Source organism: Lentzea roselyniae, assembly GCF_039537795.1.
GTDB lineage: Bacteria > Actinomycetota > Actinomycetes > Mycobacteriales > Pseudonocardiaceae > Lentzea > Lentzea atacamensis.
Window position 1 is genome coordinate 1 of the sequence record NZ_BAABBE010000004.1, and the last position, 55969, is coordinate 55969.

At 68.4% G+C, this 55969-nt stretch carries 57 protein-coding genes and 1 pseudogene; 22 read left to right on the forward strand and 36 right to left on the reverse strand.

The genetic code is table 11. The features are described from left to right. Positions 1-116 precede the first annotated feature (116 nt). From ABFX45_RS07465 to ABFX45_RS07490, 6 genes are all read right to left on the reverse strand, one after another. The gene (locus ABFX45_RS07465; RefSeq protein WP_346128594.1) at positions 117-1112 is read right to left on the reverse strand and encodes a recombinase family protein; all 996 of its coding nucleotides are present in this window, start codon (positions 1110-1112) and stop codon (positions 117-119) included. Between the two features lie 150 nt (positions 1113-1262). Then, complete coding sequence (locus ABFX45_RS07470; RefSeq protein WP_346128596.1) at positions 1263-3383, reverse strand: FtsK/SpoIIIE domain-containing protein; 2121 nt, start codon at positions 3381-3383, stop codon at positions 1263-1265. Further along, positions 3380-4018, reverse strand: coding sequence for a hypothetical protein (locus tag ABFX45_RS07475; protein ID WP_346128598.1), 639 nt, complete (start codon positions 4016-4018; stop codon positions 3380-3382). Before ABFX45_RS07475 ends, ABFX45_RS07470 begins: the two co-directional genes overlap by 4 nt. Next, on the reverse strand, positions 4015-4347 hold the full coding sequence (locus ABFX45_RS07480) for a hypothetical protein (protein WP_346128600.1): 333 nt from the start codon (positions 4345-4347) through the stop codon (positions 4015-4017). The genes ABFX45_RS07475 and ABFX45_RS07480 overlap by 4 nt, the downstream gene beginning before the upstream one ends. Beyond that, complete coding sequence (locus ABFX45_RS07485) at positions 4344-4682, reverse strand: WhiB family transcriptional regulator (RefSeq protein ID WP_346128602.1); 339 nt, start codon at positions 4680-4682, stop codon at positions 4344-4346. Before ABFX45_RS07485 ends, ABFX45_RS07480 begins: the two co-directional genes overlap by 4 nt. Then, positions 4675-4872: a helix-turn-helix domain-containing protein gene (locus ABFX45_RS07490; RefSeq protein WP_346128604.1), complete on the reverse strand. Its 198-nt coding sequence runs from the start codon at positions 4870-4872 to the stop codon at positions 4675-4677. The genes ABFX45_RS07485 and ABFX45_RS07490 overlap by 8 nt, the downstream gene beginning before the upstream one ends. Before the next feature lie 166 nt (positions 4873-5038). Between ABFX45_RS07490 and ABFX45_RS07495 the strand changes: the two genes are divergently transcribed. From ABFX45_RS07495 to ABFX45_RS07505, 3 genes are all read left to right on the forward strand, one after another. Continuing rightward, positions 5039-5443, forward strand: coding sequence for a helix-turn-helix domain-containing protein (locus tag ABFX45_RS07495; RefSeq protein WP_093602851.1), 405 nt, complete (start codon positions 5039-5041; stop codon positions 5441-5443). Between the two features lie 146 nt (positions 5444-5589). Next, entirely contained in the window at positions 5590-7167 is a 1578-nt protein-coding gene (locus ABFX45_RS07500; protein ID WP_346128607.1) for a transcriptional regulator, read from the forward strand. Next, complete coding sequence (locus ABFX45_RS07505) at positions 7164-7514, forward strand: signal peptidase I (RefSeq protein ID WP_109632701.1); 351 nt, start codon at positions 7164-7166, stop codon at positions 7512-7514. The genes ABFX45_RS07500 and ABFX45_RS07505 overlap by 4 nt, the downstream gene beginning before the upstream one ends. Here ABFX45_RS07505 and ABFX45_RS07510 read toward each other — a convergent pair whose 3' ends face one another. Beyond that, positions 7515-9074, reverse strand: coding sequence for a transcriptional regulator (locus tag ABFX45_RS07510; protein ID WP_346128609.1), 1560 nt, complete (start codon positions 9072-9074; stop codon positions 7515-7517). A gap of 190 nt (positions 9075-9264) precedes the next feature. Here ABFX45_RS07510 and ABFX45_RS07515 point away from each other — a divergent pair, with 190 nt between their 5' ends. Beyond that, the gene (locus ABFX45_RS07515) at positions 9265-9513 is read left to right on the forward strand and encodes a hypothetical protein (RefSeq protein WP_146231427.1); all 249 of its coding nucleotides are present in this window, start codon (positions 9265-9267) and stop codon (positions 9511-9513) included. Positions 9514-9913: 400 nt separating this feature from the next. Further along, complete coding sequence (locus ABFX45_RS07520; protein WP_146231426.1) at positions 9914-10723, forward strand: DUF5677 domain-containing protein; 810 nt, start codon at positions 9914-9916, stop codon at positions 10721-10723. A gap of 19 nt (positions 10724-10742) precedes the next feature. Here the strand turns inward: ABFX45_RS07520 and ABFX45_RS07525 are convergent, their stop codons facing one another. The 3 genes from ABFX45_RS07525 to ABFX45_RS07535 all read right to left on the reverse strand — a co-directional run bounded on the left by ABFX45_RS07525 (position 10743) and on the right by ABFX45_RS07535 (position 13233). Further along, positions 10743-11297 carry a hypothetical protein gene (locus tag ABFX45_RS07525; protein ID WP_346128612.1) on the reverse strand — a complete coding sequence of 185 codons (555 nt, stop codon included), beginning with the start codon at positions 11295-11297 and terminating at the stop codon, positions 10743-10745. Between the two features lie 494 nt (positions 11298-11791). Beyond that, on the reverse strand, positions 11792-12337 hold the full coding sequence (locus ABFX45_RS07530) for a toll/interleukin-1 receptor domain-containing protein (RefSeq protein ID WP_346128614.1): 546 nt from the start codon (positions 12335-12337) through the stop codon (positions 11792-11794). A 542-nt stretch (positions 12338-12879) separates the two neighbouring features. Further along, a complete protein-coding gene (locus ABFX45_RS07535; protein ID WP_146231424.1) occupies positions 12880-13233 on the reverse strand; it encodes a hypothetical protein in 354 nt (117 codons plus the stop codon). Positions 13234-14211: 978 nt separating this feature from the next. Here ABFX45_RS07535 and ABFX45_RS46370 point away from each other — a divergent pair. After that, a complete protein-coding gene (locus tag ABFX45_RS46370) occupies positions 14212-14406 on the forward strand; it encodes a TIR domain-containing protein (RefSeq protein WP_211337166.1) in 195 nt (64 codons plus the stop codon). Positions 14407-14909: 503 nt separating this feature from the next. Here ABFX45_RS46370 and ABFX45_RS07540 read toward each other — a convergent pair. After that, on the reverse strand, positions 14910-15509 hold the full coding sequence (locus ABFX45_RS07540; RefSeq protein WP_346128617.1) for a TetR/AcrR family transcriptional regulator: 600 nt from the start codon (positions 15507-15509) through the stop codon (positions 14910-14912). Between the two features lie 91 nt (positions 15510-15600). Here ABFX45_RS07540 and ABFX45_RS07545 point away from each other — a divergent pair, with 91 nt between their 5' ends. From ABFX45_RS07545 to ABFX45_RS07555, 3 genes are all read left to right on the forward strand, one after another. Beyond that, the gene (locus ABFX45_RS07545; protein ID WP_346128619.1) at positions 15601-16470 is read left to right on the forward strand and encodes an alpha/beta fold hydrolase; all 870 of its coding nucleotides are present in this window, start codon (positions 15601-15603) and stop codon (positions 16468-16470) included. Between the two features lie 102 nt (positions 16471-16572). After that, positions 16573-17058, forward strand: coding sequence for an RICIN domain-containing protein (locus tag ABFX45_RS07550; RefSeq protein WP_170154762.1), 486 nt, complete (start codon positions 16573-16575; stop codon positions 17056-17058). Positions 17059-17225: 167 nt separating this feature from the next. Continuing rightward, entirely contained in the window at positions 17226-18932 is a 1707-nt protein-coding gene (locus ABFX45_RS07555; protein WP_346128622.1) for an N-6 DNA methylase family protein, read from the forward strand. On the opposite strand, the gene ABFX45_RS07560 is transcribed toward ABFX45_RS07555, so the two are convergent. From ABFX45_RS07560 to ABFX45_RS07595, 9 genes are all read right to left on the reverse strand, one after another. Beyond that, a complete protein-coding gene (locus ABFX45_RS07560) occupies positions 18906-19952 on the reverse strand; it encodes a hypothetical protein (protein WP_346128624.1) in 1047 nt (348 codons plus the stop codon). The two genes, ABFX45_RS07555 and ABFX45_RS07560, sit on opposite strands and share 27 nt — an antisense overlap. 119 nt (positions 19953-20071) lie before the next feature. Next, the gene (locus tag ABFX45_RS07565) at positions 20072-20263 is read right to left on the reverse strand and encodes a hypothetical protein (RefSeq protein WP_109632684.1); all 192 of its coding nucleotides are present in this window, start codon (positions 20261-20263) and stop codon (positions 20072-20074) included. Positions 20264-20361: 98 nt separating this feature from the next. Further along, entirely contained in the window at positions 20362-20931 is a 570-nt protein-coding gene (locus ABFX45_RS07570; RefSeq protein ID WP_109633280.1) for a GNAT family N-acetyltransferase, read from the reverse strand. 5 nt (positions 20932-20936) lie between these two features. Beyond that, positions 20937-21083, reverse strand: a complete 147-nt coding sequence (locus ABFX45_RS46375; RefSeq protein ID WP_170166589.1) for an RGCVC family protein — start codon at positions 21081-21083, stop codon at positions 20937-20939. A 44-nt stretch (positions 21084-21127) separates the two neighbouring features. After that, positions 21128-21286 (reverse strand): hypothetical protein, encoded by a 159-nt coding sequence (locus ABFX45_RS07575; RefSeq protein ID WP_170154760.1) that lies wholly within the window; start codon positions 21284-21286, stop codon positions 21128-21130. Between the two features lie 127 nt (positions 21287-21413). Beyond that, positions 21414-22283, reverse strand: coding sequence for a transglutaminase-like domain-containing protein (locus ABFX45_RS07580; protein WP_211337164.1), 870 nt, complete (start codon positions 22281-22283; stop codon positions 21414-21416). Then, complete coding sequence (locus ABFX45_RS07585) at positions 22280-22435, reverse strand: DUF6307 family protein (RefSeq protein ID WP_170154759.1); 156 nt, start codon at positions 22433-22435, stop codon at positions 22280-22282. The genes ABFX45_RS07580 and ABFX45_RS07585 overlap by 4 nt, the downstream gene beginning before the upstream one ends. Further along, on the reverse strand, positions 22432-22950 hold the full coding sequence (locus ABFX45_RS07590) for a DUF5994 family protein (RefSeq protein ID WP_346128628.1): 519 nt from the start codon (positions 22948-22950) through the stop codon (positions 22432-22434). Before ABFX45_RS07590 ends, ABFX45_RS07585 begins: the two co-directional genes overlap by 4 nt. A 177-nt stretch (positions 22951-23127) precedes the next feature. Continuing rightward, a complete protein-coding gene (locus tag ABFX45_RS07595) occupies positions 23128-23595 on the reverse strand; it encodes a DUF6292 family protein (protein WP_109632680.1) in 468 nt (155 codons plus the stop codon). Between the two features lie 316 nt (positions 23596-23911). On the opposite strand from ABFX45_RS07595, the gene ABFX45_RS07600 reads away from it, so the two are divergent. Further along, positions 23912-26938, forward strand: a complete 3027-nt coding sequence (locus ABFX45_RS07600) for an AfsR/SARP family transcriptional regulator (RefSeq protein ID WP_346128631.1) — start codon at positions 23912-23914, stop codon at positions 26936-26938. On the opposite strand, the pseudogene sigJ reads toward ABFX45_RS07600, so the two are convergent. Beyond that, positions 26880-27771: pseudogene (sigJ, locus tag ABFX45_RS07605) on the reverse strand (RNA polymerase sigma factor SigJ). The gene ABFX45_RS07600 and the pseudogene sigJ overlap by 59 nt on opposite strands. A gap of 146 nt (positions 27772-27917) precedes the next feature. On the opposite strand from sigJ, the gene ABFX45_RS07610 reads away from it, so the two are divergent. Both ABFX45_RS07610 and ABFX45_RS07615 read left to right on the forward strand, forming a co-directional pair. Then, entirely contained in the window at positions 27918-28829 is a 912-nt protein-coding gene (locus ABFX45_RS07610) for an NAD(P)/FAD-dependent oxidoreductase (protein ID WP_346128633.1), read from the forward strand. Between the two features lie 6 nt (positions 28830-28835). Next, positions 28836-29066, forward strand: coding sequence for a hypothetical protein (locus tag ABFX45_RS07615; RefSeq protein ID WP_346128635.1), 231 nt, complete (start codon positions 28836-28838; stop codon positions 29064-29066). Between the two features lie 49 nt (positions 29067-29115). On the opposite strand, the gene ABFX45_RS07620 is transcribed toward ABFX45_RS07615, so the two are convergent. The 5 genes from ABFX45_RS07620 to ABFX45_RS07640 all read right to left on the reverse strand — a co-directional run bounded on the left by ABFX45_RS07620 (position 29116) and on the right by ABFX45_RS07640 (position 33235). Continuing rightward, complete coding sequence (locus ABFX45_RS07620; protein WP_346128637.1) at positions 29116-30111, reverse strand: hypothetical protein; 996 nt, start codon at positions 30109-30111, stop codon at positions 29116-29118. Positions 30112-30225: 114 nt separating this feature from the next. After that, positions 30226-30963 carry a zinc ribbon domain-containing protein gene (locus ABFX45_RS07625; RefSeq protein WP_346128639.1) on the reverse strand — a complete coding sequence of 246 codons (738 nt, stop codon included), beginning with the start codon at positions 30961-30963 and terminating at the stop codon, positions 30226-30228. Beyond that, the gene (locus ABFX45_RS07630) at positions 30960-32000 is read right to left on the reverse strand and encodes a Nif3-like dinuclear metal center hexameric protein (RefSeq protein ID WP_346128641.1); all 1041 of its coding nucleotides are present in this window, start codon (positions 31998-32000) and stop codon (positions 30960-30962) included. Before ABFX45_RS07630 ends, ABFX45_RS07625 begins: the two co-directional genes overlap by 4 nt. Continuing rightward, positions 31997-32992: an Rv2231c family histidinol phosphate aminotransferase CobC gene (cobC, locus tag ABFX45_RS07635; RefSeq protein WP_346128643.1), complete on the reverse strand. Its 996-nt coding sequence runs from the start codon at positions 32990-32992 to the stop codon at positions 31997-31999. Before cobC ends, ABFX45_RS07630 begins: the two co-directional genes overlap by 4 nt. 36 nt (positions 32993-33028) lie before the next feature. Further along, positions 33029-33235 carry a hypothetical protein gene (locus ABFX45_RS07640; protein ID WP_030472678.1) on the reverse strand — a complete coding sequence of 69 codons (207 nt, stop codon included), beginning with the start codon at positions 33233-33235 and terminating at the stop codon, positions 33029-33031. 108 nt (positions 33236-33343) lie between these two features. Here ABFX45_RS07640 and ABFX45_RS07645 point away from each other — a divergent pair, with 108 nt between their 5' ends. From ABFX45_RS07645 to ABFX45_RS07660, 4 genes are read left to right on the forward strand one after another with little or no spacing between them, the layout of a single operon-like run. After that, the gene (locus ABFX45_RS07645; protein ID WP_233439274.1) at positions 33344-33751 is read left to right on the forward strand and encodes a low molecular weight protein-tyrosine-phosphatase; all 408 of its coding nucleotides are present in this window, start codon (positions 33344-33346) and stop codon (positions 33749-33751) included. Continuing rightward, entirely contained in the window at positions 33730-34461 is a 732-nt protein-coding gene (locus tag ABFX45_RS07650) for a fructosamine kinase family protein (RefSeq protein ID WP_346128647.1), read from the forward strand. Before ABFX45_RS07645 ends, ABFX45_RS07650 begins: the two co-directional genes overlap by 22 nt. 4 nt (positions 34462-34465) lie before the next feature. Next, on the forward strand, positions 34466-35014 hold the full coding sequence (locus ABFX45_RS07655) for a DUF1349 domain-containing protein (protein WP_346128649.1): 549 nt from the start codon (positions 34466-34468) through the stop codon (positions 35012-35014). A 4-nt stretch (positions 35015-35018) separates the two neighbouring features. Then, positions 35019-35840, forward strand: a complete 822-nt coding sequence (locus ABFX45_RS07660) for an SURF1 family cytochrome oxidase biogenesis protein (protein ID WP_346128651.1) — start codon at positions 35019-35021, stop codon at positions 35838-35840. On the opposite strand, the gene ABFX45_RS07665 is transcribed toward ABFX45_RS07660, so the two are convergent. Continuing rightward, positions 35748-36680 carry a cobalamin biosynthesis protein gene (locus ABFX45_RS07665; RefSeq protein ID WP_346128653.1) on the reverse strand — a complete coding sequence of 311 codons (933 nt, stop codon included), beginning with the start codon at positions 36678-36680 and terminating at the stop codon, positions 35748-35750. The genes ABFX45_RS07660 and ABFX45_RS07665 overlap by 93 nt on opposite strands. 72 nt (positions 36681-36752) lie before the next feature. Between ABFX45_RS07665 and ABFX45_RS07670 the strand changes: the two genes are divergently transcribed. Genes ABFX45_RS07670 through ABFX45_RS07680 form a run of 3 tightly spaced genes read left to right on the forward strand, consistent with a single transcriptional unit; the run spans position 36753 to position 43437 of the window. Further along, complete coding sequence (locus ABFX45_RS07670) at positions 36753-38225, forward strand: DUF2397 domain-containing protein (protein WP_112228744.1); 1473 nt, start codon at positions 36753-36755, stop codon at positions 38223-38225. Further along, the gene (locus tag ABFX45_RS07675) at positions 38222-39412 is read left to right on the forward strand and encodes a TIGR02678 family protein (RefSeq protein ID WP_346128656.1); all 1191 of its coding nucleotides are present in this window, start codon (positions 38222-38224) and stop codon (positions 39410-39412) included. The genes ABFX45_RS07670 and ABFX45_RS07675 overlap by 4 nt, the downstream gene beginning before the upstream one ends. After that, positions 39409-43437, forward strand: a complete 4029-nt coding sequence (locus tag ABFX45_RS07680) for a TIGR02680 family protein (protein ID WP_346128658.1) — start codon at positions 39409-39411, stop codon at positions 43435-43437. Before ABFX45_RS07675 ends, ABFX45_RS07680 begins: the two co-directional genes overlap by 4 nt. Here ABFX45_RS07680 and ABFX45_RS07685 read toward each other — a convergent pair whose 3' ends face one another. After that, entirely contained in the window at positions 43438-43695 is a 258-nt protein-coding gene (locus ABFX45_RS07685; protein WP_109632633.1) for a hypothetical protein, read from the reverse strand. Positions 43696-44125: 430 nt separating this feature from the next. Here ABFX45_RS07685 and ABFX45_RS07690 point away from each other — a divergent pair, with 430 nt between their 5' ends. Next, positions 44126-45136, forward strand: coding sequence for a DUF2399 domain-containing protein (locus ABFX45_RS07690; RefSeq protein ID WP_346129104.1), 1011 nt, complete (start codon positions 44126-44128; stop codon positions 45134-45136). Here the strand turns inward: ABFX45_RS07690 and ABFX45_RS07695 are convergent. Then, positions 45125-45592 (reverse strand): MarR family winged helix-turn-helix transcriptional regulator, encoded by a 468-nt coding sequence (locus ABFX45_RS07695; RefSeq protein WP_109632628.1) that lies wholly within the window; start codon positions 45590-45592, stop codon positions 45125-45127. The genes ABFX45_RS07690 and ABFX45_RS07695 overlap by 12 nt on opposite strands. A gap of 56 nt (positions 45593-45648) precedes the next feature. Between ABFX45_RS07695 and ABFX45_RS07700 the strand changes: the two genes are divergently transcribed. Continuing rightward, positions 45649-46854 carry an FAD-dependent monooxygenase gene (locus ABFX45_RS07700; RefSeq protein WP_346128661.1) on the forward strand — a complete coding sequence of 402 codons (1206 nt, stop codon included), beginning with the start codon at positions 45649-45651 and terminating at the stop codon, positions 46852-46854. Between the two features lie 83 nt (positions 46855-46937). Beyond that, positions 46938-48584: a hypothetical protein gene (locus ABFX45_RS07705; protein WP_346128663.1), complete on the forward strand. Its 1647-nt coding sequence runs from the start codon at positions 46938-46940 to the stop codon at positions 48582-48584. Here ABFX45_RS07705 and ABFX45_RS07710 read toward each other — a convergent pair whose 3' ends face one another. The 7 genes from ABFX45_RS07710 to ABFX45_RS07740 all read right to left on the reverse strand — a co-directional run bounded on the left by ABFX45_RS07710 (position 48585) and on the right by ABFX45_RS07740 (position 55898). Next, positions 48585-49742, reverse strand: a complete 1158-nt coding sequence (locus ABFX45_RS07710) for a WXG100-like domain-containing protein (protein ID WP_109632621.1) — start codon at positions 49740-49742, stop codon at positions 48585-48587. A 3-nt stretch (positions 49743-49745) separates the two neighbouring features. Then, entirely contained in the window at positions 49746-50054 is a 309-nt protein-coding gene (locus tag ABFX45_RS07715) for a WXG100 family type VII secretion target (protein ID WP_170154757.1), read from the reverse strand. After that, positions 50051-50527: a YbaB/EbfC family nucleoid-associated protein gene (locus ABFX45_RS07720; RefSeq protein ID WP_109632616.1), complete on the reverse strand. Its 477-nt coding sequence runs from the start codon at positions 50525-50527 to the stop codon at positions 50051-50053. Before ABFX45_RS07720 ends, ABFX45_RS07715 begins: the two co-directional genes overlap by 4 nt. Before the next feature lie 104 nt (positions 50528-50631). Next, entirely contained in the window at positions 50632-51588 is a 957-nt protein-coding gene (gene nudC, locus ABFX45_RS07725) for an NAD(+) diphosphatase (protein WP_109632613.1), read from the reverse strand. Continuing rightward, complete coding sequence (locus tag ABFX45_RS07730; RefSeq protein ID WP_109632611.1) at positions 51585-52973, reverse strand: M16 family metallopeptidase; 1389 nt, start codon at positions 52971-52973, stop codon at positions 51585-51587. The genes nudC and ABFX45_RS07730 overlap by 4 nt, the downstream gene beginning before the upstream one ends. After that, positions 52970-54253, reverse strand: a complete 1284-nt coding sequence (locus ABFX45_RS07735; RefSeq protein WP_112228753.1) for a M16 family metallopeptidase — start codon at positions 54251-54253, stop codon at positions 52970-52972. Before ABFX45_RS07735 ends, ABFX45_RS07730 begins: the two co-directional genes overlap by 4 nt. 10 nt (positions 54254-54263) lie before the next feature. Continuing rightward, positions 54264-55898 carry a DUF2207 domain-containing protein gene (locus tag ABFX45_RS07740; RefSeq protein WP_109632607.1) on the reverse strand — a complete coding sequence of 545 codons (1635 nt, stop codon included), beginning with the start codon at positions 55896-55898 and terminating at the stop codon, positions 54264-54266. Positions 55899-55969 lie beyond the last annotated feature (71 nt).

The window sequence follows — 55969 nt, forward strand, 5'->3', positions numbered from 1 at the left end:
ACGGCTCGATTCGTTCCCACAGGTCGTCGGACACGATCCATGGTGGCTGCTCACCCTTCCTCACCCCACCATGATCAACGATCATGGAAGTTCAGTCACCACAGTTGATCAATCTGTTAGGAACTCTTACGAGAACGCACCACTCGGTCAGGAGCGGCCTTGCGGAACCGCACGACGTGACCGGCTCCGACGTCCTCCGGGTCGAGCAGCATCTCTTGGCGCGTCCAGCGCCCGAAGAACGCAAAGCCGGTGTAGCGCGGGTTCTCCAGAATGGCTCGGACCGTGCTGCCCTGCCATCCATCGGCGAGCCGATGCCGGTTCTGGTCCGGCCTTCGAGCCGACGGGCAGGGAATCCCGTCGCGGTTGAGGCCGTTCGCGATCGCCCGGTCTCCCATCTCACCGGTCAGGTACTCGGCGAAGATCCGCCGCACGACCGCCGCGCTCGGCTCGTCGATCGCCAGCACGCGTAGCCGGTAGCCCTCTGCCGCCTTCCTCGGGTTCGGGTGCGGTCCGGCATCGACAACGGTGTACCCGTACGGTGCGCGTCCGCCCTGGTGCCGTCCGTCGTTCACGACCTGGGCATCCATCGCCGCCCGGACGCGAGCCTGTACGTGCTGACGCTCCGACTCGCTCATGCCGCCGAGGACACTCATCAGCATCTTGTGGGAGGGGTTCCGTGAGTCGAACTTGCCGCCGAGTTCCGGCACCCACAGATCCACGCCGTAGGCCGCGAACTTCGGAGCGATCAACGAGAACTGGTTTCCGAACCAGCATCGCGTCCCTTCACCGACCACAACCGCGTTCCATCCTCGGTCCTTGTCCTTGAGCGCTGCCAGCAGGCGTGAGGCTTCCGGCCGTCGCTCCCACGGCACCGAGCGCGACTGACCGATGTCAAAGAACTCCTCGACGATCACGCCGCCCAACGGCTCGACGAACTTGTGGGCGTTGCCGTACTGCCAGCCTCGCGACGTCTCCGGATCTTGGTTGTCCTCGGTCGAACACCGACCGAGGAACGCGAGCGATCCGATCCCATCGCCGATCGTCTCGACGACCTCGACGCCGAGCAGGCCGTCGAACGCCGCCCAAGGCTCCTGACTGATTTCAACAGTCATCTGACCTCCCTTCCCGAGGCCCGTCCGGTGCCTCGACCTCAGTGACTCTGATCAGTACTTCTAGCAGTATGCGACTTATCTCCCTGGTGAGGACAGGTAGTTCAGCAGGTGGGTTGAATTTGAGTTCGCCCCGAGGGGGCTCGTCGGCGATCACTGCCGGGTCCCGTCAGCTTCGCTCGAAGTGCCGATTTCATCATCGGCCGCGATGCGCTCGACCGCCGCGCGCAGGTCGGCTGTCAGGTAGCCGCGTACACGTCGGGTGCCCTCATCGGTCGGGACGTACTGCCGTGTCGGCCGACATCCCAGCTCTCCCATGTCGACGCCGAACGCCGTCGCCTCGACTTCGAGCGCCTCGACGAGTTCGGCAGTGGGAACGAAGTCCCGCTCGTTCAGGTCGTCGCCGAGGTAATCGACGACCGAGGCCAGCGGGTCGGGTAGCTCTACCTCGGCCAGGCTCGCCACAGTGCCGGTCCCAATCGCCTGTACCGCCGCCGTGCGGTCCAGCATCGGCGGAACGTCCTGCCCTGCCGCGTGACCGCTCAGCGTGCCCTCTGCCTCCCGCAACGCACGGCCACGCTCACAGATCGCCCGCCAATCCTCGTTCGGCATGTAGTAGGTCCGCACGGTGAGCGCGAGTACGTCGGCACCGACTTGGGTCTCGCCGTCCGGCCGCAGGATTCCAACGCCACGATGTGACGGGAGTAGGCGGCTGCTGTCGTATCCGCGCGTGTTCATCTGCTCGCCGAGGATGATGTTGCTGTCGCGGAAGTCCATGACGCGCAAGGCGAAGCGGGACCCGAGCACGGCACGCAGCTTGGTCGGGATGGTCTTGCTGTCCGGTCGCTGTGTCGCCAGAACGAGGATGATGCCGGCCGCCGGGGCCTTCTTCGCGAGCCACGTCAGCAGCTCACCGATGTACTCCCCTGCCGTAAGCTTCTTCCCTTGCACCTCAACGGGAGTACGGTCCTCCAGTGCAATATGGACCTCGTCCACGATCAGTGCCGTGATCGGCATCCCCAACGATCGGTCGCGAGACATGTCCGGTGTCACCTTTGACTCGGGACACGTCACGTCGTCGAGGTCCTGCATCCTCCGGTAGCGGTTCTGGACGTCGGCGATCAATTCGACGAGCCAGTCCAGGAACGCAAGGACGTGTTCGGCGTCGTCTCCTGCCATGAACCGGTGGGCGACCTTCTCGGCGGCTTTCCAGTCCTTGCCGTTCTTGAAGTCGGCGACGTACAGCCGAACGTACGGGTCCAAGATCAAGCCCGCGGCTGCCAGTCGTTCGGCCATTGTCTTGCCCTGCCTGGGAAGTGCGCCGATCAGAAGCGATGTCCACACGAGTGGCAGCGTGATCCGCCTGCCTCGCGCGTCCGCGCCGAACGGCACCGGCCGCCACGCGTCCCACCGCTCGACCGCCAGCAACGGCGTCCGGATCGGCGGCTTGGCGTATGGGTCCTCATCGGCAACCCACATCGCGACGCGTCCGGCGTGTCCGCCGTTGCCTCGCACGCGCTCGACACTGAGTTGGATCTCATCGACCGCCAGGGCTGACGCGAGGTCTTCCCGATGCTTCACGACGTCGGCTGCCTTGCGGGTGGCGGGGAGATCGACGGTAACCGCCCATCCCCCGCCCTGGTGCTTCGCCCGCTCGACGAGCCGCAGGCTTTCGTCCTTGCCGATCAGCTTCGCGTCGCGGAACGCGTCCACCAGGATCTGTGGGTCCATCGTCCACGCGAGCGAGCGTGGCCCGGCGAGAGCGGCCTTCCGTCCAGGGTTCCCGTCCTTCTGTCTGCCGAGGATCGCCAACGCCACCGAGACAACGCCGGCAATCCACAACACTCGGTGCCCGTAGACGAGATCGAGAATCGCAAGCGAGACAAGGAAAACGGCGGCTACAGCACCGGTCACCTTCCACGGGAACAACGTCAGTCCACGGATCTCGGCGAACTTGTCCGCCAGCTTCTCGGACTGCTCGGCCGCCTCGCGGTAGTCCTGCACTCGCACCCATCGCCGCCAACCGCGCACGGCGACCACCAGGCCACGAAAGGTGGCTCGGACGAGGCGGAATGGCGACCGCGCCAGCCACACGAGCCCGTCCTTGGCCGCGTACCCGAGCGCCTGCCGTGACTTCAACGCCGCCGGAACGAACCTCGACCGCTGCCACCAGCCCGCCACGCGGTGAACGTGTGGCGGCTGAGTCGCGTCTGTCTGGTCGTCGACGAGTTCACCTTCGAACACCGGTCCAGCCGGAACCATCTCGCCGGTCATGACGGCACCTCGGCGTTCAGCGCCGTAGCCAGCCGCGACGACAGGCCACGCGAGCACTCCGTCACCTCACGTACCCACGCGGGCGTGACCGTCACGTCCGGCGTGCGAGCCGCTCTGGCAACCGCGAGGTAGTCGTCAAACGACGTCCTTGGATTCGCGCGCTTCTGCGCCTTCCGAGGACTCGGCGGAACCTGCGGTTCCGCCTGCACGGCCGTGAACGCGGCGACCGCCGAGCCGAGCTTGTCCCGTAGGTCGGTCACCGCCTCGGCGGCGACGAACACGACGAGCGGCGGAACCGAGTGCAGCACCACCAGCGCGGCCGATCCGGCGGCGTAAGCGCTCCAGGTGTTCATGACGTACGTCGCGCCGAGCGTGAACCACTTCGCTGCACGCACCCAACCACCCATGCGGATGCCGCGCCGGGCGGTGACTTGCTCGGCTCGAAGGATCGCCAGCAACACCAGCGACACCATCGGATCGAGCAGCCACGCCGCGCACCATGCGAGCGACCACACCGGAGAGCCAGCCGCCGCGAACTGCTGAACGTTGGTCATCGTGAACGCCAGCCCGAGCAGGATGCCGGTCCAGCACAACCGATCGACCTGTACCGCTACGCGCTCGATCGGCTCGCTCATCGCCGTTCACCGCCTCGGCGGCGTGGCTCGTACGTCGTCACGGTCAGCGCCTTGGTCAGCGTGTACGACGCGAACAGCGCGGGCACGACGAGCACCGCAACGAGCAACCAGCCGCTACCTCGCTGGGTGATCACGATCCATTGAGCCACGACGATCAGTGCCGCGTTGAACAGCACCCGCCCGGCGAGCGAGACGAACCGAGCACCAGTGCGCGCCGCGTTCGCCGCCGCTTTCGCGCGACGTGACGCCATCCGCCATACGAGCACCAGCACCAGGAGCGCGCCGACGCCCGCCATGACCTGAGTCGGGGTGAGAGTGAGGGCGTTCATGAACGCGGCCCCCTCTCGAAGCGCTCGCCGCGTCGGAGCCAGTGCGGGTACAGCGCCCGCCTGTCGTCGTCGGTGAGCGCACCCCACACGCCGGTCGTCTCCTCACCAGCCGTGCGGAGTTCGAGTTCCAGGCACTCGTCCTGCACCGGGCACCCGGCGCACGTGCGCTGAGCCAGTTCACGATCGGTCAGCTCCTCACCGACGTCCGGCGGCTCGTTCGTGAACACCCACATGCACAGGCCGTCGCGCTCGACCACCTCGGCGAGCTGGTCGGTCGGCACCCAGCGCAGGCGGTCGAGTGACCACGCGATGCCGATCAGTCGGTCGTCAGTCACGGAGCACCCCCGGACCGGCGTTGGCGAGCAGCGGCAGGAGCGCGCTCACGGGGATGACGGTCTGGCCGCGCCGACGCTCGGCGTGCAGCTTGCCGAGTCGGATGGCGCGGCAGACCTCGGACCGGTCGACGCCGAGGAGCCACGCGGTCTCGCGGATGGTGTGGGTGGAGGAAGACAGAGAAGTACGCATGAGGAATAGCCTTTCTACGAGAAATGATGATTTCAGTTTCTTCTGTGCTGATTTCAGCACGCTTGAAGACATGAGGGGTCGCAAACGGCGCGTGAAACGCCGTGTCACGCCGCAGCGCTCGAAACAGTGACTAATCTCAGCGCCGAGGCGGAGCGCGGAGGAATACGTGTCGGAGGATTGGGCGGCAGTCGCCAAGGCGATCAACCAGCGGGTGGACGAGCTGGGATTGCGACAGAAGGAACTCGCCGAGCGGTCGCACGTATCGCTCGCGATCGTCCGCGAGATTCAGCACAACCTCGTAGAGCGCCGGCGGAGCCCTCGAACCCTGGAATCCCTGTCCACAGCGCTGGGTTGGCACCCGCTGCACCTGGACGCCGTGTTGCGGGGGCGCACGCCTCCCGAGGTCGGCGACCCCGTGGTGGACCTTGCCGACACCCTGTGGACTCGAATGGACCGGGTCGAAGAGCGACTCGAAGACATCACCGATCGGCTTGACGCTCTCAAATCGGATATCGCATCGGTAATGGGTCAGGTCGCGGAAGTGGCAAAGCATGTCCGCGGTCGTCGTTAGCGCGTTGTTCCTGCTGGTGGAGCGGCTGTTTTCCATGGCCCTAATTCCACTGCGGAATCGCGCCGAATCCCATGCAAGGCCTATGCAACTCCACCACAAAACCGCAGCAAGTTCCCTGCAAGTCGCACTTCGGGGGTAGCGACGAGATGAGCTTGACCAACGGCTGGACCGGTGCGGACGCGCGCATGTTGCAGGACGCTCTGCGGCTCAGTCAGGAGGCGTTCGCCGAGTACCTCGACGTCCACCCTCGAACGGTCGGCTACTGGCACCAGAAGCCCAGCTCACGACCCAAGTCTGAGATCCAGCAGATGTTGGACACCGCGCTCGATCGAGCGCCCGCAGACGTTCAGGCACGCTTCGCCGAGCTACAGGGCACCAGCACGTCCCCCGCCGCGACCGAGGCAGCCCCAGTCAAGGCGGCGACCGAGGCCGAACAGCGGCTCGCCTCCGATCCGAACGTCGTCGCCGCGCTCGACTGGCTCGACGAGCGTGGCACGCGCGAGCCCGGAACCGCCCGCCGCGCCGTCGCGTCACGGCTGACGCAGATCGACGTGAATTCCTTGCGAGACAGGGGAAGTCGTCGCGGTCGCGTTGATCAGCGCACGGTCGCGCAGGCTCTCGCGGACTACTACGGCCGTGGTTCCAGCGGCTACGGCCGATATGCCGCGCGTTTCGGCGACGTCGAGGCCGACACGAGCGTCTTCACGCGCTCCGACTGGCTCGACCTCAACTGTCCGCTGATCGCGACTCATGACCGTCTTAAGCTGATGCGCGCGGCTGGTGCCGCGCCTGTCTCCCTCGACGAGGAGGCGTTCGACCAGGCCGTTCAGCGTCTGGCCGAGTCGCTCGCGCTCGGCATCCGCTTCGTCAACATGCCGCTGTATCGCCTGCTCGGCGTGGACATGCGCAGGGAGTCGCTCGGCGGCACGGTCGGGATCTCGTCGTTCGTCGAGTACATCGTGACGATGGATCTCCTGGAAGGTGAGCTGGTCGACGCACTGGCCGGCGGCGTGCAAGCGGGCGAGCTTCCGCTTCGTGACCGCTACCTGCCGGACCTCGACACCGTGCTGGACGTCGGCGGACGCCTCACCGCAGGCGGCACGCTCGCGCTGTGCGCGTTCGCTCGACCGGCCGACCCGTTCCGAGGCCCGGCAGACTACGTTCTCCTGGTGCAGGAGCGCTCAGGTCACGTCATCAACGCCGCGCGTCGGCTTGCCGTGATCCCGAAGGGCTTTCACCAGCCGCTAGTGGACTTCCGAGCCGACGCTCAGGTGGGCGCGACGATGCGTCGCGAGATGGAAGAGGAGCTGTTCGGCCGCCACGACATCGACAACACGGTGGGCGACCAACGCAGCGCCGATCCGATGTACCCGAGCCGCCTTTCCGAGCCGATGCGCTGGCTCCTCGGCGAACCGGGCCGTCTGCGGATGGAGTGCACAGGCTTCGGGCTGAACCTCGTCAGCGGGAACTTCGAGTTCCCAAGCCTGATCGTCGTCGAGGACGAGGAGTTCTGGCAGAGGTACGGCGGCCAGATCGAGGCCAACTGGGAGACCGCGAACCTTCGCCAGTACTCCAGCGCGGACGCCGAGCTCGTCGAGGAGCTCGCCTCCGACGAGGCGTGGAGCAACGAGGGCTTGTTCGCGCTCCTGCAAGGGCTTCGCCGACTCAGTGAGATCGGCGGAAGCCGCGTGAACGTGCCAACGATCGAATGGGAGATACGGTGACCGCGAACTGGAGCCAGGGCAACGCTGCGGAGGACGGAAGCGCCACGCGCGGCTGGCTAGTCGGGCATTTCATCGACCCGTCCGAGGGCGTGCGGTCGTCGAAGGACGTCGAGGTGAAGTGGTTCAATCACCCGGCTGGCGACAAGCGTCTGGAGTGGACTTCCGACGACCAGCGGACGACCCTGGTTCTGTTGGTACAAGGGAACTTCCGCGTTGACGTCACTGAGGGCACCGCCACGATGACGCGCCAGGGTGACTACGTGATGTGGGGTCCTGGTATCGACCACTCATGGGAAGCCGTCGAGGACTCGGTGGTCATGACAGTCCGCTGGCCGTCCCAGACCTGATCAGCCGCCAAGCCGCCACTCGACAGGCGGCAGGCTGACGCGGTCACCGCCGATCTCACGCAGCCGACGCAGACCCTGGAGCAACGCGAACAGTCCCTCGTTGCTCCAGGCCTCTAGCGAGATCAGCTCGGCCACCAGGTCGCTGTCGAGGCTGGAGTACAGCCGCAGTCCGCTTGCTTCCCAGTTGGCCTCGACCTGTCCACCGAACCGATGCCAGAACTCCTCGTCCTCGATCACGACGAGACTCGCGAACTCGTAGTTCCCGCTGACGAGATTCAGCCCGAAGCCTGTGCACTCCATCCGCAACCGCGCCGGTACCTCGGCGAGCCACTTCATCGGCTCCGACCGTCGGCTCGGATGCATCGGCGCTGCCGAGCGCACGTCGCCAGAGGTCGCGTCGACGTCGTGACGGCCGAACAGCTCCTCTTCCAGTTCCCGCCGAAGCGTCGCGCCCACCGCCGCCTCGGCACGCACATCGGTCAGCGGCTGATGGAAACCCTTCGGGATCACCGCGAGCCGCCCGGCCGCGTTCAGCACCTGATCGGACCGCTCCTGCACCAGCAGGGCGTAGTCTGCGGAACCGCGGACTTGATCATGCGGCCGAGCGATCGCACACAGGGCGAGTACGCCGCCCGCACATACGCGGCCGGATAGGTCATGTATCGCGCCGAGACTCGGCAAGTGCTTGTCCCGCAAGGGAGTTCGTCGAGCAAGACTTCCGGTTCCAACGGCGTCGGTGAGTTCGCGTTCGAGTAGATCGGCGGTCAGCGCGTACTCGGCGAACGGCACGACCCCGACGTGACCCCGGACCCGCCCATGACCGATGTCCACGCTCCACAGGCGGTAGAGCGGCAGGTTAGCGAAGCGCACGCCGAGCGCGACCGACTCGGCGAGCCGCGACACGGCCGCCGATGCCTCGACCTCACCCAGCGGCAGGTGATCACCGGTCTCCTCGGCGAGCGTCAGCTCATCGTGGGCGCCATCGAGAGGGCATGCCAGGTCAAGCCATTCCGCACGGGTCACGACGCTGGTCAGGACCTCGACGTCCGCACATATCGCCCGGTAGACACCCCGGTCGCCGTAGTACTCGACGAGCGCGCGAGCCAACGCCGTTCGCTCAACCCTCGTCCGCCGTGCTCCCCGGTCCAGCAACTCCCCTAGATCGAGTGCTTCAAGCCTCGCGCGCACCTTCGAGCGGCTCGTTCCTTGCTCCCAGCCCGCGCGTTCGTCGAGCCAGTCAAGCGCAGCAGCCAACTCGACCGCGTCCCGCTCGGGTCGCTGCCGCTCGACGATCTCGGGTCGCTTCGGCGGCGACAACAGGTCGTCGATCCCGACGTCGAAGATCCGTTCCAACAAGCGCGCGGTCGCCGGCTGAACAGTCGGGCCGAGCGGTTCCCCAGAAGGCTTCCGACCAGCGATGAGCCGCTGAAGATGACGCTTTCCGATCGTGCCCGGCTCGTTGTGCTCACGCGCGAACACCTCGGCGAAGTCGACGAACTCCTGGAGAGTCTCGCGGCGGTCCCGGATCTTCTGCTCCAGGACCGTTCGGAACGTCCGCACGCCGTCCCACCTCCCGAGTCGCCCATGTCGCCTACATGTCGCCGCCAGGTCGTTCCGCTGACCGAGTGCTGATGAGACGTTGATTTCAGTTTGACATGGGTCGCGCACAAGCGGTCCACCGAGCCGTCCGGCGGCGTGGACTCCTCCAGTCCGCCTCAGCGCCGCCGGACACCTCGCAACGGAGGTCAGCGTGACTACGCCCGGCGAACGACACCCGGCGGCCGAGGGACTTCTCGGCTCGGGATACGTGGTCACCGTTGTCCGGTCAAGCACACCGATCGAGGCGCACCTCGGCGACGATGACCTGATCTACGTCACGCTGCCCGGCAGTCCGTGCCCGGTGCTGATCGGCTTCCTCCCGCAAGGCGCCGAGAACTTCTCCTCGATGCTGTCGGAGCAGCTTCGCGCGCTCGCCGATCGCCAGGAGCAGCACCGATGACGCCCGGCGCATTGTGCATCTGCGGACTCGACACGGTCCTAGCGGCAGTTCTCGCCGTGATCATCGCCGCCGTGTACGGCGAACTTGTCGCGCGCCTGGCGATCTGCCGAGCTTCACCAGACCAAGCGCGACATCGTGCACCTGATGCCACGCCTCATCGACGTGATCGCCGATGACAACAGCAGTCCGGATGCGACACGCCGACGAGGACCACAAACGGGTCGTTCAGGCACGAGAGCGATGCGTTAGTTGGCTATGCGGTCGCTGCCCACCGGCCTGCACCAGGTGCGTCGATTGGCATTCACCGATACCTGAGGCACCAAGTGATCAACCTGCGCCGCGAGAAGAATAATGGCCAGACCGTAGGTAACGACGCGAATCCGGCATCGATATATCCAACATGCCGTCCGTCGCAGACCTTCCGAGCGCAGAGCTAGAGCGCATACTTGAGCAGCTTCTCGATCAGTGGGAGAAGAACGATCAAGCGTTCAGCGGCAGGAAGGGCGTCAGCACACCACAGGCCGTTGGCGTCATCGCGCTCGCCGCACATACACACAGACTCGCACGCGGCGTACTGAAACTCCGCGAAGCAGCGATGCACCTCGAATCACTGCCGCTCACGCGAGAGGCCTTTCAGTTCGCACTGACAGCGCAATGGATCGCACAGTACGCACCAGCCGTATCCGGATTTATCAATGAATCAAGCCGTCAACACAACGCAACCATAAAGACGATCAACGAGACCGGCTGGAAGGCCGCGGCAGACAACGAGGACGCCCGCCAACTAGATACTCCAACGCGGGAAAAATCTTTCGTTGACCAGTCTGCACGAAACTTCAGCCAGCTGTGCGAAGACCTGAATCCAGGCGGCACAGAAGCATACGCGATCTATCGGATAATGTCGTCATATACGCATCCTGGATACAGGGTCGTCGATCAGTACCTGCAGGCCGAACCGCTCGCCGCCTATACGTACCCTACGAACTTCGACGAAGACGACTCGCGGCCATGGCTGTATGCAACCTGCACGTCGGTCGTGTGGGCGGCCCGCGCCGTTGACATGCTCGACCAAAATCACCCTAACAGGGCAGCCCTGCGCAAAATTGCTGACACTCTGGGCATACGTCCAGAGCTTCAGCTATCTGAAACATTCAAGCAACGCGAGCAGGCCGACAGAAAAGAAAAATGGAAGGGCCCACAAAAGAGCTAGCGCAGCGCAAACCTTGCCGTCACGACGATTTGCGTGACCACCCCAACGCCAAGACGCACCATTCAACGGTCGCCCCTCGGTTCAGCCAATAAATTAACGACCGATCTTTAACGCGCGCGGCAAGGTCGGCAGGACTAAAACCTTGCTCCACCAAGGCCGTTATCTGCTCCAGTGCCAGCGGATTCATTCCGGCATTCCACCAACGTTGAGCTAAGTCAAGATTCTCAGCCGTCAGACTAAACCACGTCGCCGTTACATACTCCTTCGAGAGAGACGTGGTATCCCAATCGACGATCTGCGAGATGTAGAACTCGTAGCGCTTCCTGTTCACGTCCCGATGCCGCGCATTTTTCGGACGAGGAACCGACTTGCCTCGCCTAATGCGATCACGGTCTTTGTAGTCGTAGCCAAGGGCTCGAAGTGCCTCGTTTACCTCAACTCGTCGACGCTCTGCAAGGTTCGCGATCTCACCTCGAAGGTCGCCCGGAACGACATCCGTTGCCCCACTCTCGGCTAGCCACGCTTCGAGCATGGCCTTCTCGTCTGGATCAAGCGCGTCGCTGTGGTCGCTCATACACGACCTCCCGTCACACCGTCAGGGCCAATCGAGTCATCATGCTCACACACACGTTCGAGTAACGTCAAGGTTACGAACAGGTGATTCACTCAAGCCAAAGACGACTCTCACCAGGTACAACACAGCTAGGTCGACCCTGTCCCGTCCCGTGGGCAACGCCGCCTCAGCAGGCTCACCGAGGCCAGAGATAGAAGAGCGGGACGGGTTCACCAACCCGTCCCGCTCCTGGCGATCGAGCTGTTTGCGCAGCTTGATGCAGCTTCCAGCCGTCCCGCCAAGCCGTCCCGATTCGGCGCCTTACAGGACGACTAGGACCGGTGGCACAGGCCTTGACCACTCCAGATGAGGCGTGTGCTTAGCGAGCAAGATCGCCCTCGGACGCAGTTCGACCCCGTCGGCGCTGTCGCGGCCGCAGCGAACGCTCCGCAAATCAGCAGGTCAGCACGTACTGAACTGCTGAGAACTCCGATGTCGAGATCCGCCATCAGGTTCTACAAGGCGACGAGTTCAGCGATCTTCTTGGCGATGTCTTCCAACGAGTCCTCGTCAGTGCTGAGACCGTTGCGGGAGCCGAGGAGCGGGCTGACCGCCCGAATTTCGTCGTAGGTCACCCCGTGCGCGACGGGAATCAGCTGGTCGCGAGCCAGCAGCTCCGAGAGTTCCTTCTCGGACACACCGCCGCTCTCGACGCGCTTGAGGAACGCGGGCGTGATGAGGACGAGACCGATGCGCGTCTTGGCCAGGCCCTTGTCAATCTCCCGCATGAACGGCAAGCCGAGGAGGATGTCCTTCTCACTGAACCAAACCGAGACGTCTTCTGCTTCGAGAAGGTTATGCAGCTTGGTCGCGGTCGCCTTCCGGTCGTCCCAGGCGTGGCAGAGGAACAGGTCGTAGGACTCGGCGCGCGGTCCGACCGCCTCGACCTTCTGACGGTAGCGATCCAGCGCCGCGACTTCGCCAGAGGTGTAGGTGACGGGAGAGGTGGCCGGCGACCAACGCGGACGGAGCCGATCGACCACCTCCGCCTCCACCTCCACCGCTCGAAACGCGAGAGGGCGAGGTGTAGGAGGACGGGGCGTAGGCCGGGGAGTAAGACGACCGGCAACGACCACCGTGCACAGGACAATCTGCGCCACCACCACGGATGTGGTCGCGTACTGGCGCTGTACATCTACTCATGGTTTAAGTCTAGAAGCGAGGACCGACAATTATGCGTGTCAACAACGGTGAACGCCCTGGTCCCGGCGCTGCTCACCGTCGAGCGCGACGCGGCCGCCGACCCGCAACCGCCGTAGTGGCCGAACTGGTCGACGCCGCCCCTGCCGGGCAGGCGCATGAACACGGGTCGCCCTGAGGGGCACCAAGGGGCTCTGCCCTCTGACTCCAGTGCCCGCGCGGGAAAGCCATCGAGGACTCGGTGGTCATGACGGTCCGCTGGCCATCCCAAGCCTGACCAGGTCCTACTTGCGCACACGAGGTCTCCGACAAGTACCGGGGACCTCGTGGCAAACGCGACAGGCGCACCACGGCAGCACTCACCGCCTGAACTTCTTGTGCACCAGGAAATTCTCACCGAGAGCTAGGCGGGAAGCGGGGTACAGACCGCATATACCTCGAAGGGCGCGTAGGGATCATGAGTGGGCGATTGAGCGGTTCGCTCCTCTTCCACCGTCCACCCGGACAAATCCGGCTCAGGATAACTGGAACGGATGGGTGCGAAACCGGCGTCGGCCTTGATGCCGCCACCAGTGACCTGAAAACCCTCCGGGCATTTCGCAGTCACCACCCCGACATACACCCCAGGGCCACCGCCCTTCGCGGTAACGACCTTGTTCGTCGGCTCTGAATCGCTGGCCGCAACAGCCGCCGCACCGCCAACGCCGCCGATCACGATCGCGCCCGCCGCAACTGCGACGACAACACGCCTACGCATACCCCGACTCCTTCCGTGTCACCCGTTGTCGGGCACAGAGAGCCACCCTCCTGGCACAAGATGCAACCGGCATGATCAATGTGGCTGCTGCGACTGTTGCGACGCCAGCGACAGCCAAGCACCTGATCGGTTGACCTGAGAGCAGGGCCTGTGGTGCTAAATCGCCGCCGAGTGACCATTCGACTGGCGGTACGTTCACTCGCCGGTGGTCGAGCCCCCTCAACCCGTCCTAGGCCCTGGAGCAGCGCGAACAGCCCTTCGTTGCTCCAAGACCCTTGGCTGATCAGATCGGGTCAGCAGGTAGCCGTCAACGCTGGAGCACAGCCGCAGTCCGGCCGCCTCCCCGTTGGCCTCGATCTGCCCGCCGAACCGGCACTAGAACTCCTCGTCGTCAATCACCACGAGGCTCGCGAACTCGTAGTTTCGCTGACGAGGTTCAGGCCGAACCCAGTGCACTCCATCCGCAGCCGCGCAGGTTCCTCGGCAAGCCACCTCATTGGCTCCGACCAACGCGCCGGATGCATCGGTGCGGCCGGACACGCGTCGCCGCGGTCGTGTCGACGTCGAGCCGCCCGAACAGCTCTTCTTCCAAGTCCCGCCGTAGCGTCGCCACCACCGCCGCCTCGGCACGAAAGTTCGGTCAGGGGCTGATGGAAGCCCTTCGGGATCACCGCGAGCCGTCCGGCCGCGTTGAGCACCTGGCCGGACCGTTCCTGCACCAGGAGTGCGTAGTCGGCCACACCACGGGCTTGATCATGTTGCCGAGCGATCGCGCACAGGGCCAGGACGCCGCCTGCGCACACGCGCCCTGATAGGGGTCGTGCACCACGTGAAAGATCGAGGCTAGTCCCGCAACGGAGTTCGGCGTATCGCGGTGCCCTCTGCGATTGCGTCGGTCAGCTCACGTTCGAGCAGATCTGCCGTCAGCGCGTACACGACGAACGGGACGACACTGACGCTGCCGCGACGATCGAGGCGGTGCCACAGGAGCCGAACACAGAGCGCGGCCGCCAGAACGTCGTTCTTGAACTCGGCTTCTTCCTCGGCAAACTCGGACGTAGCCGCGTGGTGATCCTGTATGAAGATGATGTTGGGCTGCCGAGCGACCCTTCACGGAATTCTCTATGTCGCGCTCGACGGAGCTGGAGCCTAGCGCAGCGCCGCAGCAGGTGAGCTCCGTACGGCAGGGATCGAAGTGGACCTCAATGCCCTCGTTCGGGGCTGACTCCTGACTGCACGACGCGTCCCGTCCCATCAGAGGCGACCACGCCAGGACCATATCGAGGCACGAAACGCGATGACGGGACGGGGGTCTGTCGCCCCGTCCCATGCTGGCGATCACGTCGTCTATGCAGGTAGCAACCTGGTTGCAGCTGTCGCGCTACCCGTCCCAGCCGCTGACGCTCGCGGGACGGCTGGGACGGGCCGACCGTGCGTCGTCACTCCAGGTCAAGCCGTAGGGATAGAGAACAAGTCGCTCCTCGGACACGAGCGTTATTCACCCCCACGGGGTTGATGGAAACATCACCTTCGTGGGGGTTTTGCTTGTATCGGGCTAGGAACTGGGCATGCTGACCGGCCGGATGATCGAGCCAGGCGAGATCGCCCGCGCGGTCCTATTGCTGATGCCGAGCGTGATCGGGTCGACCTGGGGTTCCACCAAGGCGGCGTGACCGCTAGCCGGCGAACAGGTGCCCGAGCCGGTAGTCGATGATCCGCGTCGCCTGCTCGGTGTCATAGGCCTCGACCAGCATCGCGCTGAGCAGGCCGGCTGTCATGGTCGCGAGCGCGTCGGCCTCCAGCCGGGTGTCGAGGTGCGCCGGAACGCCGCCGCGCTGCTGGGCTTGTTCGAGCTGGTCGGCGAGCAGGCGTACGAGGTGGGGCATCATGGCCTGCTGGTCCGGAGCCTGGCCGCCGCGGGTGACGTCGACGGCGAAGTAGGCGATCTGCACCGCGCACAACATGCGGCTGCGTTCGTCGGTCGGCAGCACGGCGAGCAGGCACGCGCGGATGACGGCGCGCTCGTCGCCTGTCTGCAACGCCTCGGCGATGTCTCGTCCTGCCCGCTCGCCGCTCAGCTCGGTGATGCGGTGCCAGGCGTACCGCAGCATCTGCTCCTTGGTGGGGAAGTAGTACTGCACCTGGAACATCGAGATGCCGGCCTCCGCGGCGACCGCCCGCAGCGTCACCGCCTGAAGGCTCTGCGTCGCCGCGATCCGGAAGAGCGCCTCCGCGATCTCACGCCTTCTCTCGTCGTGGTCAACGCGTTTCGGCACGTGATCACTGTGCCACACCGGCCGTTGTCGGCTGGACGGGCCGACTGCTATAACATTGCATCTGCATTGGAAAAACGGCCTGGGGGTTGAGATGCTCGGAAAGTTCGTGGATCAGAAGGCGCAGGAGAGGTACTTCGCCACGTACGACGCGATCTTGCGGAAGTGGCCCGTTCCGGCCGAGGAGCTGGACGTCGAGACGCGGTTCGGGCCGACCAGGATCCGGCGCAGCGGCACCGGACAGGGCACGCCGATCGTGCTGCTGCACGGTGTCATGGGCACGTCGTTGTCCTGGTATTCCTACGTTGCCGAACTGGCCGAGCGGCACACGGTGTACGCGGTGGACACGATCGGCGAACCGGGTCGCTCCGTCCAGACGCGTCCCGTGCAGAGCGGCCAGGACCAGGCGGACTGGCTCGCCGACGTGCTCGCCGGCCTCGGCCACGAGAAGTTCCACCTCGTCGGAATCTCCCGCGGCGCCATGATCGCGCTGGACCTCGCCATGCGCTCCTCCGACCGGATCGCGAGGGTGATCGCCTTCGAACCGGGGGGCTTCGGGACCATCGGGCTGCGGTTCGTCCTCTGGAGCTTCGGCCAGATGTTCCGCTGGCTGCTGCCGGCGCCGATCCTGCGCCGGATCATGCCCGGAGATCCCTACGTGCGCCGCACACTGGCCCCGTTGCTGCTCCGCGGGCTCAAGTACAAACCGCACTTCCCGCCACAGTCCGAGTTCACCGACGACCAACTGCGCGCGATCGAGGTGCCCGTCCACTTCGTGCTCGCCGAACGCTGCGCCGTCCACAACTCACGCGAGGTCGCTGCCCGCGTCGAGGCGCTCAATCCCCGCCTCCGCGCGGAGGTCGTGCCGAAGACCACCCACGCGCTGCCCCTGGAGGAACCGGACCTGACGATCTCCCGGATCCTCACCCTCGTCGAGGACGACAGGGCGGACATGCCGGAGTGAACACCTTGGCGTCACCTGTCAGCGCCGTGTCAGCACCGGCTCCTAGCTTGTCGAGGCGGGTCACCCCCGTCCGACCATGAAGCTGGGAGTCCGATGATTCGCTTGGCCAGAACGGTTCTCGTTGGTGTCGCCGGTGTCGCGCTCGCCGCCGCGATCACGCCGCCCGCCGCTGCGGCTACCTACTACAACCTGGTGAACCACAAGAGCGGCAAGTGCATGTCCGTCGCGGGTGGTGGCAGCACCGCCAACGGCGCCAAGATCGTGCAGTGGACCTGCAACGACAAGGGCGAGCAACTCTGGTACCGGGTTGGTGACCAGCTCAAGAACCGCAAGAGCGGCAAGTGTCTCTCGGTGTCGGACGAGGGCGCGCCCGTCAACGGCCTCGAGCTCGTCCAGTGGAGCTGCAACGGCGCGTTCGAGCAGAAGTGGAGGCCGTCGGACGGCCTGCTGATCAACCACAAGAACGGCAAGGTCGCTTCGGTTGCCGGCGGTGGCAGCACCGAGAACGGCGCCAAGATCGTGCAATGGACTGCGACCGGTCGTGCGGAGCAGGGCTGGACGTTCGACGCTCGCGTCATCGACGCCTGAGTCCTGCACGAGGGGACAGCAGGACGGACCGTCCCGCTGTCCCCTGTGAAACTGTCTGCGCAATTCCATTCGGTACACCTGCAATCCGTTAGAACGGCTGGGGTTACCCTTGGCCGCGATGGCGACCCAGCGGGCACCTTGGCTGCGCGAACTTGGAGGAGCTAGTGGTGGCAACGGCGCGGCAGGTCGGGCGCGAGAAGCTCGAGGGTGTGCATTACACGCCCGCCGAGCTCGCTGGGTACGTTGCCAGGAAACTGCTCTCGTACGGCTCCTTCCCGAAGGGGCGCGCCGTCAAAGTGCTCGACCCCGCGTGCGGCGATGGAGAACTTCTGCTGGCCATTGCACGGGAACTCGCGGAACGTGGCGTTGCGGCTGAGCTCGTCGGTACGGACACGGACGCGAATGCCATCGAGGTCGCGGCCGAACGGCTGGCGAACACCATTCCCGGTGTGAGTTTCCGGGGCGACGTGGCCGATTTCCTGCTGGGACTCGCCAAGATCGACAGTCGGCAGCCGGCAAGCCTCTTCGACCTGGGAAGTGGTGACGAGGAAGAGAAATTCGACCTCATCATCGCCAATCCGCCGTACGTTCGCACGCAGCACCTCGGATCCGAGCGGGCGCAGGAGCTCGGACGCAGGTTCGGTCTCACCGGCAGGGTCGACCTCTACCAGGCGTTCATCGCCGCATTCCAGTCGGTGCTCGAGGACAACGGTTCGTTCGGCATCATCGTGCCCAACCGGTTTCTGGTCACAAAAGGTGGCGAAAGCATCAGGAGACTGCTTGCGAGCCGCTACCAGGTGAACGAGATCATCGACCTGGGCGACACCAAGCAGTTCGCTGCCGCAGTCCTTCCGGCGATCGTTTTCGCGTCGAACATCAAGGTCGACTCCCAGAAGATCCCCGTCTCGTCGATTTACTCGGTGGAGACCGGAACTCAGGCGACCAGCACCGCCGCATCGATTTATGACGCGCTTGATGGAACCCCCAACGGCGCAGTTCAGGTCGGAACGAGCACCTGGACGGTCGAGCGTGGAGAAGTCGTTGTTCAACCGAAGGCGCGTTTTGACGCGCCCTGGGTGAGCCGCTCGTCTGATCTGAACTTCCTGGCGGCTGTCGATGAAGCGTCGTACGCCAGGTTCAGCGATCTGGGAAAGATCAGAGTCGGCGTGAAGAGCACCGCCGACAAGGTCTTCATCCGGCGAAGCTGGGACGACCTCGAGGCGCGTGTGCGTCCGGAGCGAGAGCTTCTGCACCCTCTCGTCAGCTCGGACACCGCTGAGCGCTGGAACTGCCGGCACTCGGCGCTCTCGATCCTCTACCCGTACGACATGACCAACCGAAAGCGCGTTCCTCTCGACATCAGCCGATTTCCGCGTGCTGCTGCCTATCTTGAACTGCACCGCGAGCAGCTTTCGGGACGCAAGTACGTCATCGACGCCGGCCGGCACTGGTGGGAGATCTGGGTTCCGCAGAAGCCGGCGGACTGGGCGGCACCGAAGATCGTCTTTCCGGACATCTCCACGAACGGGAAGTTCGCCATCGACCGGACCGGTGCCCTGGTCAACGGCAACTGCTATTGGATCTCGCTTTCGCCAGAGCAGGAAGACCTGGGCTACCTGGCGGTCGCGGTGGCGAACTCCTCGCTGGCGATGCGCTACTACGATGCCCGGTTCGGCAACAAGCTGTACGCGGGCCGGCGTCGGTTCATCTCGCAGTACGTCGATCACTTTCCGCTGCCGGACCCCGGGAATCCCGCGGCCAAGCGCGCTGCTGAGCTTGCGCGCGAGCTCGAGGGAACGACCGAGTCCGCTCCCTCGCTCGAGCGTGAGGTAGAAGCTGCGGTGTGGTCAGCCTTTGGTCTCGAACAGGCCTGAGGGCGGCGGGATCTGGAGCTTGCGGTTCGAGACCAGCCCCTCGAAGCGCCTGAACTCGGTGAAGAAATCTGCCCCGGTGGTCGTCACGACGGCATCAAGAGTTACCACTGACCCGCTTCGAGCGCCGAAGAAGACCGCGTAGCGGACATCGCGGTGCCGGAGGCCGCCGCCGACGTCCTCGGCGGGGTGGTCGCTGTCGGGAGACACCAAACCCAGGTCGATCGTCGGGCTGAGCTGAAGCTTCACTTCCAGGGCCTGGTTCAGGATGTCCGGGAACTGTCCCTTGTCCCCGTAGGGGCCGACCCCGAGTGTCTCGGTCACCAGCTTCTGAAGCACGACACCGCGCCCACGCTCATTTGTCAGTCCCGGGTCGTCGAAAGTGACCCCTTCAAGCGGCAACAGCCGGGAGTGCACTTCGCTGATCGGCAGTACCTTGCCGCGACGAGGCGGGCTCGCGGGACTCAGACCGGTGATGTCGACTTCTGCTGTTGCACCGGGTAGAAGCACCTCGCGGAAGAGTTCGGTGTCGAGAGCGCTGACGAGCTTCGAGCCGGTGCGCGAATCGAGACGTGCGGCCTGGAACTTCGAAGTCAGGGTGCCGGTCTTGTCCCACAACGCGACGGCCTCGCCCGTCACGACACGAACTGCGGTGACCGTGTTCGTCGTATCCAGCCGGACGAGCGCGTAACGCCGCTCGGGGTCGACCTCTTCGTTCCAGATCTGAAGGTTGTTGCTCTGCTGGAGGAACAGATCAAGGTTCTGGCTGGGGAACCGGGGTTGAGTTTTCCTGAAACTCCGCGGCACCGGGTATCCGAGGGCGACGGTGACTGCCGCCTTTCCCAGCTTCGAACGAGTTCGAATCGGAGCGTCCCCCTGCTGGCCGACGAGTGCGGACTCGAGTCGCTCCTCCAGGGTTTGGTTGTCGTAGTACTCGTCGCTGTCCCTGTTGAACAGGTCGTAGATCGAGGCTCCTGAAGCGGCAATACGACGAGCGATCTGGTCACCGGCCATCTCGGTCATGAGATGAGCATATGCATCGAGGCTGCTCCTCAGGCGCCCTGGCGAGGCCGGGAACACGAGAGCCGGGACGGGGGTTCGTCACCCGTCCCGGCCGCTGTTCCCGACTCGACCGCTGGAGCTCAGGCCGCGCTCGTGGCGTCTTCCGTCCCGCCGGCCGGTTCACGGAACAGACCCGTGTACGAGCGCTGGTCCTCCGCGGGTGCGGGGCCGGACGTCGCGCCGCCGTGGTCCTGGTCCGGGTGGCTGAAGAGCCCGTCGAACTCGGTGGTTCGAGGTGCGTCGGGCTGAGAGTCTGACTGGGCGTTGTGCATCGGTTCCGGCTTTCTTCACGTTCTGGGCACACCCGCGGCAAGGTGCGTCCACAATGGACTCTGGCTTGGTGTTCCACCGCGCTCGGTCGATCCGGCAGTCAGTCGCGGCCAGGTGGCCCCGCCGACGCGGGTGCGGCCGCGTCGAGGTCCGCCACGCGAAGACGGAACACCTGCAGGTCGAGACCGAAGTACTTCCTGGTCTCGCCGACCCAGTGCATCCCATTGTTCCGCACGGTGGACGAGGCCCGCGTGTTGCCCGGCCGGACGACGGCGAACACCTCGTAAACGTCGTGGTCGAACGCCCACGCGGCGAGGGCGTGGGTGGTCTCGGTGGCGTAGCCGTGGCCCCACAGGTCAGGCCGGAGCTGCCAGCCGACCTCCAGGTCCTCCTGACCCGGTGGCAGCGGGAGCAGGATGGCGCCGCCGATCACCTGACCGTCGGCGGTGTGCTCGATCGCCCATCGGCCTGCGGGTGCCCGGAGGCGGGCGGCTTCGGCGATCCACTGCTGCAGCAGCAACCTCATGGCCGCCTCGTTGGAGACCTGGTCCATCTCGGGGCTGAGCCAGCGGGTCACCTCGGCGTTGCCGTAGACGTTCAGCGCGGCCGACGCGTCCTCGACACGCCAGGGGCGCAATGTGAGCCGGTTCGTGGTCAACACGTTCGTCATCACGGTCACCGGCAAATACATCCTCGAGTGAGCGCTGACGCCGTGGTAGCGGTGCAGTACCGCGCGCCGAGCGGGTCGTGCTCGTGCCACGGGTGAGGACACACCTCGCAGCTCGCGTCGTTGTCGAGGGCGGCGGTTCGTGGCTCGGGCATGCGGACACTCCGGTGATCTGTGCTGGAACGAGAGAACGGGTTGGTCAGCGCGTGCGCCTGGCCGGGGAACCGAGCACCGGCACGACGATGGCCGGGTCGGTCGACAACGGTCGCCAGCTCCCGGCGAAGTGCGGGTCCCGCGTCAGTCTTTCGCCGCGTGACGCGGCCAGAGCCGCAGTGGTGCAGAGCTGATCCGAGTTCATCTCGGCGCTCCCGCCTCCAGCCGAACCGGCCGGGCTTCCTGATGCGCCCAAGGCGGCACCAGCTTGAGCGCTGCTGCACGACGTACCCTCGGTGACCCCATCGTACTCCGCCACGGGCAGAACCCGCTCAGCGCCACGACGGGGCGAGGTCCTCTTCCGCCTGAACGACCATCGACTCCAGCCGCGGGCCCCCGAACGTGGTGACCATGGCGACGTCCGCGGCGTCCCGGCCGCGGCCGATGACGACACGTCCCTTGCGGGGCTCGTTGTTGCGCGGGTCGAAGGTCCACCAGCGGTCCCCCAGCCAGACCTCCATCCACGCCGCGAAGTCCATCGCCGCGTCGCCGGGTGGCACGTCCAGGTCCGGCAGGTAGCCGAAGACGTACCGGGCGGGGATGTTGAGGGCGCGGCAGAACGAGATCGCCAGGTGCGTGAAGTCGCGGCACACGCCGAAACCCGCCGCGTTGACGTCGGCCGCGGTGGACAACGCGGTGGAGGTGCCGTAGCCGAATTTCAGCGATTCGTGGACGTGCCGGCAGATCTCCTGCACCCTGCCGTAGCCGGGCGGGTGAGCGCCGAACCTCGACCACGCCTCGTCGCCCAGCACGTCGGACACGCAGTACCGGCTGGGCAGCGTGTACAGCAGCACGTCGTCCGGAAATGCATCGGGCAGCATCTCCGGCACGGTCTCGTCCACGTCCTCCGCCCTGTCCGGCACGTCCACCCACGCGCTGTAGTGCACTGTGGACAGACCTTGGGGCAGCACGACACGGGTGCTGCGGTTGCCGTACAGGTCGAGGTGGTGCCTCATCGGGACGTCCGGCTTCACGTCCAGGTTCTCGTGACTCAGCCGCACGTCCGCGCTCCAGAGCGGCTTCACCAGGAAGACCGCCGGTGTGGGCACCTCGGCACGGTAGGTGAACGCACAACCGACGCGGAGCAGTCGGGTGCCCCACGTCAGCTGTACCGCGCCGGTGCCGTAGTGGCGCGAGTTCAACGCACCCGCTCCGGGATGTGGTCCAGCGCGCGCAACACGCGCACCGCGAGGTCCCGTGTGGCCTTGCCGCCGAGCTCGGTTCGCTCGGTCAACACGTCCTCGACCATCTTGAGCCTGCGCTCATACGCGGATGTGCAGGTCGATGCGGTCATCTAACTCCTCGAGTCGTCTGTTCAGGTATGCAGGCACTGCCGGCTTCCGCAGCGTCCACAGTGGACTCGCCCGTCACGCCGTCGTGAAGCAGAATCTCGACGGTGTCGGCGTTTTCGCGCTGGGCGGCGCACATCATGGCGCGGTGGGCGGCGGAGGGTTCGGTGTCCGGCGGAACGAGGAGCAGCGTCAGGTGGCGCCGGTCTCCCGCGACGACGTCCACGGTGTGCGGGGGCCTGGACCAGAAACCGCTGAGCCGCACCCGGACGCCGCGTGCGGCGATCTGGCGTGGCGCGGTGTCCCACTCGGTCAGGTTGTAGCTCACCCGCGGGGTCTCGCCCAGCCGAACTGCCAGCACCGCGAGCAGCGCGGGCAGCGCGGGCAGTTCGGCGGCGAGGTCCCGGGAACGTGGCCACCAAGCACCGTCGACATACCCCGTGGTGAGCGCCTTCGGCCGCAACCGCAATCGCAGCGGATACCGAGGCTGCTCGTTGGCCGTGACAGCCGGAGGGGCCATGGAATGGTGAGGAGCCGACGTCATGCCGGGACTCCCGTCTCCGGCCCGAAGTGGACCGGTTCAGGTTTCACCGAGTGCGACGTGGGCTTGAGCGCTCACGTGCGAGATGCTCTCGGTAGAATCGACCTTACACGCTTTCCGGCATGATCGACCGAAAAGTGGCTTTATTTCGAAAATTCACGACCCGACATTCGCCGTGGAATTTCCGGGCGAGGGCGCTGCGTCGTCAGGTGCGTAGCGTTCCATGCACTCGGCGAGATCCGACCAGCCCATGGGCCGTGCGTCCGCCGCCGGCGGCTGCCGGTCGCCCGCACGCGTCATGGATTCGGTCACGAAACCCGCGACCGCCTCCGGTGCCTGCACGATGTCCCCGGAGAGACGGGCGAGCACGATCAGGGGCTCGGCCGGATCGGTTTCGATCGACACCGCCCACCCCTGCGTCGCGCTCCAGACGAGCATGACGTCGCGGTCCGGGTGGGCGACGGCGCGGCAGCCGAGTGCGATGTAGGCCGTCGCGGTGTCGGTGACCTCGAAGCTGGCGCCGTCGCGCGGCACGCCGAGAGCCTCGGCGACCTTCCGCACGTAACGCTCGAGGGCTCCGGTCAGCAGGTGCGTGCCCTCTGACGTGGGCACGGTCGCTGTCATGCGGACTCCGTCTTCCTCAGGTCGCTGCGAAGCCACGGCGGGCGCACAGACCGCGAGGTGACGAAGCGAGTGAACGAGCCGAGCAACGACTCTGCGGCCCCCACTCTAGCCGCTCGGAGCGGAGATGACGCTCTCGCGGCGACCGGCGCCGGGGTTCTGGCCGCCACATTTCTGGTCACCATTCGCTACGAGGAGATCGATCACGGCTGCCAGGTTTGAAAAGCTGCGCCAAGCCTGACGAAACTCCGCGAAACGCCGGAAAGCGCTCTCCACCGAATGTCAGACTCGGAGATGACGACCGGATGGTGGGGGGCGCATGGAGTTTCGCGTGATGGGGCCGGTGGAAGTGCGCTGCGACGACCGGGCGGAGGTGTTGTCCGGCCGGCTGCAGCGGACACTGCTCGGAGTGCTGCTGGCGCGGGCGAACCAGCCGGTGCCGGTCGACGTGCTGACGGACGCGTTGTGGGGTGATCAGCCGGGTCCGAGGGCGCCGCAGAAGCTGCAGCTGCACGTGCATCGGCTGCGTGGCCTGCTGGACACGCCGGACCGGCTGTCGTTCGGCGAGACCGGCTACCGGTTGCGGGCCGGGCAGGACGAGGTCGACGCCGGGCGGTTCGACGCGCTGGTCAAGACCGGGACGGCGACTTCGGAACGGGAGCCCCAGCGCGCGATCGAGTCGCTGCGTGCCGCGCTGGCGTTGTGGCGGGGCGAGCCGTTCGCGGACGTGGAGGTGCCGGTGCTCGCCGACTGGGCGCGCCGGCTCGCCGAACGCCGCCTCACCGCCGTGGAGGCGCTGTACGAGGCCGAGCTCGCCTGTGGTCTGCACGAGGCGGTCCTCGGTGAGCTCACCGATCTGGTGCGGGAGCACCCGCTGCGGGAGCGGTTGCACGAGCTGCTGATGACGGGGCTGTACCGGGCCGGGCGGCGGTCGGAGGCACTGGAGGCCTACCGCGCGGCCCGGCACGCGCTGGTGTCGGAACTCGGCCTGGAACCGGGGCCGGAACTGCGTGAGCTGCAGCGCCGCATCCTCGCCGACGACCTGCCGGAACCCGGGCCCGAACCCTCGGCGGACCGCCGGGACGTTCCCGCCCAGCTCCCGGTGGACGTGCGCGGGTTCGTCGGCAGGGAGGCCGAGCTCGCGGAGCTGGACGGGCTGCCGGCGACCGTGGTGATCACAACGCTGGCCGGCACCGCCGGGGTGGGCAAGACGGCGCTGGCCGTGCACTGGGCGCACCGGGTGCGCGCCCGGTTCACCGACGGCCAGCTCTACGTCGATCTTCGTGGCTACGGTCCCGACGAACCGGTGTCGCCCGCCGACGCGCTGGCGGGCTTCCTGCGCGCGCTGGGCCTGGACGGCGCGGCGATCCCCGAGGACCTCGACGAGCGGGCTGCCCGCTTCCGCACCCTCGTCGACCAGCGCAGGATCCTGATCCTGCTGGACAACGCCCGCACCGTCGACCAGGTGCGCCCGTTGCTGCCGGCCGGCTCGTCCTGCCGCACGGTCGTGACCAGCCGTGACTCGCTGGCAGGACTCGTCGCCCGCTACGGCGCGCATCGGATCGACCTGGACCGGCTTCCCGCCGCCGACGCGGTGGAGCTGTTGCACGACCTGCTCGGCGCACGGGCCGATGCCGAGCCGGAGGCCGTCGGAGCGTTGGCTGAACGGTGCGCGCGGTTGCCGCTGGCGTTGCGGATCGCTGCCGAGCTGGTTCGGTCGCGGCCGGGCCAGGCCATCCGCGAGCTGGCCGGTGAACTCGCCGACCGGCAGGACGCGCTGGACCTGCTGGCCGCGGACGACGACCCGCACACCGCGGTCCGCGCGGTGTTCTCCTGGTCGTACCAGCGGCTCGACCCCGCCGTCGCCCGGCTGTTCCGGTTGCTCGGCGTGCACCACGGGCACGACGTGGACGCCCACGCGATGGCGGCGATGGCCGGGAGCGGGCTGCGCGAGACCCGCCGGGCACTCGACGTGCTGGTGCGCGCCCACCTCGTGGACCAGCCCTCCGCCGGGCGGTACCAGCCGCACGACCTGCTGCGCGCCTATGCCGCCGAGCTGGCCGAAGCCACTGACGATGCGACCGGACGCGCCGCGGCACTGACCCGGCTGTGCGACTACTACGTCGGCACCGCGTCCGCCGCGATGGACCTCATCGCCCCGCACGAGGCCAAGCGCAGGCCGAAGGTCGCTTCACCGGGCTCCGAGTCACCTGTGTTCGGCAGCTACGACGCGGCGTTCGGCTGGCTGGACCGCGAACGGGCCAACCTGCTCGCCACCACCCAGCACGGTGAGCCCGACCACGTGGTCAACGTCTCGGACACCGTCTGGCGCTACCTCCACATCGGCGGGTACCGCGACGACGCGTTCGCGCTGCACACTCGCGCACTGCACGCCGCCCAGGCTCTCGGCGACCTCGCCGCGGAAGCCAACGCCCGACGGGTGCTGGGCGTGGCGGCCCACCGCGTGGGCCTCAACGTGCAGGCCATCGACCACCTGGAGCGCGCACTGGCCCTGTATCAGCAGGTCGGCGACCAGTCGCTACTGGCCGTCACGTTGAGCAACCTCGGCGCTGTGACCCGGCGGCACGGGAACCTGTCCGACGCCGCGGACCTCATCCGCCGTGCACTGGCTCTCCACGAGGAACTCGGCGACAAAAGCCAGCAGGCGGCAGCCACCAACAACTACGCACTGATCCTGCACGCCCTCGGCCGGTACGACGAGGCGTTCGGACTGCTCGAGCAGTCGTTGGCCATCGCCAGAGACAACGGAGACCGGAACGTCGAGATAACCGTGTTGTGCGGTATGTCCGAGATCAACACTGAGCTGGGCCGAGCCCACCAGGCACTGGACTACGCGCGTCTCGCCCTGAGCGTCGCGCAGGACGCCGGCCACCGTCCCTTTCAGGGCACCGCGATTCGCATGATCGGAATCGCCCTCCGCGAGGGCGGCGAACACGAGGAGGCGATCAGCCACCTCGACACGGCGTTGCACATCGCACGCACCGCCGGTGATACCGCACAGCTCATCCCCGCGTTGAACGGACTGGCCGCCACGCACACGTCCGCAGGAAACCCCGCGAAGGCGCTCAGCCTCTATCTCGAGGCGCTGACCGTGGAGGACGGGCCAAGAATCTTCCTCGAGAACGCACACACATACGCGGGCATCGGCGACGCCCATGCCGCGCTCGGCGAACACGACCAAGCCGCTGAGCACTGGCAGCGAGCACTCACGATCTATCGCCGGCTCGGCACGCCCCAGGCGGACGTGGTGGCGGCCAAGCTGGCCGTCAGCCCGTCGTCCACGGACGGAGCTTCTCGGGATTGCGCACCGCCCAGATGCGGGTGATCCGGTCACCGGCGACCTCGAACGCGTACACGGACACGGTGACGCCGTCCTGCTGGGCGATCAGGCCGGGCTGGCCGTTAATCGTGCGTTCGAGGATCGTCAGGTCCTTGAGCCTGTCCTGGAGCAGGAGCAACGAGCGCGCGACCCGCTCCGCGCCCTCGATCGGGCGCAGGGTGGTGCTGACCTGGCCGCCACCGTCGGCGATCGCCGTGACGCCGGGGTCGAGCAGGCTGACGAGCGCCTCGACGTTCCCGGACTCCAGTGCCACCTTGAAGTTCCGGACGATGCCCGACTGCCTCGGCACCGGTGTCACGGGAGCGTGCGCGGCCCGGATGCGGCGGCGGGCGGAGGAGGCCAGCTGGCGGCAGGCCGCCGGTGTGCGCCCGACGACGTCCGCCACCTCGGCGAAGGTGTACCGGAACACGTCGTGCAGCACGAACGCCACGCGCTCGGCCGGGGTCATCGCGTCGAGCACGACGAGGAAGGCCATCGTGACCGACTCGTCGAGGGTGACCCGGTCCGCGGGGTCGGGGGCCGGGCGGCCGGGTGATCCACTCGGTGGGTTCCGGCAGTGGTTCGGGAATCCACTCGCCGACGTAGGTCTCGCGCCGGGCACGGGCGGAGGAGAGCACGTTGAGGCACAGCCGGCCGGTGACCTTGTTCAGCCAGGCACCGGGTGAGTCGATGGCTTCCTGTTGCCGCTGCGTGAGCGCGTACCAGCGGGCATAGGCCTCCTGCACGACGTCCTCGGCGTCGGCCAGCGAACCGAGCAGCCGGTACGCGAGATTGATCAGCTGGCGGCGTTCGTCCATCGGTTCTGGCTGCGTGGTCATCGTCCGGCCCCCTCGGTCCGCATCTTCCCTCACCTGTTCGACCGGACAGCGCGGCGAAGTGTGAGGTGCCGTGCATCACCTCACACTTCGCGGCGGTGCGTGGTCGGACTTGGCGAGACACCGTTCAGCGAGAGGGGAAACTCGCCATGCACGCACTTCACCAGGTTGTCGTGATCGGCGGCGGTTACGCGGGAACGCTCGCGGCCAACCGGCTGCGGCAGCGCGACGACATCGGCGTCACCCTGGTCAACCCGCGGCCGGAGTTCGTGGACCGCGTCCGGCTGCACCAATTCGTGGCGGGCACCGGTGAGGCCACAGTGGACTACCGCACGCTGCTGGACGACGGCGTCGACCTGGTCGTCGACAGCGTCACCCTCATCGACACCGCCGCCCGCGAGGTGCGGCTGGCATCGGGCCGTGCGCTGGCCTACGACTACGTCGTCTACGCGGTCGGCAGCACCGCGCCGATCCCGTCGTCGGTTCGTGGCGCGGCCGAGCACGCCGTCTCCATCGCCGAACTGGAGTCCGCGCAGCTGTTGCGCGGCAAGCTCGCAGGGCTGCGCCGCGATGCCCCGGTCACCGTCGGCGGCGGCGGGCTGACCGGCATCGAAACCTCGGCCGAACTCGCCGAGCAGAAACGCGAGGTCACGTTGGTGTGCGGCGGAATCCTCGCGCCATCGCTGAGTGCCCCTGGTCGCCGTTACATCGCCAAGTGGTTGTCGCGGCACGGCGTCACCGTGCTCGAAGGCGGTGCGGTCACCGAGGTCCGGCCGGAGGCCGTCGTTTTCGCCAACGATGAGGTGCGGCCGAGCGCGCTGACCATCTGGGCCACCGGCTTCGGCACACCGGAGCTGGCCGCCGCCAGCGGGCTGCGCACCGACGAGCTCGGCCGGTTGCTCACCGACGAGACCCTCACCAGCGTCGACGACGACCGAATCGTCGCGGCCGGCGACGCCGCCGCGCCGTCCGGCCTGCCGCTGCGGATGTGCGGCCAGATCGCCGCGCCGCTAGCAGCGCAGGCCGTCGACACCGTGCTGAGCCGCATCGCGGGCACCTAGCCGCCGGTGCTCGACGTGGCGCTGGTGGGTTCGTGCGTCAGCCTCGGCCGGCGCGCGGGGCTGCGGCAGTTCGCCCGCAAGGACGACTCCGCGTTGAACTTCTGCTTCGGCGGTCGTCTCGGTGCGGCCTACAAGGAGCTGACGTGCAAGCTCGGGGTGGCGAAGATCCGCCTGGAGGCGCGCAAGCCCGGTTCCCTGCTGTGGGCCAAGGGCGGGCCGCGTCCGGTCTCCGCCTGAGCACGCGTACGGCGGCACCATCCGATGTGGACGGTGCCGCTGTGTTCGGTCACTGCACCGGGATCGCGTAGACCGCGCTCATGTCGGAGTTGTGCCGCCCCGTCGAACCGCGTCCGTCGGTGAGGTTGTTCGCCGTGCCCTGCACTGCGCCGGTCTCACCGCCCAGCCACTTCACGAGAACGTAGGCGTTGAACCGCGGCGCACAGCCGGCGTCCGTCTTCACCGTGAACCCGGACATCTTCAGCGGCACCACCACGTGGTGCACGTAGTAGGGCGTGTCCAGGGTGACGCCGGTGGAATCGGTGTGGCACAACGTCCCGTCCGACTTCCACTGGTTCACGAACAGCGTGTACGAGGCCTGGGACGACTTCGACTTGTTGCACGCGCTGATGGTGTGACAGACGAGGTACTCGACGTCGGCGACCACGTTCAGGCTCTTGGTTCCCGCCGGTACGTCGAAGATCGGCAGCGCGGGCTGACGGACGATCGGGTTCGCTGCGTCGACCTTCAGCAGCCCGGCGGGCACGGTGGCCTGGATGGCCGGCCCTGTCGTCGGCACGATGCGCATCGAACCGCTGACGAGGTTGACGGTCGAGTCGTCGAAGCCCAGCGAGGCCGTGCGGATGAAGGCGGTGCAGGTCACCAGAGCGGCCTTGCCGGGGTGGACGAGCTGGCTGGTGGTCAGCGTCAGGTCTTCCCACTGGGGTGCGCCGCTGCCCTTCTGGTACACGTTCTGGCCCAGCACGGCGTTCTTGCCGCCACCGTCCCATTTGCAGACGATCTCGTTGTCGAACAAGGTGCGAATGGTCGCGGAATTCACCCGCATCACGGCGACGACCTGTGCGGATTGGGCCGCCGTCAGATTCATGGTGACCGAGCCGAGCTCCACGACGTTCTGGTCCGTGCGGGAGCCGTCCCGCGGAATGCCGGGGCCGAGCACGGTGCGCGGTTCGAAGTTGACGCTGGTGGCGGCTGATGCCGCCGGCACGTTCAAAGCCAGTAGCGCCAACGTTGTGGCGACGACCGCGGACAAGGCCTTGCGCATGTCTACCCCTCCCGAGAAACGAATTACGGGAAGGAAGTTACGGAGGCGTTCTACACGTCCCCTACAAGAGCCGCACCCGGCCAGGCCGGGCGCGGCTCCGGCTCCACAACGAACTCAGGCCTTCGGCTCACCGATGCGGACCAGAATGGCGCCGCACTCCTCGCAGCGCACGATCTCGTCCGCGCCCGCTTCCTTCAGCTTCGACACCGCGCCGCGGTCGAGCTCGATCCGGCACGCGCCGCAACGGCGGGACTGGAACGGTGCCGCGCCGATGCCGCGCTGCTCGCGCTGGCGGTCGTAGAGCTTCAGCAGGTCGTCCGGGAGGCCCTTGGCCATCATCGAGCGGTCGGCGCTGCGCCTGGTCTCGGTCGACTCCAGGTCGGCGAGGACGGCGTCGCGGCGGCTGGTGGCGTCCTCCAGGGCCTCACGGGCCTTGTCGAGCTCCACGCGGGCGAAGGAGACGTCGGCTTCGACGGCCTCGCGGCGTTCCATCAGCTCCAGCAGGTCGTCTTCGAGGATGCCCTGGCGGCGCTGCAGGGTGGCGAGCTCGTGTTCGAGGTCGGTGAGCTGCTTGGCGCCGACCGCGCCGGACTGCATCAGCTTGCGGTCGCGCTCCCCGCGGGCGCGGACCTGGTCGATCTCGGTCTCCTGGCGCTTCAGGTCGCGGTCCAGGTCGGTGAGCGTCGTCTCGATGGCCACCAGCGCGTCCTGCTTCGCGCGCACGAGCTGCTCGGCCGCGGCGATCTCGGCGATCTCGGGCAGCGTGCGGCGACGGTGGGTGACACGCGCCAGTTCGGCGTCGACCTCTGCCAGGTCGAGCAGCCTGCGCTGCACTGCGGGATCGGCTTTCACGCATGTCCTCCTGCTGCTGTTCTCGTCGCACCGACGGTCCACGGGTCGGTCCGGCGGGTGGAGACGAGTACCTGGACCCTACCGCCGAAGGCCTCGCGCAGGATTTCCGCCGCCTGCTCGCACCACGGCCACTCGCTGGCCCAGTGCGCCACGTCCACCAGCGCGGGGCCACCGGACTCGATGTGCTCGCTCGCGGGGTGGTGGCGCAGGTCGGCGGTGACGTAGGCGTCGACGCCCGCGCGCTGCACCGTGCTCAGGAAGCTGTCGCCCGCGCCGCCGCACACCGCGACCCGCTTGATCAGGCGTTCCGGGTCGCCGGCGGCGCGCACGCCCTGCACCGTGGCGGGCAGGGCGTCGGCCACGCGCTGGGCGAAGACGCGCAACGGTTCCGCCTCCGGCAGCTCGCCGATGCGGCCAAGCCCGGTGTCACCCGGCAGGTCGGCGAGCTCCTGCAGGGTGAAGTCCTCGTGCGGGTGCACGGCTCGCAGCGCCGCCAGGACGGCCGATCGCCAGGCCCTCGGCAGGACCACCTCGAGACGTGAGTCGTCCTGCTCGCCGATCGCGGCGGCGCCGGCGTCGGTGAGCGCCTTGAGCACCTGTTCCGCGTTCGTCACCGGCACGAACACGGTCAGCACGTCCATCGGTGCGCGGGACGCGGCGTCCAGCGGTCCGGTGATCGTGAGGCCTATGGCGCGGGCGAGCGCGTCCGAGACGCCGGGCAGAGCCGAGTCCGCGTTGGTGTGCGCGCAGTACAGGGCGGCGCGGTTGCGGATCAGCTTGTGCACCAGCGCGCCCTTGGGGTCGTCGGCCGGAACCCCGTTGACGCCGCGCAGGAGCAGCGGGTGATGTGCGAGAAGGAGCTGCGCGCCGCGTTCGACCGCCTCGTCCACAGTGGACGACGTCGGGTCGACGCAGACCAGCACGCGCGTGACCTCCTCGGCCGGATCGCCGCAGACGAGGCCGACCGCATCCCACTTCTCGGCGGTCTTCGGCGGATACGCGGACTCCAGTGCCGCGATCACGTCGGCGAGCTTCACGCCAGTTCCTCCATCACTACCCGCAGCGCGTCCACGAACACCGCGAACTCCTCCGGCGGCCGGATCGCCACGCGCAGGTACGTGTCGTCGAGACCGGGGAAGGTGTCGCAGCGCCGTGCCGCGATCCCCTTGTCCCGCAACGCCTCCCGCGTACCCCTCGGCACCCTGATCAGCACGAACGGCGCTTTCGGCGGCACGACGACCAGATCTTGGAGCTGCTCCAACGCGTACGCGGCGTGCTCGGTGGCTTCGAGCGCGAACCGGTGCGACGCCTCCAGCGCCTCCGGCTCGCAGCACGCGGTGATCGCTTCGAGCGTCAGGCTGCCGACGGGCCAGTGCGGACGTCCGTGCGCCAGGCGCTGGAGGGTCTCCGGGTCGCCGAGGAAGTAGCCGGCCCTGAGCCCCGCCAGGCCCCAGGTCTTGGTGAGGCTGCGCAGCACCAGCACGTCCGGGTCGTGCGCGAGCGACTCGGGCTCACCCGGCACGGCGTCCATGAACGCCTCGTCCACGACGAGCTTGCCGGGCAGAGTCTTGAGCGCGGCGCTCGGGTGCAGCACCGACGTGGGGTTCGTCGGGTTGCCGATGACGGTGAGGTCGGCGTCCACGGCGGTGCCGGACAGCGTGAAGTCGCCGTCGAGCAGCACGTGGTCCACCGGAATTCCGGCATCGCGGAACGCCACTTCAGGCTCGGTGAAACCGGGGTGCACGATCGCGGCCCGGCGCGGCGCGAGCTTCGGCAGCAGCGCGAAGCCCTCCGCGGCGCCGTTGAGCAGCAGAACCTCGTCAGGCGAGCGCCCGTGACGGCGTGCGACGGCCGCACGGGCGCGTTCCTCAGCCTGTTTCGAGGGATAACGGCCCAGGTCGCCGAGCGCCGCGGCCAGCCGTTCGCGCAGCCAAGCGGGCGGGTGCGGCACCCGCACGTTGACGGCGAAGTCGGCGAGGCCGGGTGCGGCGTCGACGTCACCGTGGTGGCGCAGGTCTGGGCTGGTCATCGCCGGAATTCTAGGCGACCAGCTCAGAGCACCGCGTCACTGCATGTAGCGGCGGAGCTCGGTGAGGTGGCTGATCAGCTCGTCCAGCTGGAAAGCGTCGAGCTGGGCCGACTCACCGGGCGGGGTGCGGAAGCAGACGCGACCCTTCTCGTTGAGGTACACCTCGAACGCACGTCGGCGCCCGAGGGCGTCGGTGCACCCGATGATCTCCCGTTGCGGGGGCACGTCGGTACCTGTCTGCATGGGCGGCCTCCATGTCGTTTGTCCATACATCTTGTGACAGCGGTTGAGCGTTACCGTGTGGCGGTGAAGGTCGCCTTTGTCTGCACCGGCAACATCTGCCGGTCCCCCATGGCAGCGCTCGTCTTCCGAGAATGGCTGATCCGGGAAGGATTGTCCTCTCTGGTCGAGGTGTCCAGTGCCGGTACCGGTGGCTGGCACGTCGGCGATCCCGCCGACGCGCGAGCGATGAAGACGTTGGCGGACAACGGATATCCCACCGACCACGTGGCCGCGCAGGTGTCTGACCTGCACTTGGACGCCGATCTGCTGGTCGCGCTCGACTCCGGCCACGCACGGGCGCTGCGCCGGATGGCCGATCCCGATCGCATCCGGTTGCTGCGCTCGTTCGACCCGGACGCCGACAGCGCCGACGTGCCCGATCCCTACTACGGCGACGACTCCGGCTTCGAAGAAGTGCTGGTCATGATCGAGGCGGCGATGCCGGGGCTGATCGCGTGGGTTCGCGAGCAGCTCTGAGGACGAAGCACCAGTCACCGCAGGCCACCGCTGCCGAGGCGGCGGGCCTGCGGTGGCTGCGCGTCGAGGGCGGCCCGCCGATCCCGTTCGTGCACTCGTCCGACGGCGGCGTGCTGGTGATGGACGAGATCCCGCACGGCTCGCCAAATCTTCAGGCAGCCGTGACCTTCGGGCGCCGCCTGGCGACCCTGCACCTGGCCGGCGCCCCCGCGTTCGGCGCCCCACCGCCGGGCGGCCCGCGCGAGGCGACCATCGGGATGGCCCCGATGGTCAACGAGCCGGCACCGTCGTGGCCGGAGTGGTTCGCGTCACAACGCATTCAGCCGTACGCCCGGCAGGCAGGCCTCGACCTGGACGAGGTGTGCTCCCGCATCACCGAGCTCGCCGGCCCGCCGGAGCCGCCCGCGCGGCTGCACGGCGATCTGTGGAGCGGCAACGTGCTGTGGGGCGCGGACGGCCAGGTGTGGCTGATCGACCCGGCAGCTCACGGCGGGCACCGGGAGAGCGACCTCGCGATGCTCCAGCTCTTCGGGTGCCCGTTCCTCGACGACGTCCTGGGCGCCTACCAGGAGGTGGCTCCGCTGGCCGACGGCTGGCGCGCACGCGTCAAGCTGCACCAGCTGTTCCCGCTGCTCGTGCACGCCGTGCTGTTCGGTGGCGGATACCGGTCAGAAGTCTTGGCCACCGCACGCTCTGTTTTGCAAGGATGAGCTCATGGACCTGACTGGGTGGACGTGGCTGAACGAGCCGCGGAAGTGGTCGACCGAACCCCTGACCGTGCACGCCGATCCGAACTCGGACTTCTGGCGCCTCACCGGCAACGGCGTGATCCGCGACAACGGTCACCTCTACGGCGTGACCCTGGCCGGCGACTTCACCATCACCGCGACGTTCAGCGGCGAGTACGCGGCGCAGTACGACCACGCGGGCATCGGGCTGGTGATCGACGGCGAGAACTGGATCAAGGCCGGGGTCGAGGTGTTCGACGGCAAGCTGCAGGCCAGCACGGTCGTGACCAGGGGGTTCTCGGACTGGAACCTCGCGCTCACCGGGGAGTTCGAGCGGTTCACGATCTCCGCCGAGCGGAAGGGGGACGCGGTGTGGGTGCGGTACGGGGTCGACGGTGAGGAACCCACCAAGGTGCTGCGCAAGGCGTACTTCCCGCCGCAGATCGAGACGAAGGTCGGGATCATGGCGGCGAGTCCGGAGGGCGAGGGGTTCGTGACCCAGTTCCACGAGGTCCAGGTCACGCAACTACCGTGAAGTCGTGCGGTTCAAGTTCCTCCTCAGGCCGGGCTGGCTGGCGCTGACCCTGGCTGTCTGGGTGTTCGCGGGTGCCTGCATCTACTTCCTGTCCCCGTGGCAGTTCGGCCGCAACGACGAGCGCCAGGCGCAGAACGCCGCCATCACCAAGTCGCTGCAGAGCGACCCGGTGCCGTTCGGGGCCAGGCACGACGAGTGGCAGAAGGTCGAGCTCAAGGGCCTCTACCTGCCGGAACTGGAAGCGCTCGCCAGACTGCGGACCGTCCAGGGCGAGGCCGCGTTCGAGGTCATCACGCCGTTCAGGACCACCAGCGGTCAGACCGTCCTCGTCGACCGCGGCTACGTCAGGCCGGTCAACGGCATCAAGCCGCCGGACTTCGCCGCCGCACCGGCCGACGAGGTCACGATCGTCGGGCTGGCCAGGCCGAACGAGTCGAACGAGCAGCCCGCGTTCGAGCAGGACGGGCGGAGGCAGATCTACTCGATCAACAACAACGCCGTCGGGCCCGGCATCGAACCCGGCTACTACCAGCTGATCGAGAAGCAGCCGGGGGCGCTCGACACGTTGCCGCTGCCGCGGATCGAATCGGGGCCGTTCTTCTCCTACGCGCTGCAGTGGATCGCGTTCGGTGTCATGGCGGTCGGCGGGTGGCTGTACTTCACCATTCGCGAGGCACGGCCGGGTGGCGTGCTGCACGAGGGCACGAAGAAGCGCAAGAAGTCGATCGCCGAGCTACTTGCGGAAGAAGGCGATGACGGCGCTGACGAGACCAGCCGAGAAGCCGATGACGCGGGACAGCTCGACCGCACGCGTCACGTGACCTGAGTCCGGGTTGCGGCCGTGGCCCAGCACGGGGCGTTCCTCGACGCCGTGCGAGTACACGGTCCGGCCGCCGAGCCTGATCTCCAGCGCGCCGGCGAAGGCCGCCTCGACCTGGCCCGCGTTGGGCGACGGGTGCGCTGAGGCGTCACGGCGCCAGGTCTCCAGCGCTTGCGAGGCGGAGCCGCCGACGACCGGGGCGCCGCCGACGGTCAGCAACGCCGCCAGCCGGGACGGCAGCAGGTTCAGCAGGTCGTCGAGGCGTGCGGACGCCCAGCCGAAGCGCAGGTAGCGCGGGGACTTGTGGCCGACCATCGCGTCGAGCGTGTTCGCCGCGCGGTACCCCAGCAGACCAGGAACGCCGAAGACCGCGCCCCAGAACAGCGGCGCCACGACGGCGTCCGAGGTGTTCTCGGCCACGGACTCGACGGTCGCGCGCGCCAAACCGAGCGTGTCCAGGCGGGAAGCATCACGGCCGCACAGATGCGGCAACCGTGCACGAGCGGCGTCCACATCACCCGAATCGAGCTCGCGGCCCATCGAGGTGCCCTCGGCCGCCAGCGAACGGCCGCCGAGCACCGCCCAGGTCGCCACACCGGTCGCCAGCGCCTGCGTCAGCCAGTGGCGGCGGGCAGCGCGTTCGACCGCCACGCCGAGGGCCACGGTTCCGCCCACCAGCACCGCCGAATACGCGACGCCGGCGGCCTGGGAGTCCGCGTACACGCGCTTCTCGAGTGCCGCGGCAGAGCTGCCGAATGCCGCTACCGGGTGAAATCGGCGTGGATCACCGAACACCGCGTCCGCGGCCACGCCCAGCAACAACCCCAACGCGCGCCCCGCGCCCACGGCATCCTCCCCAGCTCGCTGTAGGCACGGTAGCGCCGCATCACACCAGCGCGCGCATTAGGGTGGCCGGTCGTGGAGCACAAGCGGCTGAAGCTGTACGCCTATCTGGACGCGCGCGATCATCAGCGCACGTACCTGGCGATCATGCGGCTGTTCACCTCCACGCTGCTGGCGGATCTCAGCGCGGGCGAGGTCGCCGGGGCGCTGGCCGGCCTGGAGCGCGAGGGCAGGGTCGAGCAGGGCGAGAGCCGCATCGAGAACGTCATCAACCGCCTCAAGCAGCTGGTCGAGTGGGGCAACCTCGTCCAGGGGCGGCGTGAGGTGGTCGCGGCCAGCATCGCCGAGTTCCAGCACGGCAGCGTCCGCTACCAGGTCTCGAAGCTCGCCGTCCGCGTGCAAAGAGACGTCGACGAGCTGCTCAGGGTTCCCGAAGGCGCCCGCGAGGTGTCCCGCGAGCTGCTCCCCGCCATCGAACGCGGTCTCAACGAGCTGGGCGGGTCGCTGTCCGTCGCGCTGCTCAACGAAGGTGACAAGACCAAGGAGCTCCTGGCCGAACGCGTCACCACCCTGTTCCTGCAGCACGCCGAGCTCGCGGCGACGGTGCGCGACTTCTACGCCTACCTCGGCCAGGTCGTGACGCGGAACCACCTGGCGCCGGACGAGATCGCGGGCTTCCGGAACCTGCTGGTCGAGTACATCCAGCGGGTCGTCGAGGACGTCCTGAAGTACACGCCGCCGATCGCGGAGGCCCTCGCCGGCCTCACCAGAGCCCGGTCGGAACTGCTCAGGCTCCTCGGCACCGACCTCGGCCACAACGTCGAACGCGCCCGCGGCCGCACGCCGGAGGACTGGCAGGAGCTGACGGACTGGTTCGTCGACCGCCCCGGCCGCCCGAGCCAGGTCACGGCGCTGCGGGAAGCCACGGCCCGCGCGATCGGCAGCCTGCTGGCCAGCGTGAAGCGGGCGACGTCCGGCGGCGGCCTCCTCCCGGGACGCCGTGCCGAGCTGCTCAAGCTCGCGAGCTGGTTCGACAACTCGACCCGTGAGGAAGCGCACGAGATCTACGCGTCCGCGTTCGGTCTCTACAGCGCCCGCCACCTCTCCCCCGCACCGGAACACGACTCCGACAACGAGCGCACGCCGTGGCGCGACGGCCCGGTCTGCGACGTGACGGTCTCCGTGCGGTCCCGGGGCGACCGCGGCGCGCGCGGCAGGCCGTCCAGGATTCTCGACGACCCGATGACCGAGCAGTCGCTGCTCGCAGAAGCCCGTGAGGCCGACGAGATCCGCGCGAGGCACGTCGCGGAGCTGACCAAGGCCGCGGGGAACCTGGAGAACACCACGCTGACGCACGGCGCGCTGGAGGTGTTCTGCGAGCTGCTGACGCTCGCGATGGCCCAGCGGGACTCCCCGCAGGACAGCGGATCGGCCAGCGACCCCGTGCGCGGCCTCAAACTCGAGATCGCCCACGGCACCACGACGCAGATCAAGTCCGCCGCCGGGACGCTCACCCTGCACGACGCGACGGTGGCCCTGAAGCGATGAACCACTTGGACAACCTCTCCGACATCGACGCCGCCAACGTGGTGCGGTGCGCCAGGACGTTGCTGCGCAGGCCTTTGCTGCGCAGCGACGGCCCGGACGGCGAGCTGCTCAGCCTCGTCTACCGGCACCGCGCGGTGCTGCAGGACCTGTTCGCGGGCCTGCTCGGCTACCGGCTCGTGGTGGAACGCCGGTTCGCGCGCCTGTACAAGTCCGGCCCCGGCCACGACGACACGCGCGGCGTGCTCAGCATGTCCCCGCGCGGCTACGCCTACCTGGCGCTCACCCTCGCGGTGCTCACGGGCATCGGCCGCCAGACGCTGCTGTCCCGGCTCGTGGCCGACATCCGTTCCGCCGCGGTGGAGGCGGGCATCGACGCACCGGACGACGTGACCGAGCGAAGGGCGCTGACAGCTGCTTTGCGGCACCTCGTCTCCCTCGGCGTGCTGCAGGAGACCGAGGGATCGGTCGCGCAGGACGTCACGCCGCAGGAAGCGCTGATCACGATCGACACGGACCTGCTGGGCCAGCTCGTCACGGGCCCGGTCGGTGAGGCCCAGAGCCCCGCTCACCTCGTCGAGCTCGCCGCCCGGCCCGGACCGCGCGGCATCGAACACGCTGTCCGGCGCAAGCTCGTCGAGACGCCGCTGGTGCTGTACGCGGACCTGCCGGACGACCAGGCCGAGTGGCTGCGCCGCAACCAGCGCAAGGAGACCGCGTTGCTGGAGCAGGCGTTCGGCCTCTACACCGAGTGCCGCGTCGAGGGTGTGCTCGCCGCCGACCCCGAGGACTTCCTGACCGACCTGTCGTTCCCCGGTGTCTCCACGGTCGCGCGCATCGCGTTGCTCGCCCTGCCCGACCTCGTCGAGGACGAGTCGGAGGACCCGCCGGCACGACACGTGGTCGCTGCCGAACGGATCCGCGAGGTCTGCGCCGGCCTGGTCGAGGACTACCCCGCCGCGTGGTCGAAGCAGTTCACCGACGATCTCGACCGGCTGGTCGCCGAGGTGACGGAGTTGTTGCGCCGCATGGGTCTCGCCGTACCCTGCGAGGACGGCTGGTCGATCAGCGCGGCCGCGCACCGGTGGCTGCCCTCGCCCGACGGCGACCCCGAACGAGAACAACCGGAACCCGTTGTGGTGCCTGAAGTACCGAGCTGGTCCCTGTTCGATGAGGAGAACGTGTCATGAGCAGGTGGCGGCTGCACCGCGGCGGCGTGGTCAACATCTGGCAGTACAGCGAGCAGACGTTCGACTTCTCCGGTGGCCGCGCGATCTTCCAGGGCACCAACGGTTCCGGCAAGTCCCGCACGCTGGAGCTGCTGCTGCCGCTGTGCCTGGACGGCGACCTGCGCCAGCTCGGCTCGAAGGGCTTCGACACGGTCAGCATCCGGCGCCTGATGCTCGACGACTACGACGGTGGCCCGAACCGCATCGGCTACGCGTGGGTCGAGCTGATCCGCGAGGCTGCCGACCACTCGGGCAACGAGTACCTGACCTGCGGGCTCGGCGTGAAGGCGTCGAAGACCTCGCAGGCGATCACGGACTCGTGGCGGTTCGTCACGCCCATGCGCGTCGGCGCGGAGCTGCAGCTCGCGGGCCCCGAGCGCGTCCCGCACGGCCCGGCGCAGCTGCGTGACCTCGTCGGCGCGGACTGCATGTTCGAGGAGCCCGCGTTCCGCGCGAAGATCGCCGAGACCGTCTACGGCGTGCCCGCCGCCCGCTACGGCGACCTGCTGCACCTGCAGCGGACGCTGCGCAACCCGGACGTCGGCCTGAAGGTGCTGGAAGGGCAGCTGGAACAGATCCTCAGCGACGCCCTGCCGCCGCTGGACCAGGCGATGGTCGAGCAGCTCGCGACGTCCTTCGACGATCTCGAGTCGATTCGCGAGAACATCGTGCGGTTGTCCTCTGCGGACAGTGCGCTCAGCACGTTCCTCAAGACCTACAGCGACTACGCGTTCGGTGGCCTGCGCAGCGCCTCCGAACGGCTGGAGTCCGCCGAGAAGTCGGTGACGAAGCTGCAGCGCGAGCAGGCGAAGCTCACGCAGGAGCTCGACGTCACGCGGATGGAGCGCGCGGCGTCCGAGCAGGCACTCGCCGACATGGAGACCGGAGAGCAGCAGGCGGAGGAAACCATTGCCGCGCTGAAGGAACTGCCGGCGTTCCGTGACCTGCAGGATCTCAAGACGCGCGAGAACCTGGTGGCGGAGAAGCGTTCTTCGGCGGTTGCCGCGCTCGAAACCGCTCACCGCCAGCGCGCGCAGGAAGACGCCGCCGTCGACAACGTGCTGCGGCTCCTGCGGCGGCTCGCCGAGGATCTCCAGGCCGCCGACGCGCTGAGCGACCCGTTGCGCGAGAACCTGCGCCTGGCCGGCATGGACTCCGACCTGGCGCCGGACGTGCCGCAGGCCCCGCCCGCCGAGGCCACCGTGACCACGGATTCGGTGCGCGCCAAGCCGGATCCCGAGGCCGAGCCGCTGCCGATCGAACGCCGGGTGCCACCCGCCGCGGCAACCGAGGACGTGCTGGCCGCGCTGGCGTCGGTCATCGACCAGACCTCGGGCATCGCTTCCCTTGCCCGCCAGCGGGGTGCGCTCGCGCTGGCGTTGCACGAGCAGGCTCTGGCCCTGGACTCGCAGCAGCGCGAGGTGGAGTCGTTGCGGCAGAAGGCCCGCGACGCCCAGCTCGGCGCGACCGAGTCGACCGCGCTGCGCAACCAGGAGATGCAGGAGCTGGCCGAGGTCGTGCAGACCTGGCTGGAGCAGGTCGAGGCGTGGACGTCCAGCGGCCCGCTGCTCGACGAACGCCCCGCCGAGGCCCTGGTTCTCCCGCAGACCGCCGATCCGGCCGCTGCCAAGGCGTTGAGCACGACGGCCCGCGAGTGGGCAGGACCGCTGGTGCAGGCCGCTCGTGACGCCGCGCACGCGTTCACCCAGCAGCGCACCGAACTGCGGGCTCGTCTGGACACGCTGGACGAGGAGCTCGTCGGCCTGCGCTCGGGCAACGAGCGGGTGCCCGTGCCGGGCCAGTACACGTCGGCGGACCGTGACCCGGCCGTGGGCGCGCCCTTCTACCGGCTGGTGGACTTCGCACCGTCGCTCACCGACGACGAACGGGCGGGACTGGAAGCCGCGCTGCAGGCGAGCGGCCTGCTGGACGCCTGGGTGAGCCCGCAGAACGCCGAGCTGAACGACGTTCTCGCCGTGCCGAGGCCCGCGGTCGACGGGCGTTCGCTGGCCGAGTTCCTGGTGCCGGCCGTCGAGGGCTCCCCGGTGCCCGAGTCACTCGTCGCCGACCTGCTGCGGGCGGTGTCGCTGGACGACATGACCACCACCGGCGACTGGCGCACCGGCGTGCTGACCGGCCGCTGGACCAAGCCGGAGGCCGAGTTCATCGGCGCGGGTGCGCGGGAGGCCGCGCGTGGGCGCCGAATCACCGCCCTGGAAGAGGAACTCGCCGAGCTCCGCACCCAGCTCGGCACCGCGGAAGACGAACTGGCCCGCGCGCACGAGCACGTCGCCACATGGGAGGCGCACCTCGCGGCGTTCCCCGGCGAGGGCGAGCTCATCGCCAAGCACAGCCGGGTCCAGGCCGCCGACGAGTCCGCGGCACGGGCCCAGCAACGGACGTTCGAGCTGCGCGACGCGTTGGAGAACGCCAATGCGCGGCTGGAAGCGGCGCGCAGCGAACTGACCAGGCAGGCGGGTGACGCCGGGCTGCCGTCCGACACCGAGGCGTTGCGCCAGGCCCAGGCGGCGGCCTCGGAAGCCCAGCGGACGGCCGACCTGCTCGGTGACGCGGTGCGGAGGCGTTGCCAGGGCACGATTTCCGACCTCACGGACGCCTCGCACCGCTACCACGAGGCGGTGGCGGACCGGCAGACCGCGGAGAGCGATGCCGATGCCCGGTGTGTCGACTACGCGGCCCAGGCGGGGACGCTGGCGGAGCTGACCGACGCGGTCGGTGGTGAGGCCAAGGAAATCAGCGAGCAGCTGACGCAGCTGGAGAAGTCGCGCAAGAAGATGCGCGAGGACCTCAAGGGTGTGCGCGAGAGCATCACGACCGCGCGTGAGCAGGCAGCGAAGCTGGAAGCGTTGCTGGAGACCAACTCCACTCAGGTCGCCGAGGCCACGGAGGCGCTGGAACGCGCCAGGGCCAGCTTCCAGGCGACCGTGCGCGCACCCGGCCTACTGGCCGCAGCCTTCCCCGAGGCGCCGGAGGAAGCGCTGGTGCGTCAGGCCATCGCCGACGCGGGTGACCGTCGTGGCGGCACCGAGGCCACCGTGATCGCCAAGCTGCAGGCGTTGCAGACGTCGCTCGCCGGCAGCCACGACATCGCCGCCGAGCAGCACGCCGGCCTGCTGACCGTCACGGTGACCGGCGAGGAGGGCGCGAAGCCCGTCGCCGTCGCCGCCCGCCAGGTCACCACGAAGCTGGCGGAGCAGCGCGGGTTCCTCGACGAGCAGTACCAGGGGATCTTCGCCGACTACCTGATCCGCGACCTCGCCGAGTGGCTGCGCGGCCAGATCACCGTCGCCGAGGACCTCACCAAGCGCATGAACGAGGTCCTCTCCCAGGCCCGCTCCAGCCAGGGCGTGCACGTCAAGCTCGCGTGGAAGTCGTCCAGCGCGCTCGACGACCAGACGAGGCAAGCGCTTGCGCTCGTGCGCCTCCCGTTCGGGGAGCGCACGCCCGAGCAGGACGCCACGCTGCGGCGCGTCTTCACCGAGCGCATCGAGAACGAACGCGACACGCACTCCGGCGGCTACGCGGAGATCCTGTCGCGGGCCCTGGACTACCGGACGTGGCACCAGTTCACGGTGACCGTCGCCGACACGGGCCCGGACGGCAACCCGCGCGAACGGCGACTGCGCCAGCTGTCGTCCGGCGAGACCCGCCTGATCTCGTACGTGACGCTGTTCGCGGCCGCGGCGAGCTTCTACGACGCGGTGAGCGACGAGTTCGACCCGCTGCGTCTCGTGCTGCTGGACGAGGCGTTCGAACGGCTCGACGACCCGACCATCGCACGCATGCTGGGGCTGCTGGTCGACCTCGACATGGACTGGGTGATCACCTGGCCGAGCGGCTGGGGCGTGTCGGACAAGATCCCTCGCATGCACATCTACGACGTGCTGCGGCCCAAGAACGGCCGTGGTGTGGCGTGCACGCAGACGACGTGGGACGGTGCCGCGCTGGACCGGGTCGACCCCTGATCAGCCGTGCCAGTCGCGGAGGTACTCGGGGAAGTCGATGTCCTCCGCGGCGTCGTTGCCGATCATCCGATGGCCCGCGGTCTTGGTGTATTCGGGGCTGTGGCCGAAGACGACGCGCAACGGCTGGTCACCGTAGTCGGCGAGGAACTTCCACAACGCCCGCGTGAGGTCGGAGTTGCGGGAGTTCTGGCTGCCGTCGTGGAAGTGGTCGACTGTGCGGTCCTCCCGGCGGATGGGCTTGCCGAGGCCGAGCTGCACCCGATGGGCGTCGCTGACCAGTCACGCTGACTCACTCACGTCTGCTCCTCATCTCTCACCTGGGCGGGAGCCGCTGGCCCAGGTTGTACCTGCCGATCTCCCAGCCGTTGGAGTCCCGAACGACCACGACGACGTCACCGTATTTGGTAGCGCGCGGCCTTCTGCTCGAAACCCGCCACCCACTCGTCGAGTCCGCGCTCGACGTCGGCCGGATCGCTCCGAACAGGTTCACCCCCTGTGTCATAGCGCACCCTCCCCATCGCGCAGCGTTCCGAGACCGGCCGTCAGCGGAAGGCGGCAGCGGAAACCTGGTGCCGTGGCAGTCAGCCTTTGCCCCGTGTTCGGCGGTCAGACGGCCGCGAGGTGGCCCGCTGAGCGCCGAAGACGCGGCGAAGGTTGGCTGTCGCGGCACTAGGGTGAGGGCGTGAACATGGACGAGCCCGCGCTGGCGGAGTTCTGGCGCCTCGCCCGCGAGACGATGGAGGGCGGCGGCCGCTCGGCGTTCAGCTTCCGCGTCGAGGACGCGCACACCGCCACCGTCCTCGGCGAGCTGCTGCGCAAACCTGTCACGCACCCGGCCCGCCGGCAGATCTCGTTGGCACGCCTGGACGAACACATCCGCGCGCACGGCAGCACGTTGCCCGAGGTGCTGGAGTCCGTGCACGGCAGGCCGGTCGGCATGTCCACGTCCGAGGAGGCCTCGACCGCGGACGCCGTGCTGAAGTTCGCCTTGCGGGAGCACGGGTTGCTGCACGCGCCGTGGGCCGCCGAGTGGATCGAGCACGTGCGGAGGTACGGCAAGATCCCGCAGCCCGCGCTGCCGATGATCGCGAACCAGGCCGCGGCGATCCTGGCCGGGCTGAGCGCAGAACCCCGGCGGTGGACGACCCGCTTCGCCTTGGCGGGCAACGACCTCGACGACGGCCGCCCGCTGACCCGCGTTGTCCAGAAAGCCCTGCAGCTCGCGGGCACCGACTGGGAACGCTCCGGTGTCCTCCCCGACGCGTACTCCGATCCGGTGCTGACGTCCGAGGGTTACCTGACGCTGAACGACACCCTCGAAAGCCAGGAGGTGCTCGTCGTCCGCAGCCCGCGGCTGCTCGAGTCCGGCGTGCCCGGCCCGTTGATGGTGCTCCCGAACGGCCTGACCCCGCAGGCCAAACACCACCTCGACGGCAAGACCGTCCGCTGCCACAACGACTTCACGCCGGACGGCATCCGCGCGGCCAACGAGATCCTGGCGTGGACCGGCGGCACGGCTTGGCGGATGTCGGCGGCCGACTACCGCGAGGCCGTCGCCACGCTGATCGCGCGCGGCGTCGAGCTGCCGACGTTGAACAGCCGCCCCTCCGACGCGAGCTGGGATCCCGATCTTGCCGAGACCATGGCCACCACGGGACTGATGGTCACCGAGGAACACGTGCTGCCGTCACTCCTCTGACGGCGCGAACCTCTTCACGTCCCACCGGCCGTGCCCTTCGAGCAGCTTGCGCCCGATCCGCCGCAGGTCCGCCAGGTCGCGCTCGTTCAGCAGCCCGGTGAACTCCTCGGCGAGCGACGCCCGGTACACCCTCGCGGTGCTGCCGAGGCACGCCTCCTCGCCTTCCGGCGTGAGCACCGCGTAGACCTGCCGCCGGTTGTCGGGCGGCTGCTCGCGCGTGACCCATCCGCGTTTGACCAGCCGTTCGATCAGCCGCGTGACGCCGGACGGGCTCACGTCGAGCAGCTCGGCGAGCTCCAGCATCTTCAGCCGCCCGCCGTTGTGGTGCAGCTGGTAGAGCGCCACGTGCTCCAGCAACGAACACCCGGCCTCCGCCTCCATCCGCTGCCCCATCGCGGCCTTCACCGCGTCGACGCCCTGCTGCACGTACAGCCACGAGTAGATCGGCTCGGTCACGCACCCATCCTAAATCATGTTTGACACCGGGATGTTTTCACGCTCAAATGTTGAGCGTGAAAACTACTGGGGACATCACCGTCGTCGGCGCCGGACCGGTCGGCCTACTGCTCGCCTGCGAACTAGCCCTCCAGGGCGTCCGCACCACCGTGCTCGAACGCCTCACCACCCAAGCCGACACCATCAAGGCCCAGATGATCAGCGGCCGCACCTACCAGATGCTCGCCATGCGCGGCTTCGGTTCCGCCATCGACGCCGTGAGCGAGGCGGAGTCCGCCCGCCTCGCCTGGCGCCCCACCGGTGCCACCGGCCACTTCGCCGGACTGTTCAAACTGGACGGTCTGCCGCTCGTCATGCTGACCCAGCAAGCACTCGAACGAATCCTCGAAGCCCGCGCCCTGGAACTGGGCGTCGAGATCCACCGCGGTGTCGAGGTCACCGACCTCGGCTTCGACGCGGGCTTCATCGTCGGCTGCGACGGCGGCCGCAGCACCGTCCGCAAGCTCGCGGGCTTCGACTTCCCCGGCACCGGCCCGACGCTCACCGGCTACCAGGCGATCGTCGACCTGGAAGGCGACCTGCCGCGCGGCTGGCACCACACCCCGACCGGCGTCTACGCCTGCGGCCCGCTCCAGGGCCGCATCATGACGATGGAGTACGACGGCCCTCCCGCCACCCGCGACGCAACGCGCGAAACGCTGGAAGCCAGCCTGCGCAGGGTCAGCGGCCACGACGTCCGCATCACCGCCGTCCACACCGCGACGGTCTGGACCGACAACACCCGCCAGGCCACCACCTACCGCCGAGGCAACGTCCTCCTGGCGGGCGACGCGGCCCACGTCCACTCGCCGTTCGGCGGCCAGGGCCTCAACCTGGGCCTGCAGGACGCCCTGAACCTGGGCTGGAAACTCGCGACCGGCGACGACGCCCTGATCGACACCTACACCACCGAACGCCACCCGGTCGCGGCCCGCGTCCTGCACAACACCATGGCCCAGGTCGCCCTGACCCGCCCCGACCCGCACTCCCGCGAGCTGTACTCGCTCTTCGCCACCCTGCTGGACCTCCCGGACGTCAGGAAGCACATAACGGCGATGGTCCAGGGCACCGACATTCGCTACGACACCGGCAGCGACGACCCGCTCGCAGGCACGTTCGTCCCCGGCCTGGACCTGTCCGACGGCAAGGGCACGTCGATCGCCCTGGACGGCGCCGAGGCCACGGTCCGCCCGGACGGCTACATCGCCGAGGTGACCCGGTGACAGGCGCCTGATCCCGGAGCGTCAGGCGTGCGTTCGCCGGGAGTCCTCGCCAAGATGGCGGTCATGGCTCTCCGAGGGCACGCATGAAACCGCATCACTGGCCGTTCGTCGCGCTGGGTGTGTCGGCCGTCGCCGCGATCACCGCCGTGGTCGTCGTGGGCAGCAAGTCGCCCGCAGTCAACATGCCGATCCTGTTCGGGATCCCGCTCGTGGCGACGTACCTCGCTCATCTGGTGTCGAAACGCGCGCCGAACAAGGTGCTGTTCGAGTTCCGCGTCGACCCCAGGCCCAGCTGGTACAACGACGCGGTCGAGGTCACCACCAACGGCCTGGAGATCACGGCGATGTCCGGCGGCGGACGGATGGCCTCCACCGGACCGACCAGGCTGTCCTATGGGTTCGACGACCTCCTCGGCATCAGCACGCGGCAGGCGGTGCCCGGCGAGGCGCCCTGGATCACGCTGACCGACGGTCGCGGGCTGCCCGTGCCGGCGGGCGACGTCGTGGTGCTGCGGACGACCTCGGGCGAGCAGGTGCTGCCGGTCGAGGACCCCCAGAAGTTCGTCGCGCTCGTGCGAGCACGGGTCTCGGGACTGCCAGAGGTTCACTCCACCCCCGTCGTGCAGACCGACAGCCACCTCGACGAGGTCGGCGAAGGTCCACCGCCAACCGGGGAAAGGACCACTCCGGTCGAGGGCCCGGCTGTGTCGCTCACCGGGCCACCGCTGGCGGTGCGCTGGCTGGCCGGGGCGACGCTCGCGCTGGCCGGAACCGTTGTGCTGCCTTCGGTTGCGCTGCTCACCACGCCCGGTGTGCCGTGGGCCGTGCTCACTGCCGCAGGTGTCGCGGGCGTGGCGTGGGTGCTGAACCGGAACGTGCCGTGGGTCTGGGGCAGGGTGGCGTTCCTGTCGGTGCCGATCAGCGTGATCTGGTTGATCGGCAAGGGCGGGTACGTCTGGATCCCCGTCCTGCTGGTGCTGTGTCCGATGCTGGGATACCTCGGCGGACGGATGTTCCGGCTGGGCGCCAACCTCGGCCGCAACGTCGAGGTGCGGGTGCCGTTGCGCGACGGCTCATCGCTGTACGTGCAGCGAGATCGCCTGGTGCACAAGCCGAACAGGGCACACGCGACGGGTTCTTACCCGCAAGCCGTGTGGCTCGGTGACATCACGCTCCTGCAATCGGGCACCACGCCGGATGTGCATCCGTGGCCGACGCCAACCGGCACCACGACGTTCGTCGGCCAGAATCCGTTGCTGCGGCTGGTAGCGCGGCCGCAGCAGTGGATCCTGCCGGCAACTCAGGCCGGTGAGCTCGCCGAGCTGATCCGGTCCCGCGGTGGCACGCCGGCGTCGCCCACCCGGATGTCGGTCGAAGAGTGGCGCGAGCTGCGGCAGTGGGCCGTGCGGCGGCAGGTGGGCTTCATGCAGCAGACGGTCGGGATCGGCAAGGGCGCCTTCATACCGGCCGGCATCGGGTGGCGGCTCTTCGCGGCGGCGTTCACCGGCCAGTTCGCCTGGATCTTCCTCTACCTCGGCAGCACCGGCGTCGACGTACGGGTCGGAATCCTGATCTCGGTGGTGCTGACGGCGTGGCTGCTGGGCGACTGGTGGCGGGTGCGCCCGAGGATGCGGGTCGCCGAGCACAACGCGCTGCCGCCGGGTAGCCGGGACTGGGGCGAGACCCGTCCGGATCACGCCCCACTTCCCGGCTGGCAGCCCTGGCGGTGACTACTTTCGCGGCGGCGGGTCGGGTAGATCGAGGTGCCCGACCATCCGCGGTGGGTTCGCCCCGGACTTGACCTGGTAGTCGCTGTCCTCCTGATCGTTGACGTTGTTCGGCCCACCCGCGCCTGGGATCTTGCTCGCGTTCTCGGACCCCCAGCCACCGTGGTACGGATTGCCCTCGGTGTTGGCGCGCGTCGTCGACCCGTCGGGCGTCGTGTAGGTGTGCCCCTGCGTGTTCGCTCCGCTGGTCGTGCGAATGCCGGTCTCCGGATCCGTGTGGGTCCCGGTATCCCAGGTGTTCGACAGGCCCTCGTGCCTGTTCTGCACACCTCCGAGCGCACCACCGACGCCGCCGGAGATACCGCCGGACAGGATCGCCGAACCGAAGTCCTTCGCCTCGAACTTGCCGTGATAGACGTTGTTCAGCACGTTGCCGCCCGCACCCGAGACGGCGCCTTCCACCGCGCCACGGCCAGCAGCCGCCAGGAAGTTCTTCGACGTGTTGCCGAGCGCGGCGCTGCCCGCGCCGACCGCACCACCCGCGATGCCCGCGGCGACACCCGCGACGCCCGCGTCGACCGTCTTGCCGACGTCCCAGGACTTCCGCTCACCCGTCGCGAACTGGATCGTCTGGATCGCGGCGTCGACACCGACGTTGATCGCGACGTTGAGGATGATCTGCTTGATCAACTGCTGGAAGAGCATCTGGACGAAGGTGCGCGTGGCCACCTGCGCGATCGGGATGCCCGCGGTCGACGCACCGAACGTGGCCACCGCCGAGGCGATCATCGCGGCGATCTGGGCGGCCAGGATGATCAGAGCGGCGATGATGCTGAGTTTCGTGTACTCGACGCCGAGTGCCGCGTTGTCACAGCCTGAGGCCAGGTCGGTGCACAGCTGCTGCAGGTTGACCAGGTAGGCGTCGCCCTCGGTGTACTTCTTCCAGTACTCCTCGAACTTCTCGGCGGTCTGCCCGCGCATGCAGCCCAAAGCCGCTTTCGAGGCGCTGTTGCCGTCGTTCAGCACCTCACCGATCGACTTGGCGGCGGCCTCCCACGCGTCCCGCATGGCGCGCAGCTTGGTCTCGTCGCCCTCCGGCCACGACGCCCCGACCACGATGGGCGTGAGCCATTGAACAGCGCCCGGAATCTCGATGCCCACGGCTCACTTCCCTCCCAGCGACTTGGCGCCACCCTGGTCGACGGCTTCCCAGGTGTCGGCAGAGGCGTCCAGACCTTTGCGGATCGAGTGGATGCCCTCTGCGACCAGCGGAATCGCCTGGCGTGCCGACTGTTCGAGCGGCAGGTAGGACTTGGCGAACTCCTGGCCCGCCTCGTCGTTGCCCCAGCAGCCGTTGTTGGCGTCGAGCACGCCCCGCAACGTCTCCCACGCGGTCTGCAGCTTGTCGCCCGCCGCCGAGAACTTCGGCGACGCCGAGCGCAGCGCCGTCGGGTCGACCTCGAAGCCGGTCACCACTGACCCCCTCGGCGGTCCATGAAGGACTCCGGCGGCTCGTCGTCGTCATGCTGCTGCGGTTTCGGCTGCACGACGGGCGGCGGGGTCGGGATGAGGTCCTTGAGGGACGGCATGCCCGGGAACAGGTCCGGCAGGTCGGGAATGCCCTCCTGATAGGGCGCGAGCGCGGCGTCGGCCTGCTCCCGCGCGGAGAGGGCGGCCTTCTGGATCGTCGCGACGACGCTCTGCGCCAGCTTCTCCGGGGTGCTGCGTTCGAACGCGGCCGGCGCGAACTTGACGTCGGTGACGATGCCCCCGGCGTTGACCGTGACCTCGACCAGGCCGTCCTGCGAGGTCGCCCTGCCGACCTTGGCCATCGCCTCGGCCTGCGCCTCTTTCAGCTGCGCGGTCTGCCGTTCGAGGTTCGCCAGCATCTGGTCGACCTGGCCGCGCAACGCCGCGTTGCGCGCTTCGAGCTCAGCGTTGTTCACGAGCCCCCCTCACTCTCGGTGTGATGTGCGCTACTAGACCACACCGGATGAGGCTAATTGGCGCAACCTGGTCGCACCGCCGAATCAGCTGAACGGATGTCGTGTCACCCGCTGTGGCCGGCCGCCGCCCAGCTCTGCAGCATCCGGAACGCGATCGACGAACCGCCCGCGAGCCCGAGCCCCGGCACGCTGCCGGGCACCTCGATGGCCTGCCGGACGTCGGCCCGCGACACCCACCTGGCCTCGGCGATCTCCCCTTCGGCCAGCACCAGCGGCTCCGAGGGATCGGCCACGGCCTCGAAACCGATCATCAGCGAGCGCGGGAACGGCCAGGGCTGACTGCCCAGGTAGCGGATGTCCCGGACGGCCACGCCGACCTCTTCGAAGATCTCGCGCGCCACGCAGGCCTCGAGCGACTCACCGGACTCGACGAACCCGGCCAGCACAGAGAACCGGCCCTCCGGCCACTCCGGCCCGCGAGCCACCAGCACCTGGTCCGCCCCGTCGTGCACGAGGCAGATCACCGCGGCATCGGTGCGCGGGTACTCCTCGCGGCCGCAGCCGGAGCACACCGAGATCCAGCCCGACTTCTCCAGCACGGTCGGCGAACCGCACTTGGCGCAGAACTTCGCGAGCCGGTGCCACTGGAACAACGCCGCCGCGGTGGTGAACAACCCGGCCGACATGTCGTCCAGGGTCGCCCCGGCCTGCCGCAGGTCGAGCCACTGCGGCTCGTCCGTCAGCTCCGGCGGGCCCCACGCCCGCGAAGCCGGCACCTGCTCACCCTCCTCCGCCGGCGTCAGCACGGCGAAGTAGGCCACTCCGTCCTGCTCACCCAGCAGGACGGAGCCCGGCGGCGGTTCCTCTCCGAACTCCACGGCCGGCCGGTCGACGACACGGGTGCCGCGCTCCGCCACGAGCGTGCGTCCCCGCGTGTCGACGACGACCATCCTGGCCTTGGGCCACAGCGCGGCGATCCGCTCGGAATCGCCGCGCAACGGCTCGCACCTGTCGATCACGAATCTCGACAGCGCGGGCAGACCGACCAGATCGAAGCTCACTGGAACGAGACTCCACCCAGCGCGGAGAGCTTCGGCTTGAGCAGCTCGGCGTCACCGACCAGCACACCGGTGAAGTTGCCGGGGGCGAAGAACTCCAGCGCCGCCGCGGCCACCTGCTCCGGCGTGACCTTCTGCAGCCGGGCCGGGTGCTCGACCAGCCAGTCGATGCCCAGCCCGAGCGCGACGAGGTTCACCAGGAACGACGCCAGACCGGACTGCGACGACGTCGTGGTCAGCAGCGTGCCGATGGCGTACCGGCGTGCGACGTCCACTTCGGACTCCGACGGCGGCACCAGGCCGAGGCGCGCGAGCTCGTACCGGGTCTCCAGCAGCGCGGCCGCCGTCACGTCGGACGCCGTGTCCGCGTCGATCAGCAGCGTGGCGCCGTGGACGGTGAACTCGGGGTGCGAGCGGGCGCTGTAGGTGTAGCCCTTGTCCTCACGGATGTTCTCGACCAGCCGGGACGAGAAGAACCCGCCGTAGACGAGGTTCGCGAGCTGCAGCGCCGGGTAGCGCTCGTCGGTGCGCGGAATCGCCTGCGCGGCAAGGCGGATCTGCGACTGCACGGCACCGGCGCGGTGCACGAGCAGCACGTCGCCACCGGAGACGGGCGGCAGCGGCGGCAGCTGGACGGCCTCGCCGTCGCCCTGCCACGCGTCCAGCGCCTCGCCGATCTGGGCCACGGCTTCGGACGGCTCGACGTCGCCGACGATCACGAGGACCGAACCGCGCGGCAGCAACGCCTTGCGGTGCAACGCCAGCACGTCGTCACGGGTGACCGCGGCGACCTCGTCGGCCTCCGGCATCTCCTTGGCGTACGGGTGGTCGCCGTACAGCAGCTTCTGCAACGCCTCGCGCGCGATCACGTTCGGCTGCGAGCGGGCGATCGCGATGCGCTCGACCAGGCGGGACTGCTCGCGCTCGAGCTCCTCCGCGGGGTACGACGCGGAGGTCAGCACGTCGCGCAGCACGTCCAGCACGGTGCCGAGGCCGCTGGCCAGCGCGTTGCCGGTGATGCTCAGGCGCTCCGGGTCGACCACGGAGTCGAGCTCGCCGCCGACCAGCGCCAGCTCGGTGTCGATCTGCACGCGGGAACGGGACGCGGTACCGGTCAGGATCGTGTTCGCGAGCACCTCCGCCTGGGCGGAGTGCTGCGAGCCGGCGCTCGACGTGGCCGGGTCCGCGAACGGGACGCGCAGGCGCACCTCGACCATCGGCACGGTGGCGCGCTTGACCGCGATGACGCGCAGGCCGTTCGGCAGCACGGTGTCCACAGTGGACAGGTCAGCGGCCGCCTTCTGCACACCCAGCTCGGGCAGCGGACGCGGGCCGGTGGGGGTGCGACCGATCTCCTCGGCGGAACGGTGGGTCTTGGCCGAGGTCACTGGGCTCCTCCGGTGGGCTTGACGAGAAGAAGGGCGCGGGCGTCGGGACGCAGCGCCTTGGCTGCGGCGGACACCTCGTCCACGGTCACCGAGGCGATCCGCTCGGGCAGTTCGTAGATCAGCTCGGCGCGGCCGAACAGCAGCTCCGCGGAGCCGAGGCCCAGAGTGCGGTTCGTGAGCCGGTCGTGCTCCTTGTGCATGGTCGACGCCCAGCGGGCCGTGACCTTCGCGAGCTCCTCCACCGACGGCGGCTCCTGCGCGAGCTTCTGCAGCTCCTCGTCGATGGCCGCGACGACCTGGTCGGCGGAGACCTCGGCGGTGTGGATCGCGGTGATGCTGAACGTGTCCGGGTCGCGGGCTTCCAAGGGCCCGAACAGGCCGCAGCCGGCGTTCAGGTCGATCACGATGCCCTCGCGGTGCACCAAACGCTGCTGCAGGCGCGAGCTGTCGCCGTCGGTCAGCACGCCGGCGAGCACCAGGTACGCGAGGTAACCGTCGATGTCGGTGACCGGGTCCGGCACGCGGTAGCCGATCGCGATAGCGGGCAGCGGGGCCAGCGCGTCGCCGTGCTCGTGCCGCACCTCGCCCTGCGGGGCGGGCTCGGCGAACGAAGGGCGCTCCGGCTTCGGCCGCGCGGGCACGTCGCCGAAGTGCTTCTCCACCAACGCCTTCGTGGCCTCGACGTCGAGGTCGCCGGCCACGGTCAGCACCGCGTTGGACGGCGAGTAGTAAGTGTCGAAGAACTCCGCGCAGTCGTCGACGGTGGCGCTCTCCAGGTCGACGAAGTCGCCGTAGCCGTTGTGCGCGTTGGCGAACGTCTTGAACAGCACCGGCGGCAGGAGGATCCAGGGGAACCCGCCGTACGGGCGGTTCAGCACGTTGAGCCGGATCTCCTCCTTCACCACGTCGATCTGGTTGCGGAGGTTCTCCTCGGTGATCTTCGGCGCGCGCATGCGGTCTGCCTCGAGGAACAGCGCCCGCTCGAGCGCCGCCGAGGGCAGCACCTGGTAGTAGTCGGTGTAGTCCGGGTGCGTGGACCCGTTGAACGTGCCGCCCGACGACTGCACGTGCCGGAAGTGGGCCAGCTTCTCCAGGCTCTCGCTGCCCTGGAACATCAGATGCTCGAACAGGTGCGCGAACCCGGTGCGCCCCTCCGGCTCGGAGCGGAAGCCGACGTCGTAGTGCACGCTGACGCCGACGACCGGTGCGCTGGCGTCGGGGGCGAGCACCACCCGCAGGCCGTTGGGCAACGTGAACCTGTGCAGTTCGGGTGAGGCCATGCCCGCAAGCCTACGGGTTCGGCGCCCGGAGCGATCGCAGGTGGCCCGCCTGGGCGAGCACACCGTCCAGCGCCCCGAGGAACGCCGGGAAGCTGCGCCGGAAGTCGGTGTTGGTTCCCGAGTTGCCGTACCAATAGAGGTCTTGCTGACCGAACGTGGTGAGCCAGCGCTCGGTCTCGCCGAGCACCACCGCGTACGGCAGGGAACGCGAGAACACCAGCTCGCGGTCGGCCTCGGGGACGTCGTCCGGGGTCACTCCGTGCAGGTAGCCGCGCAGCCCGCGGACGTGCTCCAGCAGCTCGCTGCCGCGCTTGGTCCGCGCGGGCATCGACCGCGCGCCGAACGCCAGGGCGACACCGCCGACCGCGACCGCGAGGCCGAACAGCGCGTTGCCGATCGTCAGCGCCAGCACGACCGTGGCGGCCACGCCCAGCACCGCGATCACGATGCCGACCCACCAGAAGAGGCTCCGCTCGGCGTCGGGGCGGCGCACGAACCAGCGCTTCTCCACGACGTCCGCGTAGAGCCGGTCGCGGACCAGGGCGAGGTCGATCCGCCGGCCGCGCAGCTCGGACACCGTCACGGCGTCGACACCCTGCGGCAGCAGGGCGTCGTAGACGGCCTTCTCGTACCCGGACAGCGAGTCGTCGGCCGGGTTGCGGCGCACGATCTGCCAGTCGTGGCCCTCGACCTCGGCGATCCACAGGTAGTTGCGGACGGCGAGGTCGATCACCGTGGCCGTCACGTCGACGACGTCCACGTGCTCGTCGACGACCGTGCCGACCTGGCCTGGCAGCACGCCGTCCGGCGAGGCGAACGCAACCCTTCCGCTCTGGTCGCGCACCAGCACGGACACCGCGCCGACCTCGCTCGCGAGCGCCGCCGCGTCCCGGCCGCGCAGGTACCAGAGCAGGCCGACACCGCCGAGCAGCAACACGAGCAGCCCGCCGAGCGCGGCACCGCTGATCGGGGTCAGCGCGAACGCGGCCGCCAGCCCGGACTGCTCGACCACGACGGCGTTGGGCGGCACGACACCCGCGGACAGTCCAATCGCGACGTCGACCCGTTCGCCGGCGCCGAGCTTGATCTCCTGCGCGCGCACGCCCTTGCCGTCCGCGAGGTCCGCGCTGGTGCACGGCTGCGACGAGCCGACGGGTCCCGCGAGGCAGTTGACCGACGTGGGTGAGTCGGGGGCGGAGAACGTGACGGCGACCTTGTCGAGCTCGGTGTCCCAGCCGCCCGCGACCTGCCAGCGGACCTCCAGCGCGTCGCCGACCGGGGCGACCGCGCCGACGACCGTGTAGGTCAGCGTCGCCTGGCCGCCCTCGAACGTCGTGGAGAACTGGTCGTCGCCGACGGACGCGCTGCCCTTGCCCTCGACACGCGCATCGGTGACCTGGTACCGGCGCTCCAGGCCGTTGCCGACCGCGAGTCGCAAGGGGACGGTCCGCTTGACCGTCTTGCCGTCCGGCACGTGGACGGTCTCGGTGATGGACAGCCTGGAGTCGCGCTCCAGCTTCATCCGGACCTCGGTGCTGACGGTCCCTGGGAGCGGCTGCGCGAGCGCGCCAACAGCCGTGCCAGAGGTCATGGCTGTCGTCAGCGCGGCCACGGCGAAGATCGCCGCTCCCCAGTTCTTCAACACGGCTGCGGACAATAGCGGAGTCCTCATATGCTCTGGCGCACTTTCGAACAGACGCCATCTGGGGGATTTTC

Bases quoted from the DNA above. Each gene is read 5' to 3' on its own strand.
- ABFX45_RS07590 (WP_346128628.1), bottom strand. From the start codon at position 22,950: ATGGCCCCTCCGGCTGTCACGGCCAACGAGCAGCCTCGGTATCCGCTG.
- ABFX45_RS07735 (WP_112228753.1), bottom strand. From the start codon at position 54,253: ATGGCCTCACCCGAACTGCACAGGTTCACGTTGCCCAACGGCCTGCGG.
- ABFX45_RS07500 (WP_346128607.1), top strand. From the start codon at position 5,590: ATGAGCTTGACCAACGGCTGGACCGGTGCGGACGCGCGCATGTTGCAG.
- ABFX45_RS07585 (WP_170154759.1), bottom strand. From the start codon at position 22,435: ATGACCGCATCGACCTGCACATCCGCGTATGAGCGCAGGCTCAAGATG.
- ABFX45_RS07535 (WP_146231424.1), bottom strand. From the start codon at position 13,233: ATGCGTAGGCGTGTTGTCGTCGCAGTTGCGGCGGGCGCGATCGTGATC.
- ABFX45_RS07640 (WP_030472678.1), bottom strand. From the start codon at position 33,235: ATGCAGACAGGTACCGACGTGCCCCCGCAACGGGAGATCATCGGGTGC.
- ABFX45_RS07560 (WP_346128624.1), bottom strand. From the start codon at position 19,952: ATGACCGAGATGGCCGGTGACCAGATCGCTCGTCGTATTGCCGCTTCA.
- ABFX45_RS07610 (WP_346128633.1), top strand. From the start codon at position 27,918: ATGCACGCACTTCACCAGGTTGTCGTGATCGGCGGCGGTTACGCGGGA.
- ABFX45_RS07465 (WP_346128594.1), bottom strand. From the start codon at position 1,112: ATGACTGTTGAAATCAGTCAGGAGCCTTGGGCGGCGTTCGACGGCCTG.
- ABFX45_RS46375 (WP_170166589.1), bottom strand. From the start codon at position 21,083: ATGCCCGAGCCACGAACCGCCGCCCTCGACAACGACGCGAGCTGCGAG.
- ABFX45_RS07475 (WP_346128598.1), bottom strand. From the start codon at position 4,018: ATGAGCGAGCCGATCGAGCGCGTAGCGGTACAGGTCGATCGGTTGTGC.
- ABFX45_RS07620 (WP_346128637.1), bottom strand. From the start codon at position 30,111: ATGCGCAAGGCCTTGTCCGCGGTCGTCGCCACAACGTTGGCGCTACTG.
- ABFX45_RS07565 (WP_109632684.1), bottom strand. From the start codon at position 20,263: ATGCACAACGCCCAGTCAGACTCTCAGCCCGACGCACCTCGAACCACC.
- ABFX45_RS07600 (WP_346128631.1), top strand. From the start codon at position 23,912: ATGGAGTTTCGCGTGATGGGGCCGGTGGAAGTGCGCTGCGACGACCGG.
- ABFX45_RS07595 (WP_109632680.1), bottom strand. From the start codon at position 23,595: ATGACAGCGACCGTGCCCACGTCAGAGGGCACGCACCTGCTGACCGGA.
- cobC (WP_346128643.1), bottom strand. From the start codon at position 32,992: ATGACCAGCCCAGACCTGCGCCACCACGGTGACGTCGACGCCGCACCC.
- ABFX45_RS07480 (WP_346128600.1), bottom strand. From the start codon at position 4,347: ATGAACGCCCTCACTCTCACCCCGACTCAGGTCATGGCGGGCGTCGGC.
- ABFX45_RS07680 (WP_346128658.1), top strand. From the start codon at position 39,409: ATGAGCAGGTGGCGGCTGCACCGCGGCGGCGTGGTCAACATCTGGCAG.
- ABFX45_RS07520 (WP_146231426.1), top strand. From the start codon at position 9,914: ATGCCGTCCGTCGCAGACCTTCCGAGCGCAGAGCTAGAGCGCATACTT.
- ABFX45_RS07570 (WP_109633280.1), bottom strand. From the start codon at position 20,931: ATGACGAACGTGTTGACCACGAACCGGCTCACATTGCGCCCCTGGCGT.
- ABFX45_RS07470 (WP_346128596.1), bottom strand. From the start codon at position 3,383: ATGACCGGCGAGATGGTTCCGGCTGGACCGGTGTTCGAAGGTGAACTC.
- ABFX45_RS07490 (WP_346128604.1), bottom strand. From the start codon at position 4,872: ATGCGTACTTCTCTGTCTTCCTCCACCCACACCATCCGCGAGACCGCG.
- ABFX45_RS07705 (WP_346128663.1), top strand. From the start codon at position 46,938: ATGAAACCGCATCACTGGCCGTTCGTCGCGCTGGGTGTGTCGGCCGTC.
- ABFX45_RS07545 (WP_346128619.1), top strand. From the start codon at position 15,601: ATGCTCGGAAAGTTCGTGGATCAGAAGGCGCAGGAGAGGTACTTCGCC.
- ABFX45_RS07655 (WP_346128649.1), top strand. From the start codon at position 34,466: ATGGACCTGACTGGGTGGACGTGGCTGAACGAGCCGCGGAAGTGGTCG.
- ABFX45_RS07690 (WP_346129104.1), top strand. From the start codon at position 44,126: ATGGACGAGCCCGCGCTGGCGGAGTTCTGGCGCCTCGCCCGCGAGACG.
- ABFX45_RS07525 (WP_346128612.1), bottom strand. From the start codon at position 11,297: ATGAGCGACCACAGCGACGCGCTTGATCCAGACGAGAAGGCCATGCTC.
- ABFX45_RS07675 (WP_346128656.1), top strand. From the start codon at position 38,222: ATGAACCACTTGGACAACCTCTCCGACATCGACGCCGCCAACGTGGTG.
- ABFX45_RS07645 (WP_233439274.1), top strand. From the start codon at position 33,344: ATGGCAGCGCTCGTCTTCCGAGAATGGCTGATCCGGGAAGGATTGTCC.
- ABFX45_RS07575 (WP_170154760.1), bottom strand. From the start codon at position 21,286: ATGAACTCGGATCAGCTCTGCACCACTGCGGCTCTGGCCGCGTCACGC.